Source organism: Nocardia sp. NPDC102475 (genome assembly GCF_055584605.1).
The window spans coordinates 281,430-339,100 of record NZ_JBVJLS010000009.1 but is presented as its reverse complement, the minus strand read 5'-3'; the positions used below and the strand labels follow the sequence as shown (position 1 = coordinate 339,100).

23 protein-coding genes and 1 pseudogene (2 of these 24 cut by a window edge) are annotated in these 57,671 nt (G+C 67.1%); 14 read left to right on the top strand and 10 right to left on the bottom strand.

Annotated features, from left to right (window positions below; translation table 11 throughout):
• The 5 genes from ACZ60G_RS19075 to ACZ60G_RS19055 form a co-directional block, all read right to left on the bottom strand.
• A protein-coding gene (locus ACZ60G_RS19075; protein ID WP_465811392.1) for a non-ribosomal peptide synthase/polyketide synthase crosses the window boundary here: on the bottom strand, positions 1 to 33,742 show its 5' portion. It extends 10,061 nt beyond the left edge of the window; 33,742 of the gene's 43,803 nt are visible here — the first part of the coding sequence; it begins with the start codon at positions 33,740 to 33,742; its stop codon lies beyond the left edge, outside the window.
• A 336-nt stretch (positions 33,743 to 34,078) separates the two neighbouring features.
• Positions 34,079 to 34,843, bottom strand: a complete 765-nt coding sequence (gene cobM / locus ACZ60G_RS19070) for a precorrin-4 C(11)-methyltransferase (RefSeq protein WP_465811373.1) — start codon at positions 34,841 to 34,843, stop codon at positions 34,079 to 34,081.
• Positions 34,844 to 34,859: 16 nt separating this feature from the next.
• Positions 34,860 to 35,285, bottom strand: coding sequence for a PPOX class F420-dependent oxidoreductase (locus ACZ60G_RS19065; RefSeq protein ID WP_465811372.1), 426 nt, complete (start codon positions 35,283 to 35,285; stop codon positions 34,860 to 34,862).
• 26 nt (positions 35,286 to 35,311) lie between these two features.
• The gene (locus tag ACZ60G_RS19060; protein WP_465811371.1) at positions 35,312 to 35,929 is read right to left on the bottom strand and encodes a LuxR C-terminal-related transcriptional regulator; all 618 of its coding nucleotides are present in this window, start codon (positions 35,927 to 35,929) and stop codon (positions 35,312 to 35,314) included.
• The gene (locus ACZ60G_RS19055) at positions 35,926 to 37,128 is read right to left on the bottom strand and encodes a sensor histidine kinase (RefSeq protein WP_465811370.1); all 1,203 of its coding nucleotides are present in this window, start codon (positions 37,126 to 37,128) and stop codon (positions 35,926 to 35,928) included. The genes ACZ60G_RS19060 and ACZ60G_RS19055 overlap by 4 nt, the downstream gene beginning before the upstream one ends.
• A gap of 130 nt (positions 37,129 to 37,258) precedes the next feature.
• On the opposite strand from ACZ60G_RS19055, the gene ACZ60G_RS19050 reads away from it, so the two are divergent.
• Together ACZ60G_RS19050 and ACZ60G_RS19045 are read left to right on the top strand one after the other, a co-directional pair.
• Positions 37,259 to 38,317, top strand: coding sequence for an ABC transporter permease (locus ACZ60G_RS19050; protein WP_465811369.1), 1,059 nt, complete (start codon positions 37,259 to 37,261; stop codon positions 38,315 to 38,317).
• 30 nt (positions 38,318 to 38,347) lie between these two features.
• Positions 38,348 to 39,079 (top strand): ABC transporter ATP-binding protein, encoded by a 732-nt coding sequence (locus tag ACZ60G_RS19045; protein ID WP_465811391.1) that lies wholly within the window; start codon positions 38,348 to 38,350, stop codon positions 39,077 to 39,079.
• Positions 39,080 to 39,252: 173 nt separating this feature from the next.
• On the opposite strand, the gene ACZ60G_RS19040 is transcribed toward ACZ60G_RS19045, so the two are convergent.
• Positions 39,253 to 40,176 (bottom strand): LysR family transcriptional regulator, encoded by a 924-nt coding sequence (locus ACZ60G_RS19040; RefSeq protein WP_465811368.1) that lies wholly within the window; start codon positions 40,174 to 40,176, stop codon positions 39,253 to 39,255.
• Between the two features lie 141 nt (positions 40,177 to 40,317).
• On the opposite strand from ACZ60G_RS19040, the gene ACZ60G_RS19035 reads away from it, so the two are divergent.
• Positions 40,318 to 41,727 carry an MFS transporter gene (locus tag ACZ60G_RS19035; protein ID WP_465811367.1) on the top strand — a complete coding sequence of 470 codons (1,410 nt, stop codon included), beginning with the start codon at positions 40,318 to 40,320 and terminating at the stop codon, positions 41,725 to 41,727.
• On the top strand, positions 41,724 to 42,470 hold the full coding sequence (locus ACZ60G_RS19030; protein ID WP_465811366.1) for a 3-hydroxybutyrate dehydrogenase: 747 nt from the start codon (positions 41,724 to 41,726) through the stop codon (positions 42,468 to 42,470). The genes ACZ60G_RS19035 and ACZ60G_RS19030 overlap by 4 nt, the downstream gene beginning before the upstream one ends.
• Positions 42,471 to 42,481: 11 nt before the next feature.
• On the opposite strand, the gene ACZ60G_RS19025 is transcribed toward ACZ60G_RS19030, so the two are convergent.
• Positions 42,482 to 43,075, bottom strand: a complete 594-nt coding sequence (locus ACZ60G_RS19025; protein ID WP_465811365.1) for an SACE_7040 family transcriptional regulator — start codon at positions 43,073 to 43,075, stop codon at positions 42,482 to 42,484.
• 93 nt (positions 43,076 to 43,168) lie between these two features.
• On the opposite strand from ACZ60G_RS19025, the gene ACZ60G_RS19020 reads away from it, so the two are divergent.
• The 10 genes and pseudogenes from ACZ60G_RS19020 to ACZ60G_RS18975 all read left to right on the top strand — a co-directional run bounded on the left by ACZ60G_RS19020 (position 43,169) and on the right by ACZ60G_RS18975 (position 54,631).
• Positions 43,169 to 44,758, top strand: coding sequence for a carboxyl transferase domain-containing protein (locus ACZ60G_RS19020; RefSeq protein ID WP_465811364.1), 1,590 nt, complete (start codon positions 43,169 to 43,171; stop codon positions 44,756 to 44,758).
• A 5-nt stretch (positions 44,759 to 44,763) separates the two neighbouring features.
• Positions 44,764 to 46,797, top strand: coding sequence for an acetyl/propionyl/methylcrotonyl-CoA carboxylase subunit alpha (locus ACZ60G_RS19015; RefSeq protein WP_465811363.1), 2,034 nt, complete (start codon positions 44,764 to 44,766; stop codon positions 46,795 to 46,797).
• A complete protein-coding gene (locus ACZ60G_RS19010; RefSeq protein WP_465811362.1) occupies positions 46,794 to 47,954 on the top strand; it encodes an acyl-CoA dehydrogenase family protein in 1,161 nt (386 codons plus the stop codon). Before ACZ60G_RS19015 ends, ACZ60G_RS19010 begins: the two co-directional genes overlap by 4 nt.
• Complete coding sequence (locus ACZ60G_RS19005) at positions 47,951 to 48,439, top strand: MaoC family dehydratase (RefSeq protein WP_465811361.1); 489 nt, start codon at positions 47,951 to 47,953, stop codon at positions 48,437 to 48,439. Before ACZ60G_RS19010 ends, ACZ60G_RS19005 begins: the two co-directional genes overlap by 4 nt.
• Positions 48,436 to 49,248, top strand: coding sequence for an HpcH/HpaI aldolase/citrate lyase family protein (locus tag ACZ60G_RS19000; protein WP_465811360.1), 813 nt, complete (start codon positions 48,436 to 48,438; stop codon positions 49,246 to 49,248). The genes ACZ60G_RS19005 and ACZ60G_RS19000 overlap by 4 nt, the downstream gene beginning before the upstream one ends.
• 31 nt (positions 49,249 to 49,279) lie before the next feature.
• On the top strand, positions 49,280 to 51,223 hold the full coding sequence (locus tag ACZ60G_RS18995; protein WP_465811359.1) for an acetoacetate--CoA ligase: 1,944 nt from the start codon (positions 49,280 to 49,282) through the stop codon (positions 51,221 to 51,223).
• A 119-nt stretch (positions 51,224 to 51,342) separates the two neighbouring features.
• Positions 51,343 to 51,480 carry a LacI family DNA-binding transcriptional regulator gene (locus tag ACZ60G_RS18990; protein ID WP_465811358.1) on the top strand — a complete coding sequence of 46 codons (138 nt, stop codon included), beginning with the start codon at positions 51,343 to 51,345 and terminating at the stop codon, positions 51,478 to 51,480.
• A pseudogene (locus ACZ60G_RS18985) lies at positions 51,455 to 51,697 on the top strand (type II toxin-antitoxin system VapC family toxin); the annotation flags it as partial. The gene ACZ60G_RS18990 and the pseudogene ACZ60G_RS18985, both read left to right, overlap by 26 nt.
• 264 nt (positions 51,698 to 51,961) lie before the next feature.
• Positions 51,962 to 53,209, top strand: coding sequence for a TetR/AcrR family transcriptional regulator (locus tag ACZ60G_RS18980; RefSeq protein WP_465811390.1), 1,248 nt, complete (start codon positions 51,962 to 51,964; stop codon positions 53,207 to 53,209).
• A 180-nt stretch (positions 53,210 to 53,389) separates the two neighbouring features.
• The gene (locus tag ACZ60G_RS18975) at positions 53,390 to 54,631 is read left to right on the top strand and encodes a TetR/AcrR family transcriptional regulator (protein WP_465811357.1); all 1,242 of its coding nucleotides are present in this window, start codon (positions 53,390 to 53,392) and stop codon (positions 54,629 to 54,631) included.
• 13 nt (positions 54,632 to 54,644) lie between these two features.
• Here ACZ60G_RS18975 and ACZ60G_RS18970 read toward each other — a convergent pair whose 3' ends face one another.
• The 3 genes from ACZ60G_RS18970 to ACZ60G_RS18960 form a co-directional block, all read right to left on the bottom strand.
• Entirely contained in the window at positions 54,645 to 55,805 is a 1,161-nt protein-coding gene (locus ACZ60G_RS18970) for a lipase family protein (RefSeq protein WP_465811389.1), read from the bottom strand.
• A gap of 252 nt (positions 55,806 to 56,057) precedes the next feature.
• Positions 56,058 to 56,735 carry a nuclear transport factor 2 family protein gene (locus tag ACZ60G_RS18965; protein WP_465811356.1) on the bottom strand — a complete coding sequence of 226 codons (678 nt, stop codon included), beginning with the start codon at positions 56,733 to 56,735 and terminating at the stop codon, positions 56,058 to 56,060.
• Positions 56,736 to 56,759: 24 nt separating this feature from the next.
• On the bottom strand, positions 56,760 to 57,671 hold the 3' portion of the coding sequence (locus tag ACZ60G_RS18960) for an MCE family protein (RefSeq protein WP_465811355.1). It continues 267 nt past the right edge of the window; 912 of the gene's 1,179 nt are visible here — the last part of the coding sequence; its start codon lies beyond the right edge, outside the window; the stop codon is at positions 56,760 to 56,762.

Sequence of the window (57,671 nt, the reverse complement as noted above, 5' to 3'; positions counted from 1 at the left end):
TGCCGCCCCACGCGAAGAAGTCGTCATCGAGACCGAGCCGCTGTGCCTGCTCCCCGGAACCGAGGTGCAGCACCTCGGCGAAGGTGTTCGCGACGATCTCCTCGATCGGGGTGACCGGCGCGCGGAAAACCGCCTTCTCGAAGGTGGGCTCCGGCAACGCCTTTCGATCCAGCTTGCCGTTCGCGTTCAACGGCAGCGCATCGAGGGTGAGGAAGACCGACGGCACCATGTAGGACGGCAGCTCGGCGGCCAACGCCGATTGCAGCCGCGTGTTGTCGAGCTCGTCGACTTCGGGCACCACGTAAGCGACCAGCCGGTCACCCAGGTTCGGGTCGGTGTGTGCGAGCACCGCGGTGGCCGCAACCTCGGGCTGGCGCAGCAGGGCCGCCTCGATCTCGCCGAGCTCGATCCGGAAACCGCGGATCTTCACCTGGAAGTCGGTGCGCCCGCGATACTCCAGCCCGCCCTCGCTGTTCCAGGCCACCAGGTCGCCGGTGCGGTACATGCGCTCGCCTGCGCCGTACGGGTTGGCCACGAAGCGATCCGCGGTCAGGTCGACGCGCCCGAAGTAACCGCGCGCCAACTGCGCACCGGCCAGATACAACTCACCGGAGACACCCACCGGCACCGGACGCAGCCGCGAATCCAGCACGTACACCTGGCTGTTCCACTCCGGAGCACCGATCGGCACCGACACGTTGTCGGCATCGGTGACGGTGTGCGCGGTGATCGACACCGCGGCCTCGGTGGGGCCGTACAGGTTGAACAGCTCCGCCGCGTTGTCCCGCCGGAACCGCTGCGCGGTCGTCGCGGGCAGCGCCTCACCGATCGCCAGCACCCGACGCAGCGACTGCGGCAGGCGGCGACCGGATTCGGTGAGCAGCGCGTCCAGCATCGACGGCACCACGTGCAGCGTCGTGACGCCGGTGGTGCGCATCAACTCGTTGAGGTACGCGGGATCGCGGTGACCATCGGCATCGGCGATGACCAACCGGCCACCGCAGACGGCGGCCGACCAGAACTCCCAGACCGACAGGTCGAAGGTCGCCGCGGTCTTGAGCAGCACCGCGTCATCGGCGGCCAGGCCGAATTCGGCTGTCTTCCAGAGCAACTGGTTGACGATCGCCGCGTGCGGCACCGCCACGCCCTTCGGCTGGCCGGTGGAGCCCGACGTGAAGATCACATACGCGGTATTCGCCGCCGCCAGCGGCCGCAGCCGGTCGCCGTCGGAGATCGGACCGTCCGCGACACCGGATAGATCCAGTTCGTCGATCGACACCACCGCTGCCACGGTGCTGTCGAAATCATCGCGACCGGTGGTCAGCACGCAGACCGGTGCCGCGGTGCTCAGGATGTAGTCGGTGCGCTCGGCGGGCTGATCGGGATCGATCGGCACATACGCCGCACCCGACTTCGCCACCGCGTACATCGCGACCACGAGATCCACCGAGCGCCGAATGGCCAGCGCCACCCGGTCCTCCGCGCCGACACCGAGCGTGATCAGGTGACGCGCCAGGCGGTTGGCCCGGCCGTCCAACTCGGCGTAGGTGAGCGTCGTGTCCTCGGCCACCAGCGCCACCGCATCCGGGCTCGCCGCCACGGTGGCGTCCAGCAGCGACACCAGCGTGGTCGATGCGTCGATGTCGAGCGAGTGCGCGGTGTCGTTCCAGGCACGCAGGATTCGCGTGTTCTCGGCGGGCGAGAGCAGATCGATCTCGCCGACCCGCACGTCGGCGTCGGTCAGTACGGCATCGAGCACCAATACGAAGCGGTCGGCGAAGCCCTGCACCGTCGCCTCGTCGAACAGGTCGGTGGCGTAACCGAATTCGGCGACGATCTGGGCGGGCGTACCGTCCTCGGCGTAGCGGTCGTACAGCGTGACGTGCAGATCGGTCTTGGCCAGCTGCGAATCGAAGTTCACCGCGCTGACCGAAAGGCCGGGCAGCGTGAAGGTGGTCTCGGCCAGGTTCTGGAACGAGAGTCCGACCTGGAACAGCGGATTGCGCGCCGTCGAACGCTCCGGGTTGAGCACCTCGACCAGCCGCTCGAACGGCACATCGGCATTCGCGAATGCCTCGAGGTCCCGTTCGCGCACATCGGCGAGCAGGTCGGCGAAGGTGTCACCGGGCTCGATGATGGTCCGGAACACCAAGGTGTTGACGAACATACCGATCAGATCGTCGAGTTCGCGTTCACCGCGACCCGCGATCGGGGTGCCGACCGCGATGTCATCGGTACCCGACAGTCGCGAGAGCAGTACGGCCAGCGCCGCATGCGTGACCATGAACAGCGAGGCGTTCTTGGCCCGCGCCAGCTCGTGCAGCTTGGCGTGCTTGTCCGGTGCGATCTCGAAGCGAATCGCCTTGCCCTGGAACGACTGCGCGCGCGGGCGTGGCCGGTCGGCGGGCAACTCCAGCTGATCGGGCATGCCCGCGAGTGCGGACTGCCAGTAGGCGACCTGCTGTGCCGCGAGCGATTCCGGATCCTCCTCGGAGCCGAGCACCGCACGCTGCCACAGCGCGTAGTCGGCGTACTGCACCGGCAGCGGCTGCCACTGTGGGATCTCACCCTGGGCCCGTGCCACATACGCCGCCATGACGTCGCGGGCCAGCGGACCCATCGACGAACCGTCGGCCGCGACATGGTGCACCGTGAACGCCAGCACGTGCTCCTGTTCGGCGAGCCGGAACAGCCCCACCTTCAGCGGCACCTGCACGGTGACATCGAAGGTGGTGAGCGCGAATTCGATCACCGCGCCGACCAGGTCCGATTCCGAGATATCGGTGACGGTCAGCTCCGGCACGGCCTGGTCGGCGGGCAGGATCACCTGGTGCGGGCCACTGGCCGAACTCGGGTAGGTGGTCCGCAGCACCTCGTGCCTGGCGAACACATCGCCGAGCGCCTTTTCCAGCGCCGCCACATCGAGTTCACCGGACAACCGCACCGCGAGCGGGATGTTGTCCACGGCCGAGGTGGTGGTGTCGAACTGGTTGAGGAACCAGTACCGCTGCTGTGCGGGCGAGAGCGGCACCCGGGCCGGGCGCTCCCCCGCGACCAGCCGCGGCCGGGTGCGGCCGGATCCGGCATTGTGTTCGGCCTTGGCCGCCAGCGCGGCGACCGTCGACGCCTCGAACAGATCGCGGACCGCGAGCTGGGTATCCAGCGCCGCGCCGATGCGCGCGGTCACCTGGGTGGCCAGCAGCGAGTTGCCGCCGAGTTCGAAGAAGTCGTCGTCCAGGCCGACGCGCGCGACACCGAGCACATCGCTGAATACGCCCGCCACGATCTCTTCGATCGGGGTGGACGGTGCGCGGAACACCTTCGCCTCGAATACCGGCGCGGGCAGCGCCTTGCGATCCAGCTTGCCGGAGGCGTTGAGCGGGAACGCGTCCAGTACGACGAAGGCGGTCGGCACCATGTACGCGGGCAGATCGCCCGCGAGTTCGGCGCGCACCTGGTCGATATCGATCGAACGATCCGCTGCCGCGATCACATACGCGACCAGCTGATCGCCGAGGCGATCATCGGAGCGGACCACCACGGCCGCCTGCGCGATCGTCCCCAGCGCGGTGAGCGCCGATTCGATCTCGCCGAGTTCGATACGCAGACCGCGCAGCTTCACCTGGAAGTCGGTGCGGCCCAGGTATTCCAGTTCACCGTTGGCGGTCCAGGTGACGAGGTCACCGGTGCGGTACATGCGCGCGCCGGTGCCGAACGGGTTGGCCACGAAGCGATCCGCGGTCAGATCCGGACGTGCCACATAGCCGCGCGCCAGCTGCTCGCCCGCGAGGTACAGCTCACCTGCGACACCGACCGGAACCGGGTGCAGCCGCGAATCCAGCACGTACACCTGGGTGTTGAAGACCGGCGCACCGATCGGCACCGACACCGTATCGGCGTCGGTGACCTCGTGATAGGTGACGTCGACAGCGGCCTCGGTGGGACCGTACAGGTTGTGCAGCCAGACACCGGTCAGCTCGCGCAACCGCTGTGCGGTCACCGCGGGCAGCGCCTCACCGGAGGCGAAGACATTGCGCAGGTCGAAGCATTCGCCCGCGCGGTCGTCGGCCACGAAGACCGACAGCATGGACGGCACGAAGTGCACCGTGGTGACCTGCTCGTCGGCAATCGTCTGCACCAGGTAGGCCGGATCGCGATGGCCGTCCGGCTTCGCGATGACCAGGCGCGCGCCGACCTGCAGCGGCCACCAGAATTCCCATACCGACACGTCGAAGGTGGCGGGCGTCTTCTGCAGGACCACATCGCCGCGATCCAGCCCGTATTCGGCCTGCATCCAGACCAGACGGTTGACGATCGCGGCATGGCTGACGGCCACACCCTTCGGACGACCGGTCGAACCCGAGGTGAAGATCACGTACGCGGTATTCGAAGGCCGCAGCGGCGCAATGCGTTCCGCATCGATCAACGGTTCGTCGGAGTATGCCGAAAGATCCAGTGCCTCGATCTCGAGCGTCGGCGTCGAGCCCGCGTCGAACTCGTCGGCGGCGGTGGTCAGCACGCAGACCGGCTGCGCGGTGTCGAGCACATACCGAGTGCGGTCGGCCGGATGATCCGGATCCAGCGGCACATATGCGCCACCTGCCACGCTCACCGCGTACATGCCGATCACCAGCTCGAAGGATCGGCGCATGCCGAGCGCGACCATCGAATCGGGTCCGACACCCAGCGAAACCAGGTACCGGGCAAGGCGATTCACCCGGGAGGTGAATTCACCGTAGGACAGACTCGTCCCCTCGAACGTCAGCGCGATCGACTTCGGGCTCCGGACCGCCTGCTCCTCGAACATCGAGACCAGGGTGGCCTGCGCATCGACGACATACGCCGTCTGGTTCCACTTTTCGAGCACCTTGGTGCGCTCGGCGGCATCGAGCAGATCGACGTCACCGACCGCGACGGCCGGATCCGCGACCACCGCACGCAGCAGGCGGGTGAGGCGCGTGGCGACACCGGCGATCGTCTTCGCGTCGAAGATATCCGTCGCGTAGGCGAATTCGGCGGTCATGCCGTCCGCGTTTCCGGCCGCATCGAGGCGGTCGGCGAGGTTCAGGTGCAGATCGAACTTCGCGGTCACCACGTCGAGCGGCACACCTGCCACCTCGAGACCGGGCAGTTCGAACGATGCCTCACCGGTGTTCTGGAACGACAGCATCACCTGGAACAGCGGATGCCGCGCCTGCGAACGGGCCGGGTTGAGGATGTCGACCAGCCGCTCGAACGGCAGGTCGGCGTGGCCGAAGGCGGCCAGATCGGTTTCGCGCGCCCGCGCGACCAAGTCGGCGAAGGACGCACCGGAATCGACCGGCGTGCGCAGCACGAGCGTATTGACGAACATGCCGATCGCATCGTCGAGCACGGCCTCGCCACGACCCGCGACCGCGGTGCCGATGGCGATATCGTCGCTGCCCGACAGGCGCGCGAGCAGTGCCGCGAAGGCCGCGTGCACCACCATGAACAGACTCGCGCCGTTCGCGCGGGCCAGTGCGTTGAGCTCGGTCAGCAACTGCGCGTCGATGCCGAATTCGTAGACGTCACCGCGGTTGGACGCGACGGCCGGACGCGAACGATCCGACGGCAGATCCAGCTGGTCGGGCAATCCGGCCAGATTCCGCGACCAGTAGGCGACCTGCTGGGCGATCAGCGATGCCGGATCGTCCTCGGAGCCGAGGGTGTCGCGCTGCCAGAGCGCGAAGTCGGCGTACTGCACCGCCAGCGGCGCCCAGGCGGGCGATTCGCCGCGGGTGCGGGCCGCGTAGGCGACCATCACGTCGCGGGCCAGCGGACGCACCGACCAGCCGTCACCGGAGATGTGGTGCACCACGAAGACCAGCACGTGGGTATCGGGCAGCGAGCCGTCCATCGGCGACTCGAGCCGGAACAGCTTGGCGCGCACCGGAACTTCCGCGGTCACGTCGAAGCCGGTCAGCACCAGTTCACTGATGCGATCGCGAATATCGGTCTCGGACACCACGAGCGGGGTCAGGTCGAGGTGGACCTGACCGGTGGGCAGCACGACCTGCACGCCCTGACCGTCGGCGGTCTCCGGGTAGACGGTGCGCAGCACCTCGTGCCGGTCCATCACATCGGCGACCGCCATGCGCAGCGCATCGGTGTCGAGTGCGCCGGTGAGCCGGACCGCCAGCGGGATGTTGTTGACGGCGGTCTGGTTGTCGAAGCGGTTGAGGAACCACATCCGCTGCTGGGCCAGCGAGAGCGGAATCTGTTCCGGCCGCGGTCCGGCCGTCAGTTCCCGGCGTCCGCCGGTGCCCTGCTGTCCCTCCATCCGCGCGGCGAGCGCGGCGACATTCGGGGCTTCGAACAGCAGCCGCACCGGAATGCGGGTGTCGAGTGCGGCACCCAGGCGAGCGACCACCTGGGTGGCGATCAGCGAGTTGCCGCCGAGGTCGAAGAAGTCGTCGTCAAGACCGACCGGACGCGCGCCGTCCGCGGTCGACAGACCGAGCACCTCGGCGAAGGTGTCGGCCACGATCTCTTCGATCGGGGTCGACGGTGCGCGGAATTCCTTGGCCTCGAAGGCGGGTTCGGGCAGGGCGCGGCGGTCGAGCTTGCCGTTGGGGTTCAACGGCATGGCATCGAGCACCATGAGCGCCGCCGGGACCATGTACGACGGCAGTTGCGCGGTCAGGTGGGTGCGCAGCGCGTCGATGTCGACGGTGGCGCCGTTCGCGGGTACCACGTAGCCGACCAGCTGATCGCCGGTCCTGGTGTCCGAACGCACCAGTGCCACGGCCTGTGCCACCGAATCGTGTGCGGTGAGCGCGGTTTCGATCTCTCCGAGCTCGATGCGCAGACCGCGCAGCTTCACCTGGAAGTCGGTGCGGCCGAGGTAGACGATCGAACCGTCGGCGGCCCGGGTCACCAGGTCACCGGTGCGGTACATGCGAGCGCCCGGTGCGCCGAACGGGTTGGCCACGAAGCGATCCGCGGTCAGATCCGTGCGGCCGAAGTAGCCGCGCGCCAACTGCGCACCGGCCAGATACAACTCACCCGCGACACCCGGCGCGACCGGATGCAGACGCGAATCCAGTACGTACGCCTGCGAATTCCACACCGGCAGGCCGATCGGCACCGCGCCGTCGACCTTCGCGGCCACCGGGCCGTGGGTCGCGTGGACGGTGAATTCGGTCGGGCCGTACAGGTTGTAGAGCTCGGCCGAGCTGACCCGGCGGATGGCGGTCGCGGCATCGGCGGTGAATGCCTCACCGGCGATGAGGAGTGCGCGCAGCGATACCAGTGCGTCGCTGCCGGCCGCCGCGTCGACGCTGCTCGCGAAGACGCTCAGCATCGAGGGCACGAACGAGGTCATGGTGACCCGTTCGGCCGCGATCACGTCGGCCAGGTACTGCGGGTCGCGATGGCCGTCCGGGCCGGCCACCACGATCCGGCCACCGGTGCTCAGCGGGCCGAACAGCTCCCACACCGACACGTCGAAGGTGGCAGGGGTCTTGAACAGCACGACATCATCGGCACCGATGCCGTATTGACCGGTGATCCAACGGATCTGGTTGACGACGGCCGCGTGCGGCACGGCCACACCCTTCGGCCGACCGGTCGAACCGGAGGTGAAGATGACGTACGCGGGGTTGCTCGGCCGCAGCGGCGCGATCCGCTCCGCATCGGTGACCGGTGCATCCGAGTACTCGGACAGATCCAGGTCATCGATGACGATTGTGGGCAGACCGGTGCCGTCGAAGTCGTCACGCGAGGTGGTCAGAACGCATACCGGCGCGGCCGACTCGAGCACATACCCGATCCGCTCCGCAGGCTGATCGAGGTCGAGCGGGACATAACCGCCACCGGCCTCCTGCACGGCGTACGCCGCGACCACGAGGTCGACGGAGCGCCGAAGACCGAGGGCCACCAGGCTCTCCGGGCCGACACCGTCCGCGATGAGGCGACGCGCCAAGCGGTGCACGCGGGCACCGAATTCGGCGTAGGTGAGTGCGGAACCCGTTGCCGGGTCCACGATCGCGACCGCATCCGGCGTCGCCGCCGCCTGCGCGGCGAATTCATCGACCAGCGTGCCGACCGCACCGAGATCGCGCTCGGTGTCGTTCCAGCCACGCAGTGCCAGTTCGGCTTCGGACGCATCGAGCAGGTCGATATCGCCGATGGCCCGATCCGGTTCGGCCGCGACGGCTTGCAGCAGCCGGTTGAACCGCTGTCCGAACGCCGCCATGGTGTCGGCATCGAAAAGATCGGTGGCGTAGATCAATTCGCCCGCGATGCCCGAAGGCGCGACCGTGGTGGCGCCCGCACCGTTCGAGGTACTGATCGGGGTCGCGGTCTGCTCCGAGAGCACCAGCTGCAGATCGAACTTGGCCACATCGATCGGCAGTTCGACACCGCTGACCGTGAGTCCGGGCAGTTCCAGGCTGTTCTGGCCGGTGTTCTGGAACGACAGCATCACCTGGAACAGCGGATGCCGCGCCTGCGAACGGGCCGGGTTCAGGATCTCCACCAGCCGCTCGAACGGGAGGTCGGCATGGCCGAACGCGCCGATATCGATGGCCCGCACGGTGCGCAGCAGTTCGGTGAAGGTGGCCTCGCCGTCGATCGGGGTCCGCAACACCAGGGTGTTGACGAACATGCCGATCAGATCGTCGAGCGCGCGCTCACCACGTCCGGCGATCGGCGTACCGATCGCGATGTCTTCCTCACCGGACAGCCGCGACAGCAGCACGGCCAGCGCGGTGTGCGCGACCATGAACAGCGTCGTACCCCTGGTGCGCGCGAGTTCGGTGAGCTTGCCATGGGTTTCGGCATCGATCTCGAAGACGTGCGTGGCACCGCGACCCGATGCCACCGCCGGCCGCGGCCGGTCGGCGGGCAGGTCGAGCTGTTCGGGCAGCCCGCGCAGGGTCTTGGACCAGAACTCGATCTGCGCCGAGATCACCGATTCCGGATCGGATTCGGCACCGAGCACGGCGCGCTGCCACAGTGCGAAGTCGGCGTACTGCACGTCCAGCGGACGCCAGGAAGGCTCGCCGCCCTCGACGCGCGCGGCGTAGGCCGTCATCACGTCACGGGTCAGCGGGCCCATCGAGAAGCCGTCGGCCGAAATGTGGTGCACCACCAGGGCGAGCACATGTTCGGTCGGGCTGATCTCGAACAGCTTGGCCCGGAACGGAACTTCGGCGGTGACGTCGAAGCCGGTCAGGATGACCTCCGCGACGCGCTGCGGCAGTTCGGCTTCGGTGACATCGATGGGCGTCAGATCCGGGATCACCCGGGCGGTGGAGACGGTCTGCTGGTAGGCGGTGCCGTCGTACTCCGGGTAGAAGGTGCGCAGCGATTCGTGGCGGGCCAGCACATCGGCGACCGCGATCTGCAGTGCCTGCCGGTCGAGCAGCCCCGACAGCCGCACCGCGGCCGGGATATTGTCCACGGCCGATTCCGGATCGAAGCGGTTGAGGAACCACATGCGCTGCTGGGCCAGCGACAGCGGCACCCGTTCGGGACGCTGCTGCGGCACCAGGGCCATGCGCGCACCGGCACCGGCGCGAGACTCCGCGCGGGCCGCGAGCGCGGCCACCGAGGACGCCTCGAACAGTTCGCGCACACCGAGATCGGTATCCAACGCGGCCGAGAGCCGGGCGGCGACCTGGGTGGCGCTCAGCGAGTTACCGCCGAGTGCGAAGAAGTCGTCGTCGAGACCGACGCGTTCCAGGCCGAGCACATCAGCGTAGGTGGCCGCGATGATCTCTTCGATCGGCGTGGTCGGCGCGCGGAAGACCGCTGCCTCGAACACCGGTGCGGGCAGTGCCTTGCGATCCAGCTTGCCGGAGGCGTTGAGCGGGAAGGCGTCGAGCACGATGACCACCGACGGGACCATGTACGCGGGCAACTGCCGCGCCAGATCCTCGCGCACCGTCTCGATATCCAGCCGCAGGTTCGGCGTCGCGATGACATACGCGACGAGCTGGTCGCCGGTGTGCTGATCACCGCGCACCACGACGACGGCCTGGGCGACCTCGTCCAGCGCGGTGAGCGCCTGCTCGATCTCGCCGAGCTCGATGCGCAGACCGCGCAGCTTCACCTGGAAGTCGGTGCGGCCCAGGTAATCCAGCTCGCCGTCGGCCGTCCAGGCCACCAGGTCGCCGGTGCGGTACATGCGCGCGCCATCGGTGGCGAACGGGTTCGCGACGAACCGATCGCTGGTCAGATCCGGACGCGCGACGTAGCCGCGCGCCAGCTGGGTGCCCGCGAGGTACAGCTCACCCGCGACACCGACCGGAACCGGGCGCAGCCGCGAATCGAGCACGTAGACCTGGGTATTGAAGACCGGCGCACCGATCGGCACGGTGTCGGTATCGGTCGCGACCACCTCGTGGAAGGTGACGTCGACCGCGGCCTCGGTCGGGCCGTACAGGTTGTGCAGTGCGGCACCGGTCAGTTCGCGCAGGCGATGCGCGGGCTTGGGCGGCAGCGCCTCACCGGAGGCGAATACCAGTCGCAGCGAATCACACCGCGCCGCGGCCGCATCGGCCACGAAGACCGACAGCATGGACGGCACGAAGTGGGTGACGGTGACCCGCTCGGCGGTAATGATCTCGGCGAGGTAGGCGGGATCGCGATGCCCGTCCGGCTTCGCGATGACCAGCCGCGCACCGATCTGCAACGGCCAGAAGAACTCCCACACCGAAACGTCGAAGGTGGCGGGCGTCTTCTGCAGTACGGCGTCGGCGCCGGTCAGCCCGTAGGCCGACTGCATCCACTCCAGACGGTTCACGATCGCGGCATGGCTGACCGCCACACCCTTCGGACGACCGGTCGAACCCGAGGTGAAGATCACGTACGCGGTATTCGACGGGCGCAGCGGCGCACGCCGTTCCGCCTCGGTCACCGGCTGGTCCGAGAGCCCGAACAGGTCGAGCAGATCGATGCGCACCTGGGCGGTATCGATCTTCAGATCGTCACCGGAGGTCAGCACGCAGACCGGATCGGCCGTGGCGAGAATGTATTCCGTGCGCTCGGCCGGATGATCCGGATCCAGCGGCACATACGCACCACCGGCCACGGCCACCGCGTACATGCCGACCACCAGATCGATGGAGCGCCGCATGCCAAGGGCCACATATGATTCCGGGCCGACACCGCGTTCGATGAGCCAGCGCGCCAGGCTGTAGACCCGGGCGCCGAACTCGGCGTAGGTCAGACTGGTCCCCTCGAATGTCAGCGCGGTCGCGTCCGGAGTCGCGGCGAGCTGGGCCTCGAACATCGAGACCAGCGTGGCGGCAGCGTCCACGTCGTGTGCGGTGTCGTTCCAATCGGACACCACGAGTTCGCGCTCGGTGGTGTCGAGCAGTTCGATATCGCCGACGACCGCGGCGGGTTCGGTGGTGATCGCGGTGAGCACCCGAACCAGGCGGTCGGCGATGCGGCGCACCGTCTGCTCGTCGAACAGGTCGCGCAGGTAGCCCGCGCGCACCCGCAGCTGCGAGTCCAGCTGCGCGATCAGGGTCAGCGGATAGTGCGTCGCGTCGGCGGCCTGCATATCGACCACGGCCATGCCATCGATATCGGCGGCCTGCGCCCGGATGCCCTCGGCATCGACCGGGTAGGACTCGAAGACCACCAGCGTGTCGAACAGACCGCCGATGCCGGCGGCGGACTGGATATCGGCCAGGCCGACGTAGTGGTGATCGAGCAGATCCGCCTGCTCGCCCTGGGTCCGGGTGAGCAACTGCTCCACCGATTCCGACGGATCGAAGCGCACCCGCACCGGAACGGTGTTGATGAACAGGCCGACCATCGATTCGACGCCGGACAGCTGTGCCGGACGGCCGGACACCGTGGTACCGAACAGCACATCGTCACGGCTGGTCATCCGGCCGATCAGAATGCCCCAGGCGACCTGCAGCACGGTATTCGGCGTGACGCCGAGCGAGGCGGCGAGTGCGGTGAGTCGCGCGGTCGCCTGCTCGTCCAGCTCGAAGAAGTATTCGCCGGACAGCGAGGTGATCTCGCGGCTCGCATCCGGGCGGGACAGCAGCGTCGGTTCGCTGACACCGCGCAGTGCGTCGGTCCACGCGGCCACCGAGGCCGCGTGATCCTGCTGCCTGGTCCATTCCAGGAAGTGCCGGTAGGAGCGCACCGCGGGCAGCACATTGGCATCGGCGTGCGCCGCGTAGAGCACCAGCAGATCCCGCATGAGCAGCGGCATGGACCAGCCGTCGAGCAGGATGTGGTGGTTGGAAACAACGAATTGCCAACTGTCGGTGTCCGATGGGGCGTCCGCGGGTCCCTCCGTGGTTACGCGGGCTGCCGCCTCCGGGCCTGCCGCTCCCGCCCGGGCGGTTTGGATCAGTGTGAAGCGGATCAGCGGCGGCGCGGTCAGATCGAAGCGCTGGGTGCGGTCGGCGGCGATGAGATCGGCGGCGTCGCCGGATTCGGTCCGGTCGTGCTCGGCCCAGGCGACCCGGGCGCTGTCGAGGACGACCTGCACCGGGTTGCCGTCGTTATCGGTGACGAAGGCGGTGCGCAGGTTCTCGTAGCGGTCCACCAGAGCCTGTGCGGCCGAGCGCAATCGGGTCGGATCCACCCGGCCGGTGAGCGTCAGCACGGCCTGCGCGGTGTAGACGTCCACCGAGGTGGCGGCCAGGCGCGCGTGGAACAGCAGACCCGCCTGCAGCGCGGACAGCGGCCAGATATCGGCCAGTGCCGGGAAGCGCTGCTCCCAGTTGTCGATATCGCGCTGGGTCGAGCGCACCAGACCGAAGTCGGACGGTGTGTGCCCGCCCGCGCCATTCGAATTGGCGTGCCGGGCAACCGCTTCCAGTGCGGTGGTCCACAGTTCGCCGAATTCGCGGACCTGTGCGGCATCGAGCAGGGTGCTCGGGTAGCCGATATTGGCGGTCAGCTTGTCGCCGACCACGATGGCATTGATATCCAGCGGCGCCATCGCGGGCATATCCGCGTCGTAGGCGCCGCCGAGCGCGCCGAGTTCGGCGGCCGGGATCCAGCCGAAGCCGCGCAGCGCCTCGGGCACATCGCCCTCGGAGACGCGGCCCAGGTAGTTGAAGCTCACCTGGCCCGGCTGTTCGACGGGCAGTTCCGTCGCGGTTGCCGCGTTCATATAACGCAGCAGGCCGTAGCCGATGCCCTTGTCCGGCACCGCGAGCAGCTGCTCCTTGACCGCCTTGACGGCCTTGCCGAGCGCGGGGCCCCCGGTCAGCGCGGCATCGATATCGATGCCGGACAGGTCGAAGCGGACCGGGAAGATCGCGGTGAACCAGCCGACGGTGCGCGAGAGATCGGCACCGGGCACGATGCCCTCTTCGCGGCCGTGGCCCTCCAGGCGGATCAGCAGCGCATCGTCGGCGCGGGCGGCGGTGCGGCCCGCGCGCCACTTCGCGGTCGCCAGGGCGAGCGCGGTGAGCAGACCGTCGTTGACGCCGCCGTGGAACAGCGCGGGCACGGTGGTCAGCAGCGCCTTGGTGACCTCGGCCGACACCTCGACCTGCAGCTTCTCGATGGCGGCCGAGGTATCCACGGCCGGATCCAGCGCACGCTCGGTCAGCAGCGGATCCGCCGTACCGACCACCGAACGCCAGTAGTCGAGTTCGGCCACCCGCTCGGCGCTTTCGGCCTCGCGGCGCAGTGCGTCCGCCCAGGCCCGCATCGAGGTCGCGGGTGCGACGAGCTGCGGTTCCTGTCCCGCGGTGAGCTGGCCCCAGGCGGCGACGAAGTCCGGCACCAGGATGCGCCAGGAGACACCGTCCACCACGAGGTGATGCGCGGCCACGATAAGACGACCGCCGCGGCTGCCGTCCGACGGTTCCAGCCAGACGAACCGAACCACCACGCCAGCAGCCGGGTCGAGTCGATCCAGTGCGGCATCCAATGCGGCGGAAGCGATTTCGAACAGCCCCGCGTCGTCGATACCGGCATCGAATTCGGTGCGATCGATCAGCGCGTCCACATCGATGGTGCCCGGCTCGACGGTCTCGAGGGTCCAGTCCGCACCCTCGCGATACAGCCGCGCCCGCAGCATGTCGTGGCGATCGACCACCGCGGCAACGGTTTTCGCGATGCCCGCGCGATCGATACCGACCGGCAATTCGAGCGCCATGGTCTGGTTGAACCGGCCGAACGAACCCTGCCGCTGCGCCATGAACCGGACCACCGGGGTCAGCGGCATGGCGCCGATGCCGCCACCGGGCAGCTCGGCCAGCGCCTCGACGGCGGTATCGGTGCTGTCGGCGGTCTCGGCGACGGCGGCGAGTCCGGCCACGGTGCGCTGCTCGAAGACATTGCGCGGGGTGAAGACCACACCGCGCGCCTTGGCCCGCGAAACCAGCTGGATGGACACGATGCTGTCGCCGCCGAGTGCGAAGAACGAATCGTCGACACCGACGCGCTCGACGCCGAGCACCTCGGCGAAGACCTCGGCAATGGTGTGCTCGATCGGCGTGCGCGGTGCGCGGAAGACCACCTCGGTCGCGAATACCGGCTCCGGCAGGGCCTTGCGGTCCAGCTTGCCGACCGGGGTCAGCGGAATGTGGTCGATCACCATCACCGACGACGGCACCATGTACGCGGGCAGGCGTTCCTCGACGTGCGCGGTCAACTCCGCGACATCGATCGAACGACCCGGTACCGCAACCACATACGACACCAGCGAGGTCGCGCCCGCCGCGCCCTTGTGGCCGACGGTGACCGCGAAGTCGACGGTCTCGTGTGCTGCCAGCGCCGCGTCGATCTCACCGAGTTCGATGCGGAAGCCGCGCACCTTCACCTGGAAGTCGGAGCGGCCAACATATTCGACCTCGCCGGTACGGGGCCCACCCGTCGCCCGACCACCACCCCTCATGGAATCGCTTCGCGATGCAGGAACCCATCTGACCACGTCACCGGTGCGGTACATGCGCGCACCCGCGACATACGGGTTGGCCACGAAGCGTTCCGCGCTCAGCCCGGCGCGGGCGTGATAACCGCGCGCCAGCTGGATGCCCGACAGATACAGCTCACCCGCGACACCCACCGGCACCGGCCGGAGCTGGGCGTCCAGGATCAGCGACTGCATACCGCGGATCGGCGCACCGATCACCACCGTGTCACCGGCCACCAGCGGCTCGCTGATATTGGTCATGATGGTGGTCTCGGTCGGACCGTAGCCGTTGTGGAAGTTGCGGACGGCCCCGTTCTCCAGCGGCACCGCCCACTTCGCGACCAGATCCGCCGGAACCGCCTCACCACCGGCGACCAGCACCCGCAGCGAGTCCAGGCCGCTCGGGTCGAAGGTGGCCAACGCGGCGGGTGTGATGAAGGCGTGCGTGACCCGCTCGGTGCGGATCAGCTCGGACAGTTCCTCACCGCCGTACACGCCGGGCGGCGTAACCACGAGCGCACCGCCCGCGCCGACCGCGAGCAGCAGTTCCAGGATCGAGGCATCGAAACTGGGCGAGGCGAAATGCAGTGCGCGCGAACCGGAATCGAGATCGTAGCGCACGATCTGCTCGACGCTGAAGTTCGCGAGTCCGGCATGGGTGACCACCACACCCTTGGGCACACCGGTGGAGCCCGAGGTGTAGATGACGTAGGCCGGATGCGCCGGACGCAGCGGGCGGACCCGGTCGGCGTCGGTGATCGGACCGCCGTCGAATCCGTCCAGGTCGAGCTCGTCGAGCACCAGCCAGCGCACCGAATCCGGCAGACCGTCGCGAACCGCCGCGACGGTGAGACCGACGGGGGAACCGGAATCGGTGACCATGTGCGCGATGCGCTCGGCCGGGTAGTTCGGGTCGACGGGCACGAATGCCGCACCCGTCTTCGATACCGCCCAGGCCGCGAAGACCGAATCCGCGGACCGCGGCACGCCGACGGCCACCAGATCCTCGGTGCCGATGCCCTCGGCTATGAGCAAGCGTGCCAACCGGTTCGACCGCTCGTCGAGGTCGCCGTAGGACACACGTGTCCCCTGGAACACCACGGCGGTCGCCTTCGGATCCATCGCGGCGGCCTCGGCCAGCAGCTCGGGCAGGGTGCGCGCGGGCACCGCGGGCGCACCGGTGCGGGCGATGAGCTCGGCCCGCTCCTGCGCGTCGAGCACATCGATGGCACCCACCGCGATCGTCGGGTCGGCGGCAATGGCCTCCAGCACCCGCCGCAGGCGCTGCGTGATCAGCTCGGCGGTCGACTCGTCGAACAGCTCGGTGGCGTAGGTGAGCGCCAAAGTCATTCCGGCGGAACCGGTTTCCGACAGCGTGAACTGCAGGTCGAAGCGGGCCACATTCTCGTCGAGATCCAGTGCGGACACCGAGAGACCCGGCAATTCGAGTGCGGTGCGCTCCAGGTTCTGGAATGCGAGCATCACCTGGAACAGCGGGTTGCGCGCCTGCGAGCGTTCCGGCGCGAGCAGTTCCACCAGCCGTTCGAACGGCACATCGGCGTTGCCGAAGGCATCCAGGTCCGTCGAGCGCACCCGGTCCAGCAGCGCCGTGAACGATTCGGACTGATCGATACCGGTGCGCAGCACGAGGGTGTTGACGAACATGCCGACGAGATCGTCGAGCGCCTGCTCACCGCGTCCCGCGATCGGCGAACCGACGGCGATGTCGTCGGTGCCCGACAAACGGGCCAGCAGCACCGTGAGCGCGCTGTGCATCACCATGAACAGCGACGCACCGCGTTGGCGCGCAATACCTTCCAGCGCCGCGATCAGTTCGGCGGGCAGTTCGGTCTGCAGGGTCGCGCCGCGATGCGAGGCGATCGCGGGACGCGGCCGATCGGTGGGCAGCGGAAGTTCGTCCGGGACGCCGTCGAGTGCGCGCTTCCAATGTGCCACCTGACGCGCCATCAGCGACGTCGGATCGTCTTCGGCGCCGAGGACTTCGCGCTGCCAGATGGCGAAGTCCGCGTACTGCACCGGCAGCGGCGCCCAGCCGGGCGCGGCGTCCTGGGCGCGCGCGGTGTAGGCGAGCATCACGTCGCGGGTCAGCGGGCCGAGGGAGAAGCCGTCGGCCGCGATGTGGTGCACGACGACGACGAACACATGCTCATCGGCGCCTGCGGAGAAGAGCCTGGTCCGCAGCGGAGCCTGTTCGGACACATCGAATCCGGTGGTCACGAATTCGGTCACCACCGCGGTCAGCTCGGCCGGGTCGACCGAAACCGGCTGCAGGTCGAGCGCGATCGCGTCGGCGGGCACGATCACCTGGACCGGGGTGCCGCCGTGCTCCGGGTAGCGGGTGCGCAGCGATTCGTGCCTGCGCACCACATCCGCCACCGCCAGCCGCAGCGCCTCGACATCGAGCGCACCGGTCAACCGGATGGCGACCGGGAGGTTGTAGGCCGCGGATGTGGTGTCGTACTTGTTCAGGAACCACATGCGCTGCTGTGCGAACGACAGCGGCACGAGTTCGTCGGCCTTGCGCGGGCGCGCCACGAGCCGGGCGCGCGCGGCGCCGTCGGCATGCGATTCCACCCGGGCCGCGAGCGCTTCCACGGTGGAGGCCTCGAACAGCGCGCGCACCGGGACGGTGGTGCCGAGCGCCGCGCCGATCCGGGCGACCACCCTGGTCGCGATGAGCGAGTTGCCCCCGAGATCGAAGAAGTCGTCGTCGACACCGACCCTGGGCAGGTCGAGCACATCGGCGAAGACCGCGGCGACGGTCTCCTGCACCGGGGTCACCGGTGCGCGGAAAGCCTTGGCCTGCACCGCGGGCGCGGGCAGCGCGCGACGGTCCAGCTTGCCGTTGACGGTCAGCGGAATCCACTCGAGCCGCACCAGCGCCGCGGGCACCATGAAGGACGGAAGTCGTTCCGCCGCACCGCTGCGCACCACATCCAGGTCCGGGATGACATCGGGTTCGGCGACCACATAGGCCACGATCCGCTGATCGCCCGGCTGATCCTCGCGCACGATGACCGCGGCCTGAGCGATGCCCGGCTGGGCCAGGATGGCGGATTCGATTTCACCGAGTTCGATGCGGAAGCCGCGCACCTTGACCTGATCGTCGGCGCGGCCCAGGTATTCGAGTTCGCCGAAGCGGTTCCAGCGCGCGAGGTCGCCGGAGCGGTACAGACGCGTGCCCGCGGCCTCCGCGTCGGCGAGGGGGTTCGCGACGAAGCGGGTGGTGGTCAGGTCCGAGCGACCGAGGTAACCGCGGGCCAACTGCGGTCCCGCGACATACATTTCGCCCGCGACGCCGACCGGCACCGGCCGCAGCCGGTTGTCGAGGACGTACACGCGCAGACCCGCGATGGCGCGGCCGACCACACTGCCGGAGGCGGCGGCGATGGTCGCGGCGTCCAGCGCACGGTAGGACACGTGCACCGTGGTCTCGGTGATGCCGTACATATTGACCAGCAGCGGAGCGACATGCGCCGCGCGCCGGTCGGTGCCGTCACCGTGTCGGGCAACCCAATCCGAAAGCCTGCGCAATTCGAGGGCTTCACCGCCGAACACCACGTAGCGCAAGGCCAGCGGTTCGGCATCCGGAGCGGCATTGCGATCCGCCTCGGCCAGTTGGTAGAACGCGGACGGCGTCTGGTTGAGCACCGTGACCTGCTCCACCCGCAGCAGTTCCAGGAACTGTTCGGGCGAGCGCGAGGTGTAGTAGTCGACGACCACCAGGGTGCCGCCGAACAGCAGCGGACCCCACAGCTCCCACACCGAGAAGTCGAAGGCGTAGGAGTGGAACAGCGTCCACACATCGCGGGGGCCGAAGCCGAAGTCGCGATCGGTATTGGCGAACAGCCGCACCACATTCCGGTGCGCGACCGCGACACCCTTCGGGCGGCCGGTCGAGCCGGAGGTGTAGATCACGTACGCGACATTGTCCGGGGTGAGCGCTGCGAGACGGTCGGCGTCGGTGATCGGCGCATCGTCGGCGTCCTCGACATTGCCGGTCTCCACCGCGAATCCGTCGAGCACCACGGTCGGCAGCTCGTCGGGCACCCTCACCTGAACCGTCGAATCGAGAATCACGCTGGTCGGACGCGAATCCGCGAGCACGTAGGCGATGCGGTCGGCCGGGTAGGTCGGGTCGACGGGCACATAGCCCGCACCAGTCTTCACCACCGCGAGCAACGCGACCACGAGATCGAGCGAGCGCGGCAGGATCACCGCGACCAGCGACTCGGGACCCGCGCCGTCGGCGATCAGCCTGCGCGCCAACACATTCGCGCGCCGATCCAGCTCCGCGTAGGTCAGCGATTCGATGCCGAATTTGGCCGCCGTATTGTCCGGATGCGCGGCCACCGTCTGCTCGAACAGATCGACCAGCGTGGTACCGGGAGCACTGAATCGCGGTGCGCTGTATCGGATTGCGGCGCTCCCGGTGCCCTGCGTGCGCGCGTACGCCTTGCCGGGCGCTGTCTCGACGGCCCCCCGTGCTGCCTCCGGGCCCGTCGCTCGCGCCAGGCTGTCGAATCCGGACGACACCCAGCGCTGCGACACATTGAGCCGCTCGGCCTCACCGAGCAGATCGATATCGCCGATGACGATCTCGGGATCCTCGACCACACTCTGCAGAATCCGGACCAGGCGATCGGCGAACGATGCCACCGTCTCCGGATCGAACAGCTCGGTGGCGTAGTTCCACGACAGGCCGAGCGCACCGTCGGCGGTTTCGCCGACGGTCAGCTGCACATCGAATTTGGCTGTGCCGGGATCGAATTCGACCACCGACAGCTCGACGCCCGGCAGTGCGATGGTGCCCATTTCCGCAGCCGAGGCGGCTTCGAAGGTCAACGCCACCTGGAACAGCGGGTGGTGTGCCTGCGAGCGGGCCGGGCTGATGACATCCACCAGCCGCTCGAACGGCACATCGGCGTTGGCGAAGGCCGCGAGATCGGTGCGGCGCACCTGCGCGAGCAGATCGCTGAACTTGGCGCTCGGCTCGACCTCGTTGCGCAGCACCAGCGTATTGACGAACATGCCGACCAGATCGTCGAGCGCGCGTTCACCGCGGCCGGCGATCGGGGTGCCGATGGCGATATCGGTGCTGTTCGACAGCCGGGCCGCCCAGGCCGCAAGTGCCGCATGCATGACCATGAACAGCGTGACCCCGCGAGCGCGGGCGAGTTCGGCCAGCGCACCGTGCAATTCGGCGTCGATCGAGAAGCCGTGCGTGCCACCGGCATTGGACGCGACCTCGGGCCGCGAGCGGTCGGCGGGCAGTTCGATCTGATCGGGCAGATCGACCAGCTGCTCGGTCCAGTACGCGAGCTGCTGTGCCGCGACCGATTCCGGATCGTCCTCGCTGCCGAGCACGTCACGCTGCCACAGCGCGTAGTCGGCGTACTGGACATCCAGCGGCGTCCAGGCGGGCACCTCACCGCGACTGCGCTCGGTGTAGGCCAGCACCACGTCACGCAGCAGCGGACGCAGCGAGAAACCGTCACCGCTGATGTGGTGCATGACGAGCACCGCGACATGGTTCTGCGCATCGATGCTGAGCAGGTTGGCCCGGAACGGCACCTCGCTGGTCACATCGAAGTACACGCTCGCCAGCTCGACGATGCGCGCGGGCACCGCGCCGGGGGCGATCGCCTCGGTAGCCAGCTCGAAGCGCACCTCGTCGGTGTGCAGCACGTGCTGGTAACCGGCGCCTTCGACCTCCGGGTAGATGGTGCGCAGCGCCTCGTGCCTGGCCAGCACATCGCCGACGGCGGCGTTCAGCGCGGCGATATCGACATCGCCGGTGAGCCGGACGGCCACCGGAATGTTGTTGACCGCGGTGCGGTTGTCGAAGCGGTTCAGGAACCACATCCGCTGCTGGGCCAGCGACAGCGGGACCAGCTCGGGGCGCGGTTGCGGGGTCAGCGGTGCGCGACCTCCTTCGCCCGCCGCCGATTCCACCAGCGCGGCCAGTGCCGCGACATTCGAAGCCTCGAACAGCGCGCGCACCGGGATCTGGGTGTCCAGCGCCGCGCCGAGTCGTGCGGCGACCTGGGTGGCGATCAGCGAGTTGCCGCCGAGTTCGAAGAAATCGTCGTCCAAGCCGACGCCGTGGCCGACGCCCTGCAGACCCAGCACCTCCGCGAAGGTGCCCGCGACGATCTCCTCCACCGGGGTGGTCGGCGCGCGGAATACCTTGGCAGCGAACGTCGGTGTGGGCAGCGCCTTGCGGTCCAGCTTGCCGGAGGCATTGAGCGGGAACTCGTCGAGCACCATGTAGGCCGCTGGCACCATGTACGCGGGCAACTGCTCGCCGAGCGTGTTCTTGACGGTCTCGATCTCGATGGCGCGGTCCGGATTCGCGACCAGGTAGGCGACCAGCTGATCGCCGGTCCGGTCATCCGAATGCACGAGCACGACCGCTTGCGCCACCGCGGCCTGCGCGGTGAGCGCGGACTCGATCTCACCGAGTTCGATGCGCAGACCGCGCAACTTCACCTGGAAGTCGGTGCGGCCCAGGTACTCCAGTTCACCGCGCGGCGTCCACATCACGAGGTCACCGGTGCGGTACATGCGCTCGGCGGCACCGAACGGGTTCGCGACGAAACGTTCGGTGGTCAGGTCCGGGCGGCCGACATAGCCGTGCGCCAACTGCGCGCCCGCCAGATACAGCTCACCCGGGACGCCCGCGGGCACCGGACGCAACCGCGAATCCAGCACGTACACCTGGGTGTTGAACACCGGCGCACCGATCGGCACCGAGCTGATATCGGCATCGGTCACCTCGTGGAAGGTGACGTCGACCGCGGCCTCGGTGGGGCCGTACAGATTGTGCAGTCGAGCGCCGGTCAGCTGGCGCAGCCGCTGCGCGGCCACGGCGGGCAGCGCCTCACCGGAGGCGAAAACATTACGCAGACTGGTGCATTCGGCCGCACGGTCCTCGGCGACGAATACCGAGAGCATGGACGGCACGAAGTGCACCGTGGTGACCTGCTCGTCGACGATCAGGCGCGCCATATAGGCCGGATCGCGGTGACCGTCCGGCTTGGCGACGACCAGGCGCGCGCCGACCTGCAAGGGCCAGAAGAACTCCCACACCGACACGTCGAAGGTCGCCGGAGTCTTCTGCAGCACAACGTCTTCGGCGGACAGACCGTATTCGGCGTGCATCCACACCAGGCGGTTGACGATCGCGGCGTGCGAGACCGCGACACCCTTGGGACGACCGGTCGAACCCGAGGTGAAGATCACGTACGCGGTATTGCCCGGACGCAGCGGGCGATGACGATCCGCGTCGGTCAGCGGTTCATCCGAGAACTCGGCGAGGTCGAGTTCATCGATACGGACCTGGCGCGACACCGTGGTCTCCAGATCGGTGCCGGAGGTCAGCACGCAGACCGGTCGCGCGGTCTCCAGGATGTAGTCGATGCGCTCGGCCGGATGATCCGGATCCAGCGGCACGTACGCACCACCGGCGGCATTGATCGCGTACATGCCGACGACCAGATCGATCGAGCGCCGCATGCCCAGGGCCACATAGGACTCCGGGCCGACGCCGTTCTGCTTCAGCCAGCGCGCCAGACGGTGTACGCGGGCGGCGAACTCGGCGTAGGAAAGAGTTGTCCCCTCGTAACTGACCGCGTAGGCGTCCGGCGTGCGCAAAACCTGCGCCTCGAACAGCGAGACCAGCGTCGCGGCCGCATCGCCGACCGGCGAGGTCAGTGCCGCGTCCACCGGGAATTCGGTCTCGTTCCACCGGTCGAGCACCTGGGTCCGCTCGGTGTCGTCGAGCAGGTCGATATCGCCCACCACGATCGCCGGTGCGGCGGTGATACCGCGCAGCACCCGGACGAATCGCTCAGCGAAGGCGTCAGCGAACGGATCGTCGAAAAGGTCGGTGGCATAGACGAGTTCGGCGGCCATCTCCGATTCCGCACCCTCGCTCAGCGTGAGCTGCAGGTCGACCTTGGCGGTCGGCGGATCGATGCCGAGTTCGGAAACCGCGAGTCCGGGCAGCTCCAGCGAGGTGCGCCCGAGGTTCTGGAACGACAGCATCACCTGGAACAGCGGATGCCGCGCCTGCGAGCGAGCCGGGTTGAGCACCTCGACCAAACGCTCGAACGGCACGTCGGCGTGTGCGAAGGCCTGCAGATCGCGCTCGCGCACCTGGGCGAGCAGATCGGTGAACGCTTCGGTCGGATCGACCTGCGTGCGCAGCACCAGGGTGTTGACGAACATGCCGACCAGGTCGTCGAGGACCTGCTCGCCACGACCGGCCACCGGGATGCCGATGGCGATGTCATCCGAACCGCTCAGCCGCGCGAGCAGCGTCGCGAATGCACTGTGCACCACCATGAACAGCGTGGTGTTGTGCTCGTGCGCGACGCGGTTCAGCGCCTCAACGAGTGCGCCGGGCAGCTGGAATCGGTGCGTGCGTGCCGCATACGACGCGACGACCGGCCGCGGCTTGGGCGAGAGACGCAGTTCCTCGGGCAGTCCGGCCAGGGTTTCGCGCCAGTAGCCGAGCTGTTCGGAGATAAGCGAGGTCGGATCGTCCTCGGAGCCGAGCGTTTCGCGTTGCCACAGTGCGTAATCCACGTACTGCACCGCCAGCGGCGGCCAGACCGGCGCGGATTCCGAACTGCGCGCGATGTAGGCCGACATCAGATCGCGGACCAGCGGACGCATCGAGAAGCCGTCCGCCGCAATGTGGTGCACCACGACCGAGAGCACGTGGTTCTGCGTGTTGTCGCGCCACTTCTTGCTGCTCAGCGGCGCGCGCTCGACCTGGTAGAGCCGAATCCGCACCGGGGATTCGGTCGTGATATCGAAACCGCGACCGATGAATTCGTAGAGGGCACTGCCCAATTCGCTTTCGGCGACCGGGACGATCTCCAGTTCCGGGATCGCCCGCGCGGCCGCAAGCACCTGCTGGTAGGCCACGCCCTCGTGCGACGGGTAGATCGTGCGCAGCGATTCGTGCCGGGTGATCACATCGGCGATCGCGCCGCGCAATGCGGGCAGATCGAGATGCCCGTGCAGCCGCACCGCCGCCGGAATATTGTCGGCGGCCGAATCGGCGTCGAAGCGGTTGAGGAACCACATCCGCTGCTGTGCGAGCGACAGCGGCGGGTACTCCGGCCGGGGACGCACGGTCAGCGCCTGGCGGGCACCGGCCCCGGCACTGGCCTCCATGCGCGCGGCGAGCGCGGCGACGGTCGGCGCCTCGAACAGCAGGCGCACCGGAACCTGGGTGTCCAGTGCCGCGCCGAGTCGCGCCACCACCTGGGTGGCGACCAGCGAGTTGCCGCCGAGATCGAAGAAGTTGTCGTCGATGCCGATGCGCTCGTGACTCAGCACATCGCTGAAAATGTCGACGACGATCTCTTCGATCGGGGTCGACGGTGCGCGGAATTCCTTGGCCTCGAAGACGGGTTCGGGCAGCGCGCGCCGATCGAGCTTGCCGTTGGGGTTCAGCGGCATGGCGTCGAGCACCACGATGGCGGCGGGGACCATGTACGACGGCAGCTGCTCGGTCAGGTGCGCGCGCAGCTCGTCGAGGTCGACCGCGTCGCCATTGGCGGGCACCACATAGGCGACCAGCTGATCACCGGTCCGCGCATCCGCACGCACCAGGGCGACCGCCTGTGCCACCGAATCGTGTGTGGTGAGGGCGGTTTCGATCTCACCGAGTTCGATGCGCAGACCGCGCAGCTTGACCTGGAAGTCGGTGCGGCCGAGGTAGACGATGGCACCGTCGGCGTTGCGGGTCACGAGGTCGCCGGTGCGGTACATCCGGGATCCGCAGGCGCCGAACGGGTTGGCCACGAAGCGATCCGCGGTCAGATCGGTACGTCCGAAGTAGCCGCGCGCCAACTGCGCACCAGCCAGATACAACTCACCCGCGACACCCGGCGCGACCGGATGCAGGCGGGCATCGAGCACATACGCCTGGGCATTCCAGACCGGCAGACCGATCGGCACCGCGCCGACCAGACCCTGTGCCACCGGACCGTGCGTCGCGTGCACCGCGAATTCGGTCGGACCGTAGAGGTTGTAGAGCTCAGCGGAGCTGACCTTGCGAATGGCGGCGACGGTGTCGCCGGTGAAGGCCTCACCGGCGACCAGCAATGCGCGCAACGACTCGAGCGCCGCGCCACCGGCGGCATCCACACTGCCCGCGAAGACGGTCAGCATCGAGGGCACGAACGAGGTCATGGTGACCCGCTCGGCCGCAATGACTTCCGCAAGGTACTGCGGGTCGCGATGCCCGTCCGGACTCGCGACGACAATCCGGCCACCGGTGGACAACGGGCCGAACAGCTCCCACACCGACACGTCGAACGTGGCAGGGGTCTTGAACAGCACGACGTCATCGGCACCGATGCCGTATTCACCGGTGATCCAACGGATCTGGTTCACCACGGCCGCGTGCGGCAGCGCCACACCCTTCGGACGACCGGTCGAACCGGACGTGAAGATCACATACGCGGTGTTCTCCGCCCGCAGCGGTGCGATCCGCTCCGCATCGGTGACCGGCGCATCCGAGTACTCGGACAGCTCCAGCTCATCGATGGAAAGCGTGGGCAGCCCGCCGCTTTCGAAGTTGTCCCGCGAGGTCGTCAGCACACAGGCCGGTGCCGCCGACTCGAGCACATAGCTGATCCGCTCGGTGGGCTGATCCAGGTCCAGCGGCACATAGCCGCCGCCGGCCTCCTGCACCGCGTACGCCGCGACCACGAAATCGACCGAACGCCGCAGACCGAGGGCGACCAGCTTTTCCGGTCCGACACCGGCCTCGATCAACCGCCGCGCCAAGCGGTGCACGCGTGCACCGAATTCGGCATACGTCAGCGAAGTGCCGGTCGCGGGATCCACGATCGCGACCGCATCCGGCGTGGCCGCGGCCTGAGCGGCGAACTCGCCGACCAAGGTGAGCCCGGCAGCCTTGCGAACACCGGAACGCCGCGGGGTGCGGCCGGGCTGACGACGCGGCAGCAAATCGTGCTTGGTGTCGTTCCAGCCGACCACCGCGAGTGCGGTTTCCTGATCGTCGAGCAGCTGGATATCGCCGATCGGCACGGTCGGATCGGCGATGATGGCCGCCAGGATCCGATCGAGGCGCCGCGCGAAGGCCGCCACCGTGTCCTCGTCGAAAAGATCGAGGGCATAGGAGATTTCGGCCGACATACCGGCGGCCGCGCCCGATTCCTGGGTCTCCTGCAGGGTCAGCTGCAGATCGAATTTGGCCAGTCGCGCGTCGTAATCGATGCCGTTGACCGACAGTCCGGGCAGTTCCAGGTTGGCCTGCTTGACGTTCTGGAACGCCAGCATCACCTGGAACAGCGGATTGCGGGCCTGCGAGCGGGCCGGGTTGAGAATTTCGACCAGGCGCTCGAACGGCAGATCCGCGTGCGCGAACGCCTGCAGGTCGGTTTCCCTTGCCAGGGCGAGCAGGTCGGCGAAGCTCGCCGAACCCGCGACCTCGGTGCGCAATACCAGCGTATTGACGAACATGCCGATCAGGTCGTCCAGCGCGGCCTCACCACGACCGGCGGCCGGCGTACCGATGGCGATATCGCTGGTACCGCTGGCCCGCGCCAGCAGCACGGCGAGCGCGCTGTGCATGACCATGAACAGCGACGAATTGTGCTTGCGACCCAGATCGATGAGCGCACGCTGGGTCTCGGCGGAGATCACGAACGCGTAGGTGCCACCGCGGTAGGAGGCGATCGCCGGACGCGGGCGGTCCGAAGGCAGCACCAATTCGTCGGGCAGATCGGCGAGTTGTTCGGTCCAGTAGCGGATCTGGCTGGAGATCAGCGACTCCGGATCACCCTCGGAGCCGAGCACCTCGCGCTGCCACAGCGCGTAGTCCGCGTACTGCACCGGCAGCGCGGACCAGGCGGGCGACTCCCACGAGGTGCGCGCCGCGTACGCCACCATGACGTCACGCGCCAGCGGCCCCATCGACCAACCGTCGGCCGAAATGTGGTGCACCACCATGCCGAGTACGAACTCGGACTCGCTGATCTCGAAAAGCCTTGCGTGCAAAGGCACTTCGTCGGTGACGTCGAAAGCCATGGAGGCCAGGTCGATCAGATGCTCGACCAGCGTCTCCTCGGTGACCCGGTACGGAGTCAGGTCGGGCACGATCTGCGCCGCGTCGAGCACCACCTGAACCGGACCGCTCTTGGTCTCCGGGAAGACGGTGCGCAGCGATTCGTGCCGGTCGATCACGTCGATGACCGCGACCTGCAGTGCGGCGACATCGAGATCACCGGAGAGCCGGATGGCGACCGGAATGTTGTTGACGGCCGAGGCGGTATCGAAGCGGTTGAGGAACCACATGCGCTGCTGCGCGAGCGACAGCGGCACCTCCTCCGGGCGCTCCCGGGCGACCAGCGCACTGCGGGCGCCGGCACCGGCATGCGATTCCACCCGGGCCGCCAGCGCGGCGACGGTGGACGCCTCGAACACCATCCGCACCGGCACCCGGGTATCGAGTGCGGTGCCGATGCGCGAGGCCACCTGGGTGGCGATCAGTGAGTTGCCGCCGAGTTCGAAGAAGTCGTCGTCCACGCCGACGCGCGGCAGGTCGAGCACCTCACCGAAGATCTGGGCGACGATCTCCTCGATGGGCGTGCTCGGCGCACGGAAGGTGTGCACCTCGAAGACCGGCTTGGGCAGGGCGCGCCGATCGAGCTTGCCGTTCGCATTGAGCGGCATGGCCTCGAGCGTCACAAACGCCGCGGGCACCATGTAGGTGGGCACCATGCCTGCCAGATGCGTGCGCAGCGCGGTATCGAATCCCGCCTCCGGCTCGGCCTCGGTCGGCACCACATAGGCGACCAGCTGGTCGCCGAGGCGGCTGTCGGAACGAACCAGCGCGACCGCCTGCGCCACCGCGGGATGGGCGCGCAAAGCGGCTTCGATCTCGCCGAGCTCGATCCGGACACCGCGCAGTTTCACCTGGAAGTCGGTGCGACCGCTGTAGACGATCTGTCCCGCGGCATCGCGGGTCACCAGGTCACCGGTGCGGTACATGCGAGAACCGCTGGGGCCGAACGGATTCGCGACGAAGCGGTCCGCCGTCATATCCGGCCGGGTGAGATAACCGCGCGCCAGCTGGTCGCCCGACAGATACAGCTCACCCGCGACACCCGGCGGCACCGGATGCAGCCGCGCGTCGAGCACGTAGGCCTGGGTGTTCCAGACCGGCGCACCGATCGGCACCGCGCCGCGCACCACCTCGCCGACGACCGCATGGGTGGCGTTGACGGTGAATTCGGTTGGGCCGTAAAGGTTTATCAGCGTGATATCGGGGCGGCCGAGCTTGCGGAACGCCTCCACCGCCTCACCGGTGAACGCCTCACCACCGACCAGCAGCATGCGCACCGAGCTCAGTGCCGCCGCATCGACGGTACCGGCGAATACGGTCAGCAGCGACGGCACGAACGAGGTCACGGTGACCTGTTCGGCGGCGATGACCTCGGTCAGATATTGGGTGTCGCGGTAGCCGTCGTGGGTGGCGATAACGGTCCGGCCGCCGGTCAGCAAGGGCGCCAACGGCTCCCACACCGACGCGTCGAAGGTGGCCGGGGTCTTGTACAGCGCGACATCGTCGGCGCCGATTCCGAATTCGCTGATGAGCCAGCGCATCTGGTGCACCAGCGCGGCATGCGATACCCCGACGCCCTTGGGACGACCGGTGGAGCCCGAGGTGAAGATCGCGTACGCCAGATGCTCCGGGCGCAACGGCGAGATGCGCTCGGCATCGGTCACCGGGGCATCGGAGATCCCGGACAGATCGAGCTCGTCGACAACGAGCGACTCCAGGCCCTCCGGCGCGAACCGGTCCCGCGACGTGGTCAGCACATAGGCAGGCGCCGCGGTATCGAGCACATGGGCGATGCGTTCGGCAGGCTGATCGAGATCGAGCGGCACATAGGTGCCACCGGCCTCGAGCACCGCGTGAATCGCGGTCACCAGGTCGAGCGAGCGTCGCATACCGAGCGCGACCGGAACATCCGGGCCGACGCCCGCCTGGATCAGCCAGCGCGCGAGTGCGTGCACCCGAGAGCCGAAATCCGCATATGTCAGCGTCGCACCGACGGCTGGGGTGAAGCCGTCGACGGAACGGTCGACCACGGCGATGGCGTCCGGTGTCGCGGCCACCTGGCGGGTGAACAGATCGCTCACCGTCCCGGCCGCCTCGAGCTCGCGCGGCGCGCCGTGCCAGCCGTCGCGCGCCAGCTCGACCTCGTGCTCGTCGAGCAGATCGATATCGCCGACGATCGCCGCCGGATCCGCGGTCACACCGCGCAGAATCCGCACCAGTCGATCGGTGAACGACGAAACAGTCGCCTCGTCGAACAGGTCGGTGGCGTAGGAGACGACAACCGAAACGCCCGCGGGCTCACCCTGATTGCCGCGCTGTTCGGTCAGCGTCCAGAGCAGATCGAATTTGGCGATGTGGACTTCGAGTTCGGCGGCCGACACCGACAGTCCGGGCAGTTCCAGTGTGCCGTGCGACATCTCCTGGAACGACAGCATCACCTGGAACAGCGGATGCCGCGCCTGCGAGCGGGTCGGGTTGACCACCTCGACGAGACGTTCGAACGGAACGTCGCTGTAGGCGAACGCCGCGAGGTCGACTTCCCTGGTGCGCCCGAGGAATTCGGTGAAGGACCGACCCGGATCGACCTCCGAGCGCAGCACGAGCGTGTTGACGAACATGCCGATCAGGTCGTCGAGGGCCTGTTCGCCACGTCCGGCGACCGGGGTGCCGATGGCGATATCGGTGGTGCCGGAGAGCCGGGCCAGCAGCAGTGCGAGCGCGGCGTGCAGCACCATGAACGGGGTCGCGCCCTCGGCGCGAGCCAGTGCGCTCAGCCGGATGTGCAGTTCGGCATCGATATCGAAAGCGAACTGCGCGCCGCGGAAGCTCTGCACCGGCGGACGCTGCCGATCGGTGGGCAGATCCAGCTGATCCGGCAGACCGGCCAGCGCGTCGCGCCAGTAGGCGATCTCGCGGGCGGCCATGGACTCGGAATCGCTTTCGGCGCCGAGCAATTCGCGCTGCCACAGGGTGTAGTCGCGGTACTGCACCGGCAGGGGCGCCCAGGCGGGTGCTTCCCCGGCCGCGCGGGCCAGATACGCGGTCGTGACGTCGCGCGCGAGCGGCCCGAACGAAAAGCCGTCCGCCGCGATGTGGTGCACGACGAAGGCGAGCGCGTACTCGGGCGTGTCATCCGAGGACGCACCGGTGATCTGATACAGGCGCACCCGAATGGGCAGCTCGGTCGAGACATCGAAGCCGGCGGAGGCGAATTCGGTGAGCACGTCGAGCAATTCGGACGCCTCGAGCGGCTGCACGTCGACACCGAGGTCGACTTCCTCGATCGGCAGCACCTGCTGATAAGCGCCGTCGCCCGAGTTGGGGAAGATGGTGCGCAGCGATTCCTGGCGGGTCAGCACATCGGTGAGCGCGGCCCGCATCGCGTCGAAATCGACGCGACCGCCCAACCGCACCACGAACGGCAGGTTGTAGGTCGGCACCGTGGAGTCGAACTGGTTGATGAACCACATCCGCTGCTGTGCCAGCGACAGCGGCACCCGCTCGGGCAGTTCCTGGGCCACCAGGGCCGGGCGTGGCCGCTCGGTGGGCGGCGCCGATTCGGCGCGGGCGGCCAGACCGGCCACGGTCGGGGTCTCGAACAGCGCACGCACGCCGATCCGGGTGCCGAATGCCGCGCCGATCCGCGCCACCACCTGGGTGGCGACCAGCGAGTTGCCACCCAGATCGAAGAAGTTGTCATCGATGCCGACGCGTTCCTGGCTGAGCACATCGGCGAAGATCGCCGCCACGATCTGCTCGGCCGGGGTACGCGGGGCACGGAATGCGGTCGCGTCCACGCTGAACACCGGCTCCGGCAGGGCCTTTCGGTCCAGCTTGCCGGAGGTGTTGAGCGGGAATGCGTCCAGCACCATGATCGCCGCGGGCACCATGTAGCTCGGCAGCTTTTCCGCGACGAACCGGGTGAGCTCGATCGCTTCGATCGACTGGCCCGGCGCGGGCACGACATAGGCGACCAACTGCTGACCGGTCGCGGTATCCACCACCAGCACCGCGGCCTGGCTGACCGCAGGATGGGCCAGCAGGTCGGTTTCGATCTCACCGAGCTCGATGCGCTGACCGCGGAACTTCACCTGGAAATCGGTGCGGCCGATGTATTCCAGGGTCCCCGCGACATTCCAGCGCACCAGGTCACCGGTGCGGTATATGCGCTCGCCATTGCTGCCGAACGGATTGGCGACGAACCGATCCGAGGTCAGATCCGCCCGACCGCGATAACCACGCGCCAGCTGACGCCCACCCAGATATAGCTCACCCGGTGCGCCGACGGCCGCCGGGCGCAGCCGCGAATCCAGCACGTAGACCTGGACATTCCATTCCGGAATACCGATCGGCACCGTGACGGTGTCGGCGGCGGTGGCCTCCCAATAGGTGACCGAGACCGCGGCCTCGGTGGGGCCGTACAGGTTGTGCAGACCCGCCGAGGTGATCGTGCGGAAACCCGCGGCGGTCTCCGGCGGCAGCGCCTCACCGATGACGAAAACCGCACGCAGCGTGGCACATTGGGCGGCGGTGGCATGGGCGACGAAAACCGTCAGCATGGACGGCACGAAGTCGGTGACGGTGACGCCGTGCCGCTCGATCATCTCGGCGACATACAGCGGATCGCGGTGCCCGTCCGGGGTCGCGACAACAAGTTTCGCGCCGACCATCAGCGGCAGGAAGTAACCCCACAGCGATACGTCGAAGGTGGTCGCGGTCTTCTGCAGGTACACATCGTCGGCGGTCAGGCGGTACTCGTCGAGCATCCACAGCTGCTGGTTGACGATCGCATGATGGGTTACCGCAACACCTTTCGGGCGTCCGGTCGAACCCGAGGTGTAGATCACGTAGGCGGTGTTGCCCGGCCGCAGCGGCGCGCGCCGCTCCGAATCCGCCACCGGCGCATCGTCGTACGCGGATACGTCGAGGGTGTCGATTTCCACCCGGCGCACCGATTCCGGCAGCTCGAGTTCGTCACCGGAGACCGTCAGCACACAGACCGGTGCCGCGGACTCGAGGATGTAGGCGGTGCGATCGGCCGGATGATCCGGATCGATCGGCACATACGCGCCACCGGCCTTGAGCACCGCGTGCATACCGACGACGAGATCCAGCGAACGTCGCATGCCAAGTGCGACAAGCGATTCCGGGCCGACACCGTCGGCGATCAGGAACCGGGCCAGGCGATTGACCCGCGCGGCGAACTCCGCATAGGTCAGCTGCGCGCCCTCGAAATCGAGCGCGACGTTGTCCGGGGTCAGCTGAATCTGCGCATCCAGCAGCGCCGCCAGGGTGGTTTCCGGGACGTCCTGCTCGGAGTCGTTCCACTCCGCGACGGTCAGCTCCCGCTCCGTCGCGGTGGTCAGCTCGAGGCCCCAGACCGGCGCATCCGCCTCGGCCCGCAGGAAGCGCTCGAAGAATTCGAGGAAGCGTTCGTGCTGACGCTGCGTCTCCGCCTCGGAGTACAGGTTCGGGTTCGTCTCGAAGTCGATGCGCGCGCGCGAACCGCCCTCGGACTGATAGAAGTTGACGCCGAGATCCTCGATGCTGCCGGTGGACAGCACCACCATGGTGCCGACCATCGAGCCCATGCTGATCTTGTCCTGGAACAGCATGATGTTGACCCAGGGGCCGAAGAACTCCCTGGTCACCACGCCCTCACCGGCCGCGTCGCGACGGATGTCCTCGTGCCGGTAGCGCTGGTGCCGCAGCGCGCCGGTCACCTCGACCTGGACCTGCTTGAGCACATCGGCCACGGTGGTCTCGTACCCGATCCGCAGCCGCAACGGCACGATATTCGACGAGACGCCGCCGGAGCGGCGCATCACGGCAGTGGTCCGCGCGGTCACCGGCAGGCTGAGGATCACGTCCTCGGAACTGGTCCACTGCGCCAGATATCCGGCGAACGCGGCGAGCAGCAACCCGGCCGGCGACGAATCATGGCGCGCCACAGCCGCTTCCAGCACCGCGTTCTGCTCGTCCGAGAGCAGCACACTGCTGAGGGTGTTGATCGGTGCCGGTCCCGCGGACCGGCCCGCCAGGCTGGTGCCGTCCTCCACACCGGCGACCCGCTCGGCCCAGTACGTCTTGTCCGACTGGAACCGGGAACTGTCCCGGTAGGCCATCTCCTGCTCGTAGAGCGTGCGCAGGTGCGCGGCGTTCGCCGGTGCGGGCTCGGTGCCGTTCGACAGGGCGGTGTACCAGTCGGCGACCCTGGAAAGGTTGGTCACCGCGCCGAAGCCGTCCAGCACGATGTGGTGCGCGCGCAGGTACAGGTACCAGTGGTGATCGCCCACCTGCAGGCCCGCGAAGCGCAGCAGCCGATCCTCGAGCAGGTTCAGCGGGGCGCTGTACTCGGCGCGCATCCACGCCATGGCGGCGGCCTGGGGATCGGCCTCACCGCGGAAGTCGACGTAGTAGACCTTGTCCCGGTCCGGAATCGTGTAGTCGATCCACTGATACGGCTGGCCGTCGACCTCGGTGATGCAGAGCATGCCGGAGCCGCGCTCCTGCCCGGAGCTGATCAGCGCCTCGCGCAGGACCTTCAGGTCGAGGTCGCCGTGCAGGTCGACGTACTGCGCGATGTTGATCGGCACCTGCGGGTCGACGTGCTGGGCGTACCAGATACCCAGCTGCGCCGGGGACAACGGGAACGGCTCGCTCGACTCCCTCGAAGCAGCGTGTGCCCGTTCGCCACCAGTTTCGCCGTTTCCGCCGAAATCCAGCCGGTCCAACCGTAACCTCGCTTCCGGAACACCACACGAGCGCTCCCCGATGAACACCGGGACGCCGACGCGCACCTATACCAGCGTGGCGCCTGTGTTCCCGCGTTCAGTTCTCATCAATCAAGCAAAAATGTTCATTGGCACTATCTGCCCGTCAGGCCGAGCTTGTTACATGGGCGCGACCATGCCCGCCACCCACCGACCGGCTCCGCCGGGAAGTTCAATGCAGATCACCGAAACAATCTACCGTCGCCCTCGCCAGCCGACCAATCAGCTCCCATAGCCGGGAAACATCAGCCCAGGCAGGGGGATCATCGCAAGTTTGCTGGATGCCTGTCACCGATCTCACACTGCTTGCGAAGGTCGGTGTCGGTCGCGGGCCGGGTCGTAGAGATGGGACTGGGTACAGGACAGATTCGGGGTGAGGGCGCGGCCGACGAGGATGACGGCGGCTTGACGCAGACCCGCGGATTCGACCTGGTCGGCGATATCGGTGAGGGTGCCGCGCAGGACCAGCTGGCCGGGTCGGCTGGCTCGGTAGACCACGGCGGTCGGACAGTCGGCGCCGTAGGCGGGGATCAGCTCGGCTGCCAGTGGGCGGATTCGGGTGACGGCCAGATGCAGCACCAGCGTGGCCTGCGTCCGGGCGAAGTTCGCGAGGGCCTCGGACTCGGGCATGGCCGTGGATCGGGCCTGGGTGCGGGTGAGGACCACCGATTGGACCACTTCGGGCACAGTCAACTCGGTACCGAGCAGGGCGGCCGCGGCGGCGTAGGCGGGGACGCCGGGGGTGATGTCCCATGGCACGTCCGCGGCATCGAGGCGACGGGTTTGTTCGGTGAGGGCCGAATATATGGAGGGGTCGCCCGAGCAGAGGCGCGCGACATCCTTACCGGCGCGATGCGCGCGCACCAGGTGCTCGGTGATCTGGTCGATGTCCAGGTGCTGGGTGTCGATCAGTTCGGTATCGGGGGCACAGTGCGCGAGCACCTCGGGGTCCAGGTAGGTGCCCGCGTAGAGGCAGACCGGGGCGGCGCGCAGCAACTCGACCGCGCGGACGGTCAGCAGGTCCGCGGCGCCCGGCCCGGCCCCGATGAAATGCACGGTCATGCGGGTGAGTGTAGGGCTAGGCCGTCGCGTCGAAGTGGGCGATCACCTTGGACGGGTGCACCCGGACCACCAGTTCGCCCGGGACGCCGTTGCGCTTGCCGAATTCCTCGGCCCGGTCCGCGCCCATATAGCGGCCGGCGATCTCGGTGGCGGTGCGCAGGAGTTCACCGGGATCCTCGGACAGGGTCACGGTGCCCTGGATCTGAACGGACGAGTACGGCGCTTCCTCGAGGTCGACCACCACCGCGATGCGTGGATCGCGGGCGAAGGCCTTGCCCTTGGCCGTGGTCTTGCCGGTATTGAAGACCAGTTCGTCACCCTCGAGGACGAACCACACCGGGCTGACCACCGGTCGACCGTCGGCGGCCACGAATGCCACCTTTCCGGTTCGCTTGGCGTGGGTCAGGAAGTCGCGCACTTTGGGATCCGAAAGTGAGGCCATACCCCAACCCTAGAGCCCGCGGGTGTTCAGATGGCGCCTTGTTCGCGGGCGCGTGCGACGGCGGATGTGCGCGAGCGGACGCCGAGTTTGGCGTAGATGTGCACGAGGTGGGATTTGACGGTGGTTTCGCTGAGGAACAGTTCCTTGGCGATCTCCCGGTTCGAACTGCCGTCGGCCACCAGCCGCAGCACCTCGATTTCGCGCGGGCTCAGAGTGGTGTCGGCGCGGCGAACACGGATCATCAGTTTGGAGGCCACCGCGGGCGAGAGCACGCTCTCCCCCGCGGCCGCCGACCGCACCGCCGCGAGCAGTTCCACCGGCGGGGTGTCCTTGAGGATGTAGCCGCAGGCCCCGGCCTCGATGGCGCTGAGGATATCGGCATCAGTGTCGTAGTTGGTGACGACCAGGACATTGGGCGGCTGAGCGAGCGCACGCAACTCGGCGGTCGCATCGACGCCGGAGCGGCCCGGGCCGAAGCTGAGATCCATCAGCACCAGATCGACCGCGGTGGTGGTGCAGAAGGCGACGGCCGCCTCGGCAGTCGGTGCGTCGCCGAGGACGGTGATGTCGGGATTGCTTTCCAGGAGTGCGCGCAGACCGGCGCGCACGATGGCGTGGTCGTCTGCCAGGAGGAGGCGGATCATGCGTGGGGCTCCTGGTCGGTTGCGCCGGAACAGGATTCGGCGGATGCGGGCTCCAGTGGAAACGAGACGGTGACCGCAGTGTGGCCCGGCTCTGACTCGACCGCCATTGTGCCGCCCTGCTGTTCGACGCGACTGCGCATAGCGGCCAACCCGAAGGTGCCCGTCGGGGCGCGATCGAGCACAGCGGGATCGATGCCCATGCCGTCGTCGACCGCGTCGAGGTACACATCGGTATCGGCGTAGGTCAGGGTCAACCGCAGCCGGCTCGCGCCCGCGTGGCGCACCACGTTCGAGACCGCCCCCTGCGCGATCCGAACCAGTGCCGCCTCGACGGGCATCGGCAGGCGCTCCGGGGTGCCCTCGACGACCATCTGGGTGAGCAGCCCCGGAGCCTCGGCGCGTTGACAGATGCGCTCGAGCGCCTGCGCGAGGCTCTGCCCCTCCAGGGCGGCCGGAGTCAATTCCGCTATCAGCCTTCGGGTTTCGGCCAGATTCTCGGCAGCCGTCTCGCGGGCCAGCCGAATCTGTTGCAGCGCAGGATGATCCGGCGCCGACTGCTCTGCGGCGTGCAGCAGCAGCTGGATGCTGCTCAACCCCTGCGCGACGGTGTCATGGATCTCCTGCGCCAGCCGTTCACGCTCGGCCAATTTGCCAGCCGTGCGTTCTTGCTCCGCGAGAGTGGCTCGGGTACTGAGCAATTCATCGATCAGGCGCTGACGTTCGGCGGATTCGCGGAACAGCGCCTCGTAGCCGAGCCCGATCCCCACCGCGACGGCCGCACCGATAATCGGACCGATCGCACCCGCCACCGACCAGCCACGATGCACCCCGAAACCGATCACCGCAACCACCGTGGCCGCACCGACCGCGAACAGACTCCACGGCCGTGGCAGCAGGTGCAGATAGAGGAAGAACACGCCGAATGCGAGGTATCCGGCATCGGGTGCGAGCACTACGAGACCGAGCCACAGCACCGTCAGCGCCGCCAACCAGATGCGAATGCCCGCCGGGTGGCGGCCGACCAGGGCACCGGCGAAGTACACGGCCAGGAATGCCACGGTCAGCGTGACGACGCCGAGCGGATGTCCAGCGCCCGGCAGCAGTGCACGCACCGCGACCACCACGGCCAGCGTCGTCACCAGCACATGCAGCCCCAACCGCAGCGCGGTGAAGACAGGCGTGAACGGCGACGAATGCACGTTGCCAGCTTATGTGCGGCTATCCGGGCGGCATCCATCGAAAGGCGTAAAACACCGACCAACCTTCGGTCGGGGCGCATTCCTCCGCGTGCGCGATGGCATGGGAGCCGGCGCGCGGCAGGGTGATGGCATGTTCGTCGCACTCCGGGATCTGCGGGCCGCACGCGGCCGTTTTCTGCTCATCACGCTGGTCGTCACCCTGGTGGCGCTGCTGGTGAGTTTCCTCAGCGGTCTCACCGCCGGACTCGGGCACCAGAACATCTCGGCCATCGAGGCGATCCGCGCCGATGCCATCGTCTTCGCCGATAACGGCGCGGATCCCTCCTTCGACGCCTCCGCACTGACCGAGCAGCAGGTCGAGACCTGGCAGGCGGCCGCGGGCACCGTTGACCCGATCGGCATCAGCCGGGCGGAGGGTGCGGTGTCGGGTCAGGGTGCGACCAAACCCGCTCAGGTCGCGCTGTTCGGCACCACCGGAACCGCATTCGGCAACCGCGTCGCAACCGATTCCGGCACCGTCGTGCTCAGCACCGGCGCGGCCAAGGCTCTCGATGCCATCGCCGGTGACACCGTCACGCTCGGCGCGGGCACCTTCCGGGTGGACGCGGTCCAGGGCGACGACTGGTACAGCCACACCCCCGTCGTCTGGATGACTCCCACCGACTGGCAATCGGTGAGTCCGCGCGGCGGCGCCGCCACGGTGCTTGCGGTATCCGGTGTCCCGAATATGGCCTCCGTCAACACATCTGCGCACACGACCTCGACCAGCGTCTCCGGATCGCTGTCGGCATTGAGTTCCTACCAGGCCGAAAACGGTTCGCTGACCTTGATGACGGTGCTGCTGTTCGCTATTTCGGCCCTGGTGATCGGCGCATTCTTCACCGTGTGGACGGTGCAGCGCATGCCCGATATCGCGACCTTGAAGGCGCTCGGCGCGACATCCGGCGCACTGGTCCGCGACGCCCTCGCCCAAGCGGCGATCGTGCTGACCGCAGGTGTCGCGGTCGGACTCGGAATAACCGTAGCCGCAGCAACATTCATGGGCGATGCGCTGCCTTTCGTACTCAGCGTTTCGACAACCCTGTTCCCCGCGGCGGTCCTGATCGTCCTCGGCCTGCTCGGCGCAGCATTCGCTCTGCGCTTCCTGTTCACCACCGACCCGCTGACCGCACTCGGCGCGGCCCGTTGACCCTCGGAGACCTGCATGACCACCGCAACTATGACGAAAACCGCTCTCACCGTGAGCGAAACAACCCTCACCTACCCGGACGGCGCAGGCCGCCTCACCGCACTGAATCAGGTGAACTTGCACGTCACCGGCGGCGCCATCGCCGCAATCACCGGCCCCTCCGGCTCCGGAAAATCCAGCCTGCTCGCCGTAATCTCCACCTTGATGCGCCCCGACTCCGGCCGCATAACCCTCGAAACACCCAACGGTACAGTCGATCTCGCCGCCCTCACCCGTCGCGAAGCCGCCGCCCTGCGCCGCTCGTCCATCGGCATCGTCTTCCAACAACCGAACCTGATCCCCGCCTTGACCGCCGTCGAACAACTAGCGGCCATGTCCCACCTCGGCCAGCGCCTCTTCACATCCCCGATCCGACGCCGCGAAACCCACACCAAGGCAATGGAATTACTCGACGCCGTCGGCCTCGCCGACCAACACGCCAAACGCCCCGCCCAACTCTCCGGCGGCCAACGCCAACGCGTCAACATAGCCCGCGCCCTGATGAACGACCCGTCCCTCCTGGTCATCGACGAACCAACCAGCGCCCTCGACACCGAACGCGGCACCGCCATAATCGAACTGATCCTCACCATGGCCCGCACCCACCAGGCCGCCACTCTCCTGGTAACCCACGACCACACCCACCTCCATCAAATGAACGCCGTCTACCGCATGATCGACGGCACCCTCACCCTCGACCACACCACCGGCCAAGCCGCCTGAAACCTGCACGACCGCTGGCATTTTCCGGTCGGTGGCTACCGTCAACGTGCAGGAATGCCCAGTGTCCTGCACGAAGTGCCCGCGCCGATCAGTGCGCCGAACGAGGCTCGCTGTACTTCCTGGTTCCAGCGCTCTAGCGCACGACCGCGGACTCCACATCGGCTATCGAACGATTACGCCGATAAACCGAGCAGAACATTCCGCTGCTCCCGCACCCGAACCTGAATCGCGTCGACCACCGCCGCCACCTCGGGCCTGCGCAATGTCTCGGTGCGAGTGACGAGCCAATAGGTGAGCCGAACGGAGACTTCCTTCCGAAGCACTCGGATCAGGTCGTCGTGACGATCGGCCATGAAGCATGGCAGCAAGCCGAGGCCCGCGGCCGCACGGGTCGCTTCGACGTGCACGAAAACATTTGTGGAAGTGACGGATTCACGCATGGCCGGCGCGAAACTAGAGGACAGGTCCAAATCATCCACTTGCAGCATCGAATCGATGAAGTACACCAGCGAGTGGCGCGCGAGATCACCGATCGCCGTGGGCGTTCCATGTTCGCGGAGATAGTCACGCGAACCGTAGAGCCCGAGGCAGTAATCGGCCAACCGAATTGCCCTGGCGCGGTGCACTTGCGGTTCACCCACCACCACTTCGATATCCAGACCCGAACGCTGCTGGGATGCGCGCCGAGTCGCCGCCACGATCTCGACGGCGATCTTCGGATGCCGTCGCTGCACCTCGGCGGCGGCCGGCGCGGCCATATAGGCACTGAATCCGTCGGTCGCCGAAATCCGAACCACACCCTCCAATACCCGCATGCCATCGACATCGGTAGCCAGCGACTTGACCGCGGATTCCACTGCCTCCGCCGCCGCCAGCGCCTCCCGCCCGAGATCGGTCAGCTCCCAACCACCGGTCACCCGGGTGAGCACCCGCCCGCCCAGCGTCTGTTCCAGTGCGGCAATGCGCCGCGAGATGGTGGTGTGGTTGATCCCGAGCTCCTCGGCGGCCGACACGAAGCGCCCGGAGCGCCCGACGGCGAGCAGAACCAGCAGATCATCCGCGCTGGGGCGGTTGGGACCCGAGGCAGGCGGACTCATTTCTGCATTCTTGCAGATACGCACTGCACAACTGGTCATTGCGGCCGAAGATATGTGCACGAATACTCGTTCTGACCACGAAATGTGGGGGCCGTCACATCTTATTGCCAGATGTGGCCCCGGTCATGAAGGAGATGTTCGATGAGCGTGCGCGATGCAATGCGGCCGACGGGAAATGATCCCGGCGGGATACCGGCCGGGCTGAGGCGGGTGGTGGCCGCGTCCATGGCCGGCACCGTGGTCGAGTGGTACGAGTTCTTCCTCTACGGCACGGCCGCGACGCTCGTCTTCAGCAAGGTGTTCTTCGCCAAGGGCACCAGCGATCTCGACGCGATCCTCGCCGCCTTCATCACCTACGCCGTCGGCTTCGCCGCACGCCCATTGGGCGGCGTCGTCTTCGGACATTTCGGCGACAAATACGGCCGCAAGAAGCTACTGCAGTTCAGTTTGGTGCTGGTCGGCGCCGCGACTTTCCTCATGGGCTGTCTGCCGACCTTCGCCCAAATCGGTTATTGGGCACCGACATTACTGGTCGTGCTGCGATTCATCCAGGGCTTCGCGGTCGGCGGCGAATGGGGTGGCGCGGTCCTGCTCGTGGCCGAACACAGTCCGAACAAGAGCCGCGGCTTCTGGGCGAGCTGGCCACAGGCCGGGGTGCCGGTAGGCAATATGTTGGCGACGGTCGCTTTGCTGGCATTGACCTCGACGCTGTCCGATGCCGCCTTCCTGAGCTGGGGTTGGCGGGTCGCATTCTGGTTGTCCGCGGTGGTCGTGCTGGTTGGGTACTACATCCGCACCAAGGTCACCGACGCACCCATTTTCATCGCGGCACAGCAGGAAATCGAACAGATCAAAGCCGATTCGCTCAGTGTCGTCGAGGTGCTGCGGCGCTACCCGCGCGGTGTATTCACCGCCATGGGGCTGCGATTCGGCGAGAACATCCTCTACTACCTGGTGGTCACCTTCACCATCACCTATCTCAAGGTGCATGTGCATGTCGACACCAAGGTCATCCTCTGGTGGCTGCTGGCCGCACATGCCGTGCACTTCTTCATGATTCCGTTGGCGGGCAGTCTCTCCGACCGTTTCGGCAGGCGGCCGGTGTATCTGGTCGGCGCGCTAACCGCGGGCACCTGGGGCTTCTTCGCCTTCCCGATGATGGACAGCGGCCACAACGCGGTCATCATGTCCGCGATCATCATCGGCCTGGTATTCCACGCCTTCATGTATGCGGGACAGCCCGCGATCATGGCCGAGATGTTCCCGACCCGGATGCGGTATTCCGGTGTCTCCCTCGGTTACCAGGTCACCTCGATCGTGGCGGGATCGCTCGCCCCGATCATCGCCGTGCGCTTGCTCAATACCTACGGGTCCGCGGTGCCGATCGCCCTGTATTTGGCTGCGGCGGCGGCGATTACCGCGATCGCCGTCCTGTTCGCCCGCGAAACGAAGGGCATAACGCTGGAAAGCATCGACAGTGCCGACGCGCAAAACCTTGCCGCACAGACCCCGGCGGCGCGGGTCGAAACCCTAGGAGCGGAGCTCACATGAGTGATCTGAACGGACGTTCCGCCCTGATCACCGGCGGCGCCAGCGGTATCGGCGCCGCCTGCGCCAGAGAACTCGCGGCCCGCGGCGCAACCGTCACCATCGCCGATATCGATGACGTGAGCGCAAAGGCACTCGCCGGTGAGATCGACGGAAAAGCCTGGGCCATAGATCTTCTCGACGTCACCGCCCTGGAACAACTCACCCTGGACGTGGACATCCTGGTGAACAACGCCGGTGTACAGAGCATCAACCCGATCGAAGATTTCCCGCCGGAGCGATTCCGGAACCTGATGACCCTCATGGTCGAAGCGCCGTTCCTGCTCATCCGCGCGGCACTGCCGCAGATGTATCGGCGGGGCTTCGGCCGGATCATCAATCTGTCCTCGGTGCACGGGTTGCGCGCGTCCGAATACAAGGTCGCGTATGTGACGGCCAAGCACGCACTCGAGGGCCTGTCCAAGGTGACCGCGCTCGAGGGCGGCCGCCACGGCGTCACCAGCAATTGCGTTAATCCCGGCTATGTCCGAACACCGTTGGTGGACAAGCAGATTGCCGATCAGGCGAAGGCGCACGGCATCGACGAGCAGGCGGTGCTGGAGCAGGTGCTGCTCACCGAGAGCGCGATCAAACGCCTCGTCGAGCCGGAAGAGGTTGCGTCACTGGTGGGTTGGCTCGTCTCGCCGAATGCGGGCATGGTCACCGGCGCGTCCTACACCATGGACGGCGGGTGGACCGCAAGGTGATTCCGGCGGGCCTAGCCCAATGCGGACAGCGCCATGCGACGCAGTATTGGCCGGGCCCGGGTGGCGGTGGCATTGGTGGCGCTGTGCGGCGTGGAGTTCATCAAGCCGAAGCCCGCGTGGGCCTGCACCCGCGCGGTCTCCTCCGGCAGTTCCGGGTGCAACTCCCGCAGCACCGCCACCCAGATCTCGACGTATTGACGCTGGGTGCGCCGCAGTTCGCGCCTGGGCCCGGCCGGCACGTTCTCGAGGTCGCGGTCCTGGATGCGGATGAGTTCGGGCTCGCCGAGCGCGAAGTCCAGATGGAAATCGACCAGCCCGTCCAGCGCTTCCCGCGCCGACTCGGTCCGCGCAACCACCGCCTTCCCACCGGCGAGCAGCCGCTGACTGACCCCGATGAGCAGTTCGACCAGCAGCGCCTCCTTGTTCGGGAAGTGCCGGTAGACCGCCGGACCGCTGATCCCGACGGCCGCGCCGAGGTCGTCCAGGCGCATGCCGAAGAAACCGCGATCGGCGATGAGCCGGGCACCCGCATCCAGCAGCTGCGCTCTTCGCTGCAGCTTCAGCTGTTCCCTGCGGGTGGGCGCGACGGGGTCGGTGCTGGTCACACGCGCTCCTTTCAGCACACCTGGACATCTCGGTTAATCAACATTAACCTGAATTCCAGTTATCGGCGACTAACTGGATGGCAGGACAGCGTGATGACGGTGACCGAACAGGTCGGGGTCGACAACCGCGCGGCACACGGGGCGCTACTGGAGGATCTGCGCGCCCGGCTGGCCGCAGCGGCGCTCGGCGGGCCCGCGAAGGCGCGTGAGCGGCATGTGGCCCGCGGCAAGCTGCTGCCCCGGCAGCGGGTGGATCAGCTGCTCGATCCGGGCAGCCCGTTCCTCGAGCTCTCCCCGCTGGCCGCGACGGGCATGTACGACGACGAATGCCCCGGCGCCGGAATCATCACCGGCATCGGCCGGATCTCCGGGCGGGAATGCGTGATCGTGGCCAATGACGCCACGGTCAAGGGCGGCACCTACTACCCGATGACGGTGAAGAAGCATCTGCGCGCCCAAGAGATCGCATTGCAGAACCAGTTGCCGTGTGTGTACCTCGTCGACTCCGGCGGTGCGTTCCTGCCCCGCCAGGACGAGGTCTTCCCGGATCGGGAGCATTTCGGCCGCATCTTCTTCAACCAGGCGACCATGAGCGCCAAGGGAATTCCGCAGATCGCCGCGGTGCTCGGTTCCTGCACCGCCGGTGGTGCGTACGTACCCGCGATGAGCGACGAGGCGGTGATCGTGCGCAATCAGGGCACGATCTTCCTCGGCGGACCGCCGCTGGTGAAGGCCGCGACCGGCGAAGTGGTCACGGCCGAGGAGCTGGGTGGCGGCGAATTGCATTCGCGCACTTCGGGAGTCACCGATCACCTGGCCGAGGACGATCAGGACGCGCTGCGCATCGTGCGCCGCATCGTCGCCACGCTCGGCCCGCGCCCGGCAAGCCCATGGGAGGTGACGCCGACCGTCGCGACCGCGAAGCCGGAGTCCGAACTGTACGACGTGGTCCCGGTCGATCTGCGCACGCCGTACGACGTCCGCGAGGTCATTCACCGGCTGGTCGACGGCGAAGACGGATTCCACGAATTCAAGGCCGAATACGGCAAGACGCTCGTCACCGGATTCGCGCGCATCCACGGCCATCCGGTCGGCATCATCGCCAATAACGGCGTGCTGTTCAGCGAATCCGCCATGAAGGGCGCGCATTTCATCGAACTGTGCGATAAGCGCAAGATTCCCCTGCTGTTCCTGCAGAACATCACCGGTTTCATGGTCGGGCGCGATTACGAGGCGGGCGGCATCGCCAAACACGGCGCGAAGATGGTCACCGCGGTGGCGTGTGCGCGGGTGCCGAAACTCACCGTGGTGATCGGCGGATCGTACGGCGCGGGCAACTATTCGATGTGCGGGCGCGCGTATTCGCCGCGCTTCCTGTGGATGTGGCCCAATGCGCGGATTTCGGTAATGGGTGGCGAGCAGGCCGCCTCGGTGCTGTCGACGGTGCGCGGAGACCAACTCGACAGCAGCGGCCAGCCGTGGTCGGCCGCGGACGAGGAGGCATTCAAGGCGCCGATTCGGGAACAGTACGAACATCAGGGCAATCCGTACTACTCGACCGCACGTCTCTGGGACGACGGCGTCATCGACCCCGCCGATACCAGAACCGTGCTCGGACTTGCCCTTTCGGTGTGTGCGCTAGCACCGCTCGAACCCGTTTCCTACGGCGTCTTCCGGATGTGAGCGCGATGATGAACAAATCCCATCCCATCGATTTCGACACCGTGCTCGTCGCTAATCGCGGCGAGATCGCTGTCCGGGTCATCCGCACCTTGCGCGCCATGGGAATTCGCTCGGTCGCGGTCTATAGCGACGCGGACGCGCAGGCCAGGCACGTGCGCGAGGCCGATACCGCGGTGCGCCTGGGTCCGGCTCCGGCCCGGGAAAGCTATCTGGATATCAAAAAGGTCGTCGCCGCGGCGGTGCGCACCGGCGCCAAGGCCGTGCATCCAGGTTACGGATTCCTATCCGAGAATGCGGCTTTCGCGGCCGCGCTGGCAGAGGCGGGCATCGTCTTTCTCGGGCCGCCCGCCAAGGCGATCGAGATCATGGGCGACAAGATCGCGGCGAAGAACACCGTCGCCGCCTTCGATGTGCCCGTTGTCCCGGGTATCGCCCGTCCGGGGCTCACCGATGCCGAATTGATCGACGCCGCGACCGATATCGGCTATCCGGTACTGGTGAAGCCGTCGGCCGGTGGCGGCGGTAAAGGTATGCGACTGGTCGAGGAGCCGTCGGCATTGCCCGCCGCGCTGGCCAGTGCCCGGCGTGAGGCGGCCTCGGCATTCGGTGACGACACCCTGTTCCTGGAGCGATTCGTCACCCGGCCACGCCATATCGAGGTGCAGATTCTCGCCGACCAATTCGGCCACGTGATCCACCTCGGTGAACGCGAATGCAGCCTGCAGCGGCGGCATCAGAAAGTGATCGAGGAAGCCCCGTCGCCGCTCCTCGATGCCGCGACCAGGGCGCGTATCGGCGCCGCCGCGTGCAATACCGCACGCAGCGTCGACTATGTCGGCGCGGGCACGGTCGAATTCATCGTCTCCGCCGATCGGCCGGACGAGTTCTTCTTCATGGAGATGAATACCCGGCTGCAGGTAGAACATCCGGTCACCGAGCTGGTCACCGGGATCGACCTGGTGGAGTGCCAGGTGCGGGTCGCGGCCGGGCAGAAGCTGGCGGTCGAGCAGGATGAGCTGCGACTCGTCGGGCATGCGATCGAGGCCCGCGTTTATGCCGAGGATCCCGGTCGCGGCTTCCTGCCCACCGGCGGCACGGTGCTCGACCTGTCCGAGCCCGAAGGCGCAGGCGTGCGGGTGGATTCGGGACTGCGCATCGGCACCGTAGTCGGCAGCGATTACGACCCGATGCTGTCGAAGGTCATCGTGCACGCCGCCGATCGCCATACCGCACTCGCGAAACTCGATCGGGCACTCAGCGATACCGTCCTGCTCGGCGTCACCAGCAATATCGAGTTCCTGCGCTTTCTGCTGGCCGACCAGGATGTGGCCGCGGGGAAGCTCGATACCGGACTGCTGGATCGCCGCGTCGGCGACTTCGAGCCCGCCGCGGTCGGGGATGAGGAATTCATCGCCGCCGCTGCCTATCACTGGCTGCGGCGCTGGCCTGCCGCACCGAGCGATCCGTGGGATATCCCGTCCGGGTGGCGCATCGGCACACCCGCGCCGACCACCATCAGGCTCGCCGGTGGTGACCGCACCGAGCACGTTTACCTGACCGGCACTCCCGATGCGGCCGAGGTGCATCTCAACAGCAGCGAATCAGTCTCGCTCACCGCGGATTTCACCGACGGAAGGCTGGTACTGACACTGGACGGTCTGCGCCGGGAGTTCCGCGTCGCGGAGCACGAAGGACAGCTGTGGGTGGCCGGACCGTCCGGTGTCGCCGTGCTGCGTGAAGTGGCCGAGCTGAATGTCCGCGGCGGCGCCGAACACGTCGGTGACGCCGAAATCCGCAGTCCCATGCCGGGTTCGGTGATCGCGGTACCGGTCGCCAACGGTGCCACCGTCGCCGTGGGGGCCCCGGTCGTCGTGGTCGAGGCCATGAAGATGGAGCACACCCTCACCGCACCGGTCGCGGGCACCGTCGAAGTCCTGGTCGAGCCGGGCGCCCAGGTCCGCCTCGACCAGCCGCTGGTACGCATCGCCGCGGCTCCCACCGAACCCGAAACCGCCGAGCGAGAAGGAACTTCCGCATGAGTGACTTTCTGTCCACCGGCACATTGCCCGAGGACTATCGCGACCTGGCACTGACGGTGCGCGATTTCGCCAAGTCGGTGGTCGCCCCGGTAGCCGCCGAACATGATGCGAACCATACGTTTCCGTACAAGGTCGTCGCGGGCATGGCCGATATGGGTCTGTTCGGCCTGCCGTTCCCGGAGGAGTACGGCGGCATGGGCGGCGACTACTTCGCGCTGTGCCTGGCGCTGGAGGAGCTCGGCAAGGTCGATCAGAGTGTGGCGATCACGCTGGAGGCCGGTGTCTCGCTGGGCGCCATGCCCATCTACCGCTTCGGCAACGATAAGCAGAAGCAGGAATGGCTGCCGCAGTTGACAAGTGGGCGCAATCTCGCCGCCTTCGGCCTCACCGAACCCGGTGCGGGCAGCGATGCGGGCGGCACCAGAACCACCGCGGTCACCGATAGCGGCGAATGGGTCATCAACGGCAGCAAGCAGTTCATCACGAACTCCGGCACCGATATCACCAAACTGGTGACCGTGACCGCGGTGACCGGACAGTCTGGCGGTAAGAAGGAGATCTCGACCATCCTCGTGCCCACCGACACCCCCGGCTTCGTGGCCGAACCCGCTTACAACAAGGTCGGCTGGAATGCCTCGGATACGCATCCGCTGAGCTTCACCGACGTCCGGGTGCCGGAGGAGAATCTGCTCGGCGAGCGCGGTCGCGGCTACGCCAACTTCCTGCGCATTCTCGACGAGGGCCGCATCGCCATCGCGGCGCTGTCGGTCGGCGCGGCCCAGGGCTGTGTCGACGAGAGCGTGCGCTACGCCAAGGAACGCGAGGCCTTCGGCCAGGCCATCGGCCGCAACCAGGCCATCGCCTTCAAGATCGCCCGCATGGAGGCGCGCGCCCACGCCGCCCGCACCGCCTACTACGACGCCGCCGCACTCATGCTGGCTGGTAAGCCCTTCAAGAAGGAAGCGTCCATCGCGAAGCTGGTGGCCAGCGAGGCGGCCATGGACAACTCCCGCGATGCCACCCAGATTTTCGGCGGCTACGGCTTCATGAACGAATACGCTGTGGCCAGGCACTATCGCGACAGCAAGATCCTGGAGATCGGCGAGGGCACAACGGAGGTGCAGTTGATGCTGATCGGACGGGAGCTGGGCCTGTGACGGAGACAAACGCCCCACGCCGGGTGGTGCAGCGTGGACTGTGGTTCGAGGAGTTCGAGATCGGCGTGGTGTACGAGCACCGGCCGGGCCGGACCATCACCGAGGCCGATAACGTCCTGTTCACCACGCTGACCATGAACACCCAGGCGCTGCACCTGGACGCGGCCTTCAGCGAGCAGTTGCCGCCGTTCCACCAGCGCCTGGTGAATTCGATGTTCACCCTTTCCACGCTGATCGGCCTCTCGGTCGCGCAGCTGACGCAGGGCACGATCGTCGCCAACCTGGGCTTCTCCGAGGTCGCCTTCCCGAAGCCGCTGTTCCACGGCGACACCATGTATGCCGAGACGGTGGTCACCGAGAAGCGCGAATCCAAGAGCCGTCCGGGCGAGGGCATCCTCACCTTCGCACACACCGCGCGCAACCAGAATGGCGATATCGTGGCGACGGCGGTACGCAAGACATTGGTACGCAAGGAGCCCGCATGAGTTGGCAAATGCCCGGACCGGCCTGGCTGTTCTGCCCCGCCGACCGCCCCGAACGCTTCGAAAAGGCCGCCGCGGCAGCCGATGTGGTGATCCTCGATCTCGAGGACGGGGTCGCGGCCGGTGATAAAGCGGCCGCGCGCAAGGCGCTCATCGAGACTCCGCTGGATCCGGAGACCACCGTGGTCCGGGTCAATGCCGTCGGCACCGATGAGCACGAGCCCGATCTCGCGGCGCTGGCGCAGACCGAATATCGGCGGATCATGCTGCCGAAGGCCGAATCCGCCGAACAGCTCGGCTCCCTCACCGACTACGAGGTGATCGCGCTGATCGAATCGCCGCTCGGCGCCATGGCGGTCGGGCGAGCGGTATTGGCGCGCAATGCGATCGGGGTCATGTGGGGTGCGGAGGATCTGATCGCCGGGCTCGGCGGTAACTCCAGTCGGCATGCCGATGGCAGCTATCGCGATGTGGCACGCCATGTTCGGTCGACCACACTGCTGGCGGCCAAGGCGTACGGCAAGTTCGCGCTCGACTCGGTGTATCTGAACATCCGCGATCTCGACGGGCTACGCGCCGAAGCAGTGGATGCGGTCGCGAGCGGGTTCGACGCCAAGGTGGCGATCCATCCGAGCCAGGTGCCGGTCATCCGGTCGGCCTACGCGCCGTCGAACGACGAAATCGATTGGGCTCGAAGGGTACTCGACGAAGTACCGAACCATCGGGGCGTCTTCGCATTCGAAGGCCGCATGGTCGATGCCCCGGTACTGCGGCATGCCGAGCAGATCGTGCGGCGCGCGAACCACACCTGATTTCCGAAGACTCTCCCCAGGAGGTAATGCGGTGCAACCACAATGGGTGCCGACCGAATCAGATATCGCGGAGGCGCGCATCACCGACTTCGCCGGGTTCGTGGCTGCGCGCACCGGGCAGTCCGCGCCGGATTACCGGTCGCTGTGGCAGTGGTCGGTCGACGATCTGCCCGGCTTCTGGGGTGCGCTGTGGGATTACTTCGAACTCGGACCGATTGCGGGCGAGGTGCTGGCAAGCGCCGAAATGCCGGGCGCGCAGTGGTTTCCGGGTACCCGGCTGAACTATGTCGATCAGGTCGTGCGGCAGTTCCGCACCGATCGGCCCGCCATCATCGCGGTGACCGAGGACGCTCCGGTGCGCGAGGTGTCGTGGAGCGAATTGATCGACAGCACAGCGGCATTCGCGCGCACACTGCGTTCGCTCGGCGTGCGGCCTGGCGATCGGGTGGCCGGATACCTGCCGAATATTCCGGAAGCGGTGATCGCCTTTCTGGCCACCGCGAGCATCGGTGCGGTGTGGAGCGCCTGCGGTCAGGACTATTCGCCGAAGGCTGCGCTGGACCGCCTCGGCCAGCTCGAACCCACCGTGCTGATCACCGCGGACGGCTACCGGTTCGGCGGTAAGACGCACGACAAGCGCGACGATATCGCGGCATTGCGGGCCGGACTCGACACCGTGAAGACGACGGTCGCGGTATCCCAGCTCGGGCTGCCGGTTCCGGACGCACTGGCCTGGGCCGAGGCGGCCGCCAATACCGAGACCGTCGTCATCGAAACCGAGACGGTCGATTTCGACCATCCGCTGTGGATCGTCTTCTCCTCCGGCACCACCGGACTGCCCAAGGGCATCGTGCACGGGCACGGCGGCGTCGTGCTCGAACATCTCAAAGCCGTTGCGCTGCAAGCCGATATCGGCCCCGAGGACACCTTCTTCTGGTACACCAGCCCGAGCTGGATGATGTGGAACTTCCAGGTCGCCGGACTGCTGGTCGGCGCGACCATCGTCTGCTACGACGGCAGCCCCACCTACCCGACTCCGGATGCACTGTGGCACACGGCATCCCAGGTCGGCGCTACCGTGCTCGGCACCAGTCCCGGATACGTGCTCGCCTGTATCAAGGCGGGTGCGGTGCCGCGCACCGACCACGATCTCACCGCACTGCGGCAGGTCGGCATCACCGGTTCGTCACTGCCGCCCGCATCTGCGGTGTGGTTGGGCGAGAATGTCGGTGACCACGTCCAGGTCGCCTCGATCAGCGGTGGAACGGATGTGGTCTCCGCCTTCATCGGCGGCGCGCGGACCGTACCGACCTGGCCGGGTGAGCTTTCCGCGCCCTATCTGGGTGTCGCACTGGAGGCCTTCGACGCCGACGGCAAGCCGGTCCGCGACGAGGTCGGCGAACTCGTCATCACCAAGCCGATGCCGTCCATGCCGGTGCGTTTCTGGCACGATCCGGACGGAATCCGTTACCACGACGCGTATTTCGACATGTTCCCCGGCATCTGGCGGCACGGCGACTGGATCACCATCACCGAACGCAACAGCATCGTGGTGCACGGCCGTTCCGACTCCACCCTCAACCGCCACGGCATCCGCATGGGCAGCGCCGATATCTACCAATCCGTCGAGCGCCTCCCCGAAATCACCGAGGCCCTCGTTATCGGTGCCGAACAACCCGACGGCGGCTACTGGATGCCGCTATTCGTCACCCTCACCCCCGGCACCGACCTCACCGACGACCTGAAAACCCGCATCAACACCACCATCCGCACCGAGGTCTCGCCCCGCCACGTCCCCGACGAAATCATCGTCGCCCCTGGCATTCCGCACACCCGCACCGGCAAGAAGCTCGAGGTCCCCATCAAGAAGCTCTTCCAGGGCGCCGACCCGACGCGCGTCGTCGAACGCAGCGCCGTGGACAATCCCGAACTACTCGACTGGTACGCCGCCATTCGCCCCAATACGCAGAACTGATCCGGCGCGTATCGGACCACGACACATGGTCCTGATCCAATAGTCCGCTTACCCGCGTATACCTCCGGATTACCCTTTTCCCTGCGTATCGGTGGTAGCACGGGAAGGTGGTGAGTGAGATGCCCGGAAGACGGGTCACGGCGGCGGACGTTGCGCGCGCCGCGGGTATCTCACAGGCCACGGTCGGCTACGTGCTGAACAACCCCCGGGCCAAACGAAGCCTTCGTACCGCTGCTGGTCAGCGAACCGAGCAGTAAGGCCTGTCGCCGATTCTGGGATGACGCCGACGCCGTTGTGTCGAGCAGACTGCTGTACGGGGAGACCGCCGCCGCACTCGCGCAGGCGCATCGTATGGCGCGCCTGGACGACCAGGCGTACGCGTCGTGCCAACGGCTCCTCGACCAGCTCTGGCCGCAGCTCGAGATCACCGAGGTGGATGAGGCATTGGTCCGGCGCGCGGCCGAACTCGCCGACCTCCTCGCGCTGCTCGGGTACGACGCCGTCCACTGCGCTTCCGCCGAACAGTTGGAGGACACCGATCTTGTCGTCGCACCCGGTGACAAGCGCCTCCTCGATGCGTGGAAATCGTTGGGGTTGGCCACCTCCGACACCAAATGCGCCCGACGACACCGCCTGAACGCAGGCGCTGACCCCGAAATGGGGCCGAGCTCCCCCACCTGGGCAAATCAGGCCGACCTAGACAGATGGGGGTGTCGAGGTTGTCGATACCATGGCGGCATGAGTGTCGACAATCGCCGTACGGCGCGCAAGGCGGTCAGCGGCGACTCGGCACCGCGGGAGATTCGGCGTAGGCCGAAGAATCGGCGGGCCCAGATCGCGGCGGCGTCGGCGGCCGCATTCGGCGCGCTGGGCTATCACGGTGTGAGCATGGAGGACATCGCGTCCGGGCTCGGGATCAGCTCGGCGGCGCTGTATCGGCACTATCCGAGCAAGTACGCGCTGTTCCGGGAGGAATTGCTGCGGGTGGGCCGGGCCATGACCGAATCGGTCGAGCTGCCGGAGGCGGCAGGAGACTGGACGCCGGAGCGGCGGCTGCGGCAGGTGCTCGATGCGCTGATCGGCGTCACGATCGAGAATCGGCCGACCGTCACCCTGGTGCGCTGGGAGGGCCGCTATCTCGAACCCGAGGATCTGACGGTTCTCACCGACCAGCAGCTCGCCGTCGTCGGGGCGATCGGTATGCAATTGGCCGCATTGCGACCGGAACTCGCCGAGGACGAGCTGCGGGTGCTGCGCGCAGCTCTGCTCAGCGCGATCACCAGCATCGCCGATCACCATGCCAGTCTGCCCGCGAAATCCCTTGCCCGGCTGTTGAGTTCGGCCTGCTGGTCGATAGTGCCCGCCGAGCTGCCAGCGCTGGATGCGGATGCCGAACTGCCGGCGGCAGCGGAAATTCCGGATTCGTTCAAACATGAGCTGTTGCTGCGCAAGGCCGTCGAACTTTTCCATGATCGCGGCTACCCGAATGTCAGCGTCGAGGAAATCGCCACTGCCGCAGGACTTTCCGCCGCGTCGGCGGTGTACCGGTTCTATCGCGGCAAGAGCGATCTGCTCGCGGCGGCGTTCCGACGAGCCGCCGACCGGGTTTCCGGTGCGATCGGCCCAGCGGTAGCGGCGGCCGCCGACGCCGAAGCGGCACTGACCACACTGATCGAGCAGTACGTCGAGGGTTCGTTCTCCGAGCGCGCGCTGACCTTCGTGTATTACACGGAGTTCCAGCATGTTCCGAGCGATGAACGCACCGTGCTGCGGAATATCCAGCGGCTCAGCGTCGAAGAGTGGGCGCGACTGCTGCGTGATGTGCGACCGGAGCTTTCACCCGCCGAGGCTCGCTTCCTGATCCACGCGGCCTTCGCGTTGGTGGTCGATCTGGGGCGCAACTTCAGTGCCGAACCGATCGCCTCCCCGGCCCGGGTTCGATTGCTCATGCAACTGGTCCTGTTCGGACGCCCGGCGCGCTCGTAGTCCGCGCCCCTCCGCTTCGACATGCCGCTTGTCGCCGGGCCGAGTATGTTAGTGAATATTCTGCATCATTTGACCAGAGGCGTTCCACGTAATAGCACATTTTTGTGATCTTCTATTCAATACGATTTCAGCCCTGGGAAGAGACGTCGAGCAAGCGTCCGGTTGGGCTAACATCGCGGGATGGATGCCGAGGATCGTCGCGCGGCGGAGGACGCGACCGCAGGCCGCACCGCGCCATCGCGTGAGGTGCGCCGCCGCCCGCGCAACCGACGCGCGCAGATCGCCGCCGCCTCCGCGGAGGCCTTCGGCGCATTCGGCTACCACGGCGTGAGCATGGAGGACATCGCCTCGCGCCTCGATATCAGCTCGACCGCACTGTATCGGCACTATCCGAGCAAATACGCCCTGTTCCGCGAGGAGGCGCTGCGGCTGGCCGGATTGAGCACCGAGGCCGCGCGCCTGCCCGAGCAACTGCGTGACCGGCCCGCCGCCGAACGCCTCGACTACATCCTCGATGCCCTGATCGCGGCCTCCATCGCGAATCGCCGTAGCGCCGCACTGCTGCGCTGGCAGAACCGGTATCTGGAGGACCCCGATCGCCATATCCTCATCGATCACCTGATCACCACCGATTCGGTGGCCCGCAAACTACTGGCCGAGACTCGACCCGAGCTGCCCGAGGGGGACCGGGCGGTGCTCTCGGCCGCCGCGATGAGCGTGATCGGCAGCATCTCCGATCACCATGTCGCAGTGCCGGTGCGCGCGCTGACGGCACTGCTGCGCTCGGCCTGTCATGCGGTGACCGCGTGTGATCTGCCCGCCCCCGGCGATGACACCGAATCCCTTGGCGCGAAGGAGGTTCCGCTCACTTTCAAACACGAGCTTTTGTTAGTGCGTGCCATCGAGCTCTTTCATCAGCACGGGTATCCCAATGTGAGCGTGGAGGATATCGCCAATGCCGCGGGCCTGCCCGCCTCGTCCGCGGTGTACCGCTTCTACCGCAGCAAGGGCGACCTGCTCGCGGCCGCGTTTCGCCGCGCGGCGGACCGGGTTTCGGCGGCCATCGGACCCGCCATCGCCGCATCGGACACCCCCGAACAGGCACTGAGCACCCTGATCGAGCTCTATGTGCAGGGCTCGTTCGCCGAGCGCGAGCTGACCTTCGTGTACTACGCGGAGATCAGCAATGTGCCGCCGGAGGATCGCACCGTACTGCGAAATATCCAGCGGCTCAATGTCGAAGAGTGGGCCAAACTACTCATCGGAGTCCGGCCCGAGCTCTCCGCAGCGGAATCACGGGTGTTGGTGCATGCCGCGCTGGCCTTGGTCGTCGACCTCGGTCAATGGCTCGGCCCCGATAACCCGCTGTGCTCACAGCAGCGCATCGCACACCTTATGCGAGTCATCCTCTTCGGCCGCTGATACCGGTCCCATCTCAGCAGGCCACAGGCGCGGGCTCGCCGCGCATCCGGCCCTCGAGCCACCGCAGTACCTCTGGGGCACCCTGTACCGCCGCGGACAAATGCTCGGGCGCGGACACCTGCATCGTCTGCAACCGCACCCCGGCGCCGCACCAGCGGCGGTCGGTGTTGCCGATGGAGTCGACCGGAATCAGCGGGTCGGCCGGCGAATGCCATTCGAACATCGGTATTTCCGGCACCCCGGGATAGAGCTCCAGACTGTTCTCCTCCACCACCGACCGCGCGGTACGACTATCGATGAACGAAGTGCTGGTGACGAATTCGCGGGCGCTGCCGTTGGCGCCCATGAAGAGGATTTCGTTGGTGCAGCTGTTGGCCATGGCGCCACGGAGCGCGAGGCCGCGCGGGTTGAGATATGCGCCGGTCTGTATCTGGTCCGGGTACTCCCGCTCCAGACCGATCGCCGCTGCCATGGCCAGTCCGAAGGCCGGGTGCGACTCGAGGCCCAGCCCCTGCGCCATCGTCACCAGGTTCTCCGGGACGCCGCCCATTGCCGCGCCCTGGAGCTGCAGCTCGGGTGCGTACGACGGCTGCAGCACTGCCGCCCATGCGGTGGCCAATCCGCCACCGGAGTATCCGGCCAGCGCTACCGGGCTGTGCTGTACGGCGAGGTCGGGCAGCCGTTTCACCGCCCGGATGCCGTCCAATACGATCTGACCCCCCAAACGTGCTGCTCCGAGAGCGAACTGCGGTCCGAGATGATCCGGCAGCGCGATACTCCAACCCCGCTGCAGCACCGCATTCAACATCGAGACTGTCGTCCCCAGATTCAGATCGCCGCTGTACAGCGTGTGCGATACCGCGCAATTCGTACCGAGCGCATTGATGAAATGCTGATACGACAGCAACGGCGCGTCGGGCTGATGCAGGAGTGGGGTAATGACCGTGGTGGTCGCCGCGATCGGCCCGCCGTGCGAGTCGGTGGACCGGAACTTGACCAGCGTGGCGGTGGCGCCGGCGAAGAGGGGCACCGGCGGCAATGCCCGCACGTCGAGCACGTCACCGGGGCTATGCGCGCCCAGATCCGCCGGTGCAGCGTAGAACGGGTCCGGATCGGGCCACGGAAACATCGGTTCCGCGGTTGCCGGCGTCGCCAGCAGCAGCGCCAGTGCCACACCGCCGAATGCACCGAGGGCATGGGACCAACCGCGGCGGCTGCGGCGGAGAAAAAGAAGAATCAGACGAGTCAAGATCTACCTCCACGAGTTGTGCGGGGCATCCATCGACTAACCAGGCTGAATTCGAGCGCAATCGTTGGCAAACTTACAGCGACATACCGCAGAGGGACCGCAATATGTCGAAAAATGGCACTCCCTTCTGCTTGGTGCAGCGGAACAGATCGACCTCATCGGATATGGGGGTGTCGACTAGGACCGGGGCGGGGTGGCGAGGGGGGAGTTCACCTTGTTGACCAGCCAGCGGCCGTCCACCTTTTCCAGGCGCATCACCATGGATAGCTGACCGGGGGCGGGTTTGCCCTGGGTGCCCATGCTGGTGATGGTTTGGCCTATGACGACGATTGCTTCGGCGGAGGTGGTGTCGCCGGATTTGATCGCGCACTGGACGTCGTTGACCTTGGAGACCACTTCGCCCTGAGTAAGGACGTCGCGCAGTTCCTTGCTGGTGCTGTCGAATTGCTTCTTCCAGTCACCGGTGGCGCCGTCGAGAACTGCGGCGAAGTATTTGTCGAGATTTTTGGCGTCGTAGTCGGCGAGTACTGGTGCGTATTGGCAGGCGGCGAGACGGGCGTCCTCGTGGGCGGTGACTATGGCCTTGTTGTCCTTGTTCTGGAGATAGAAGAAGACCGTGGAGGCTACTGCGGCGGCGAGCAGAAGTGCGGCGGCGGCGCGGTAGGCGATCGCGGTCCGCTTATTCGGTGTGCGCAGGAACGCGAATCGTTTGGCCGCAGGCATTTGCGAACTCGCATCTGGTGTGGCGTCGGCACTCGACGCCGCATCCACGTCGATATCCTTGCCTGGCGAGACAGTGACCTCCGGCACATCGGCCTGCGCATTGTCGATCTCGTTGTCGGCTGTGTCGATCATTCGCTCGCTCATAGCTTCTCGTTCCTATCTGCCGGGTGCGGGGCGGGAGAGTTCATTTCCGGTGACACCGGGCGGCGGGCCGGAACCGTTGTCCGGCACATTCGGACGTGGCGCATTCGCCGAACCACGCACCTGCAGTGCGGGATTGGTGGTGATGCAGTAGTTGTAGAGCCGCACCCTGGTATCGACGGTCCTGTCGGTCGGCACCACCGGGATCGTGTCGTAGTCACAGGTCGGACGCGGCCACGGATCGACCATGGTGTTGAAGGCGTTGTCGTGTGCCGGAATTCCGATCGCCTCGGAACCCGCGCGCAGCGCCGGGAACAGCGCTTCGATGGCGGGTTGGCGCAACTTGGCGGCCTTGGTGATGGCGACGAAGTTGGTGATCAGATTGGTCATCGGGTCCTGCGTGTCGTGCACGATGCCGCCGAGGGTGGCCAATTGGCCGGGCCCGAGTTCGAGGAATTTGCGCACTTCCTGATCGGCCGCGGTCAACTGCTGGAACAGTGCGCTCGAGCCGGTGGTCAGCGTGGTCAGATCAGGTTGGGCGTGGGTGGTGGTTACGGCGATCACCTGCAGGTTCTCGATGAGTCGCTGGGTTTGCGGTAGCAGATCGTTCAGGCCTGCCATGGCCCGGCTGATTCCGGCGACCATATTGCGCAACCGATCCGGACCACCGGCCAGTGCCCTGTCGAGTTCATCGATGATCACATTGAGTCGGGCCGGATTCATACCGCCGATCAGCCCGCTCATATTCGTCAGCACCGACTGCACCGTCACCGGTGTGCTCGTGGCCGAGCGATCGACGATCGAGCCGTCGGACAGATACGGTCCACTGTCGGAGTCGGGGCGGAAGTCCAGGTACTGCTCCCCCGCCGCCGAGAGCCTGCCGACGGCCACGGTGCCACCCATCGGAATCCTCGCGGTGTCATTGAT

Bases quoted from the DNA above. Each gene is read 5' to 3' on its own strand.
- cobM (WP_465811373.1), bottom strand. From the start codon at position 34,843: ATGACCGTGCATTTCATCGGGGCCGGGCCGGGCGCCGCGGACCTGCTG.
- ACZ60G_RS19065 (WP_465811372.1), bottom strand. From the start codon at position 35,285: ATGGCCTCACTTTCGGATCCCAAAGTGCGCGACTTCCTGACCCACGCC.
- ACZ60G_RS19060 (WP_465811371.1), bottom strand. From the start codon at position 35,929: ATGATCCGCCTCCTCCTGGCAGACGACCACGCCATCGTGCGCGCCGGT.
- ACZ60G_RS19050 (WP_465811369.1), top strand. From the start codon at position 37,259: ATGTTCGTCGCACTCCGGGATCTGCGGGCCGCACGCGGCCGTTTTCTG.
- ACZ60G_RS19045 (WP_465811391.1), top strand. From the start codon at position 38,348: ATGACGAAAACCGCTCTCACCGTGAGCGAAACAACCCTCACCTACCCG.
- ACZ60G_RS19040 (WP_465811368.1), bottom strand. From the start codon at position 40,176: ATGAGTCCGCCTGCCTCGGGTCCCAACCGCCCCAGCGCGGATGATCTG.
- ACZ60G_RS19035 (WP_465811367.1), top strand. From the start codon at position 40,318: ATGAGCGTGCGCGATGCAATGCGGCCGACGGGAAATGATCCCGGCGGG.
- ACZ60G_RS19030 (WP_465811366.1), top strand. From the start codon at position 41,724: ATGAGTGATCTGAACGGACGTTCCGCCCTGATCACCGGCGGCGCCAGC.
- ACZ60G_RS19020 (WP_465811364.1), top strand. From the start codon at position 43,169: ATGACGGTGACCGAACAGGTCGGGGTCGACAACCGCGCGGCACACGGG.
- ACZ60G_RS19015 (WP_465811363.1), top strand. From the start codon at position 44,764: ATGATGAACAAATCCCATCCCATCGATTTCGACACCGTGCTCGTCGCT.
- ACZ60G_RS19010 (WP_465811362.1), top strand. From the start codon at position 46,794: ATGAGTGACTTTCTGTCCACCGGCACATTGCCCGAGGACTATCGCGAC.
- ACZ60G_RS19000 (WP_465811360.1), top strand. From the start codon at position 48,436: ATGAGTTGGCAAATGCCCGGACCGGCCTGGCTGTTCTGCCCCGCCGAC.
- ACZ60G_RS18990 (WP_465811358.1), top strand. From the start codon at position 51,343: ATGCCCGGAAGACGGGTCACGGCGGCGGACGTTGCGCGCGCCGCGGGT.
- ACZ60G_RS18980 (WP_465811390.1), top strand. From the start codon at position 51,962: ATGAGTGTCGACAATCGCCGTACGGCGCGCAAGGCGGTCAGCGGCGAC.
- ACZ60G_RS18975 (WP_465811357.1), top strand. From the start codon at position 53,390: ATGGATGCCGAGGATCGTCGCGCGGCGGAGGACGCGACCGCAGGCCGC.
- ACZ60G_RS18965 (WP_465811356.1), bottom strand. From the start codon at position 56,735: ATGATCGACACAGCCGACAACGAGATCGACAATGCGCAGGCCGATGTG.